The sequence below is a fragment of the Micromonospora sp. R311 genome, from assembly GCF_056780015.1.
In genome coordinates, this window is sequence record NZ_JBSWCE010000012.1 from 1 (window position 1) to 56,064 (window position 56,064).

Genomic DNA, 56,064 nt, shown 5'->3' on the forward strand with positions numbered 1-56,064 from the left:
CCAGAACCTAGGCAGGACAACGGCGTGCCCCATAAACGACGCGCCCGACCACCCACAGACACGTCACAAGATCCATAAAAATGCCTCAGAGGTATCACCCGCGCGAAGAACCAGGCCGACCCCGGGCGACACGCCGCCCGGCGCGCCGACGGGCGGGCTCGAGTATCCGCTGGCCTGCCGGCACGCCCGCCAGGCCGGAGCAGCCGATCCCACCCCACCGCCGTACGGTCGCGACTAACCTCGGATGGGAGTCAGTCGTGCCGGGCGCGACGCCTGCGGAGGTGATGCCGGATGGCCGCAGCCGCCGACGCAGCGGTGCTGGTCGGCGTCGGCTCGGAACGCAACTACCCGGTGGTCCGACTGGCCGCCCAGGAGGCCGCCGCGCACAACCGGGAACTGCACCTGCTGCACGCGTTCAACTGGGCCGCCGCGTTCGAGGCGCCGACGGTCGCCGAATCCCGCACCACCGTCGAGGAGTTGCTCGCCGAGGCCACCCGGATCGCCACCGGGGTCGCGCCGGAGTTGTCGGTGCACCGCGAGATCGTGGAGGGGCCGGCGGTGGCGGTGCTGACCCGCCGCTCGGAGACGGCGTTCCTGGTCGCGGTCGGCGACGGCGGCATGGCGGCCTGCGCCGACTGCGTGCCGGCCGACGCGCCGGGCGTGCAGTTGGCCGCGCGGGCCGGGTGCCCGGTGCTGGTGGCCCGCCGGGATCCGCCGCCGCAGGGGCCGGTGCTGGTCGGCGTGGACGGTACCGCCAGCTCGGAGGGCGTTCTGGAGTGGGCGTTCGACTGCGCCGCCCGGCGCGAGGCGCGGATGCTGGTCATCCGGGTGATCGAGCCGGACGAGACCACCGAGGACGCAACCGGCCAGCTCGAACAGGTCGTGGCCCGGTACGCGGACCGCCACCCCGCGGTGCCCACCGAGTGCCACGCGATCCGCGGCGACCCGGGCACCGTCCTGGTCGACCAGTCCCGGTCGGCCCAGCTGGCCGTGGTCGCGGCCCGGGGCGACGAGCCGTGGCGGGGCATGCTCGGCGCGGTGAGCCAGTCGCTGCTCTACCACTCACCGGCACCGGTGATCGTGATCCGGGGGCTGACCGGGATCCCGATGAACGGGGCGTAGCGCCCGCCCGACGCGGGACCAACGGCCCTGCGCCGTACCGGCTCCGGCGGCGAAGCTGAGATCGGCCCGGATGGATCCGCGCCGCAAGATGCAGGACTTCCCTACCCGCGAGAGGCTCAGGCAGTATGGACACCGCTGCGGACCTGCACGGCCCCCTGACCGGAGACGAGCTGCGCCGGCTGGACGCCTACTGGCGGGCGACGAACTATCTCACCGTCGGGCAGATCTACCTGCTGGACAATCCACTGCTGCGCGAACCGCTGACGCCCGAGCACGTCAAGCCGCGCCTGCTCGGCCACTGGGGCACCTCTCCCGGGTTGAACCTGCTCTACGCGCACCTGAACCGGGTGATCGTCGCCCGTGACCTGTCCGCCATGTTCATCACCGGGCCCGGCCACGGCGGCCCGGCGATCGTGGCGAACACCTGGCTGGAGGGCACCTGGAGCGAGAAGTACCACGGCACCGGCCGCGACGAGGCCGGCATGGCCCGGCTGTTCCGCCAGTTCTCCTTCCCCGGTGGCATCCCGAGCCACGTGGCGGCGGAGGTGCCGGGTTCGATCCACGAGGGCGGCGAGCTGGGCTACGCGCTGAGCCACGCCTACGGCGCCGCGTTCGACCATCCGGACCTGGTGGTGGCCTGCGTGATCGGCGACGGCGAGGCGGAGACCGGCCCGCTGGCCGGCAGCTGGCTGTCCAACGTCTTCCTCAACCCGGCGCGGGACGGCGCGGTGCTGCCCATCCTGCACCTGAACGGCTACAAGATCGCCAATCCGACGGTGCTGGACCGGATCCCGGAAGACGACCTGCTGGAGATGATGCGCGGCTCCGGCTACCAGCCGTACGTGGTGGCCGGTGACGATCCGGCGCGGGTGCACCAGGCGCTGGCCGCCACGCTGGACCGCGCGCTGGACGAGATCGCCGCGATCCAGCACGCCGCGCGCTCCGGCGGCGCGGTCGAGCGCCCCCGCTGGCCGATGATCGTCCTGCGGACGCCGAAGGGCTGGACGGGCCCGCGCGACGTCGACGGCAAGCAGGTGGAGGGCACCTACCGCTCGCACCAGGTGCCCCTGTCCGAGGTACGCAAGAACCCGGACCACCTGGCCGAGCTGGAGCGCTGGCTGCGCAGCTATCGGCCGGAGGAGCTCTTCGACGCCACCGGCGCCCCGGTCGCCGAGCTGGTCGAGCTGCCACCGAAGGGCGACCGGCGGATGAGCGCCAACCCGGTCACCAACGGCGGGATGGTGCTGCGCGACCTGAACCTGCCGGACTTCCGCGACTACGCCGTGGAGGTGGACCGACCGGGCGCGACGGTCGCCGGGGCCACCGGCGCGCTGGGCCCGTGGATCCGGGACGTGATCGCCGCCAATCCGGAGACGTTCCGCCTCTTCGGCCCGGACGAGGTCACCTCGAACCGGCTCGGCGCCGCCTTCGAGGTCACCGACCGCGCCTGGGTGGCCGGCCGGGTGCCGGGTGACGACCACCTCTCCCCGGACGGCCGGGTGATGGAGGTGCTCTCCGAGCACCTGTGCCAGGGCTGGCTGGAGGGCTACCTGCTGACCGGCCGGCACGGCATCTTCACCAGCTACGAGGCGTTCATCCACATCGTCGACTCGATGGTGAACCAGCACGCCAAGTGGCTGAAGGTGACCCGGGGCATCCCCTGGCGGCAGCCGGTGGCCTCGCTGAACTACCTGCTCTCCAGCCATGTCTGGCGGCAGGACCACAACGGCTTCTCGCACCAGGACCCGGGCTTCATCGACCACGTGATGAACAAGAAGGCCGAGGTGGTCCGGGTCTACCTGCCGCCGGACGGGAACACCCTGCTCTCCACGATGGACCACTGCCTGCGCAGCCGGCACTACATCAACGTGGTGGTGGCCGGCAAGCAGCCGGCGCCGAACTGGCTGTCGATGGAGGAGGCGATCCAGCACGCGCGCCGCGGCATCGGCATCTGGGACTGGGCCAGCTCCGACGACGGCAGCGAGCCGGACGTGGTGCTCGCCTGCGCCGGGGACGTGCCGACGCTGGAGACCCTCGCCGCGGCGGACCTGCTGCGCCGGCACCTGCCCGAGCTGAAGGTCCGGGTGGTCAACGTGGTCGACCTGATGCGCCTGCAGCCCGCTTCGGAGCACCCGCACGGCCTGGCCGACAAGGAGTTCGACACGATCTTCACCGAGAACCGGCCGGTCATCTTCGCCTACCACGGCTATCCCTGGCTGATCCACCGGCTCACCTACCGCCGCACCAACCACGACAACCTGCACGTGCGCGGCTACAAGGAGGAGGGCACCACCACCACCCCGTTCGACATGGTGATGCTCAACGACCTCGACCGGTTCCACCTGGTCATCGACGTGATCGACCGGGTGCCGGGGCTGGCCGCCCGGGCCGCGCACCTGCGCCAGGAGATGGTCGACGCCCGCCAGTCCTGCCGGGACTACACCCGCCGCTACGGCGAGGACGACCCCCGGGTGGCGGAGTGGCGCTGGATCCGGGAGACCCAGCCGGGTCTGCGGGGCGGGCAGTGAACGGGCGGCGCGCTCCGGCGGGCCCGACCCACGGGCGGCGGACGCGATGAACGGCGAGGAGATCCTGGTCGGCTACGACGGCTCCACGGAGGCCGCGGCGGCGCTGACGTGGGCGCTGGACGAGGCGCGCCGCAGCGGCCGCCCGGTCCGGCTGGCGTACGTCTACGAGTGGCTCACCGTGGCCGGCTGGATCGGGCCCGGCATCGCCCCCGGCGTCTGGCCGGACGAGACGGCCCGGCGGCAGGTCGAGGACCTGGTACGCAGGGCGACGACGGACGCCGCCGCGGCGAGCCCGGGCGTGACCGTGCATGGCGAGGTGTTCGACGGACCAGCCGCGCTGGTGCTGGAGGAACGGTCGGCGCAGGCCGGCCTGCTGGTGCTGGGCAGCCGCGGGCACGGCGGCTTCACCGGGCTGCTCGCCGGATCGACCGCGGTGGCGGTCACCGCGCACGCGCACTGCCCGGTGGTGGTGGTCCGCGGCGAAGCCGGCCGGCGCTCCGGGCACGTCGTGGTCGGCGTGGACGGCTCCGAGTACTCGCTGGTGGCGCTCGGGTTCGCGGTCGAGCAGGCCGCGCTACGGCAGGTGCCGCTACGCGTGGTGCGGGCCTGGCACCCGCCGGCCGGTCAGCGGCCGCCGGCCGGTCCGGAGGAGCGGGAGGCGGCGATGGCCGACCGGGCCGAGCTGGACGAGCCGCTGGCCCGCTGGCGCCGGGCGTTCCCCGACGTCGAGGTGGTCGTCGAGGTGACGGCCGCCGCCCCGGCCGCGCTGCTGGTCGACGCCAGCCGCGACGCGCAGCTGGTGGTGGTCGGCAGCCGCGGCCGCGGTGGGCTGCGCGGGATGCTGCTCGGCTCGGTGAGCCAGCAGCTCATCCAGCACGCCCACTGCCCGGTCGCGGTGGTCCGCGAGCGCTGACCCGGGGTGGCGGCGTCACCGCCGCCCGCCGCCTCGGCCGCGCCAGCACCGTCCGGCCGCCGCCCGAGCGGTTACGGGTTCGCGGCCGTGGCGAGCGGCCAAGGCCCACCGACGCGGGCCGAACGGCCCGGCGGTGGCGGGACCTGCGTCCCGTGCGGAGGCCCGGCGGATGTCGCAGGATGGAGCGGCAATCCCACCCGCGACGCCGCCCGGGGCAGGCACCATGGGCGGAGACGAGAGGTCGTGACGATGAGCCACGAGACGCCGGCGACGGACCGCCCGCTGACCACCGCACTCGCGGAGGCGGCCGCCATGGCCGGTCACGCCCCGTCGGTGCACAACACCCAGCCGTGGCGGTGGCGGGTGCTGCCCGACGCGCTGGAGCTGCGGATGGTCCCCGAGCGCCGGCTCACGGCGACCGACCCGGAGGGGCGGCTGCTGGCCGTCAGCTGCGGCACCGCGCTGCACCACGCCCGGCTGGCGCTGGCCGCCGAGGGCTGGACGGCGGTGGTGGAGCGGCTGCCCGACCCGGGCGACGAGGAGCTGTTGGCCCGGCTGACCGGATTCTCCCGCACCGGGGCCGACCCGGACGCGATGCACATGGTGCAGTGCATGCAGGTGCGGCACACCGACCGGCGGCCGGTCAGCGACGAGCCGGTGCCCACCACGGTGCTCGGGCAGGTCGCCTCGGCGGTCTCCGCCGAGGGCTGCCGGCTGCAGATCCTCGACCGGGACCAGGTGATGCGGCTGGCCGCGGCGGCCGGGCGCGCCGCCACGGTCGAAGCGGAGGACCCGCAGCTGCGCGAGGAGCTGGACTACTGGACCAGCCGGGCCGGCACCGGCACCGGGCTGCCCCCGGAGGTGCTGCCCGAGCAGCCGCCACAGACCACCGTGCCCGCCCGCGACTTCGGCCGCGCCGGCACCCTGCCGATCGGCCCGGGCCACGACCGGGCGGCGGTGTACGCGCTGCTCTACGGCGACGAGGACGAGCGGGACAGCTGGCTGCGCGCCGGCGAGGCGCTCTCCGCGGCATGGCTGACCGCCACCCGGCACGGCGTGTCGGTGGTGCCGCTGAGCGGGGTGGTGGAGCTGGACGGCACCCGGCAGACGCTGCGCCAGCTGCTGGCCGGGCTCGGTTACCCGTACCTCGTGCTGCGCCTGGGGATCGCGGACCCGGCGCACGCCGGACCGCCGCACACCCCGCGGCTCGCGGTGGAGCAGGTGGTGGACACCTCCGCGGTCCGCGGCGGGCAGGGTTGACGGCCTCCCGCTCCCGGCCGGGCGGCCGTTAGGCTCGGCCGGTGGCGGCGAACACTCCGAACCCCCGGCGGGAGCCCTCGGCGACCCCGTCGCTCGGTCTGGGCCCGCTGTCCCGGGTCCGCCTCGACGAGCTGCTCCAGGAGATGCTCGACCGGGTCGGCGAGGTGGTCACCAGCCGCGAGCGGCTGCGGGCGCTGCTGGACGCGGTGGTCGGCATCAGCACCGACCTGGATCTGCGCAGCACCCTGCAACGGATCGTCGAGGCGGCCTGCGAGCTGGCCGGCGCCCGCTACGGCGCGCTCGGCGTGATCGGCCACGACCGGATGCTGTACGACTTCATCACCCACGGCATCTCCCCCGAGCTGCACGCGAAGATCGGTGACCTGCCGCACGGGCGGGGCGTGCTCGGCCTGCTCATCGACGACCCGCGCCCGGTGCGGATGCCCGACATCACCCAGCACCCCAACTCGTACGGCTTCCCGCCGCACCACCCGCCGATGCACAGCTTCCTCGGCGTGCCGGTGCGTATCCGCGACCAGGTCTTCGGCAACCTCTACCTGGCCGAGAAGCAGGGCGCCGACGAGTTCACCGACGACGACGAGGAGATCGTGGTCGCGCTGGCCGCCGCGGCCGGCGTGGCGATCGAGAACGCCCGCCTCTACGCCCTGGCCCACCAGCGGGAACGATGGCTCGCCGCGACTGCCGAGATCACCTCGGTGCTGCTCGGCGAGGTGCGCCGCACGGACGCGCTGGCGCTGGTGGCCCGGCGGGCCCGCGAGGTCGCCGAGGCCGAGCTGGCGCTGGTGCTGCTCTACGACCCCGAGGCCGACGAGTTCACCGTCGAGGTCGTGGACGGGGCCGGTGACCAGGCGGGCGCGCTGGTCGGCACGGTGCTGCCGGCGGCCGGGACCAGCTTCGCGCCGGCCGTCGCCGAGGGCCGGCACGACGTGGTCGACGACCTGGCGCACGCCGCGCCCTGGCCGGCGCTGCTGCACACCGGGCCGGCGGTGGTCTCCCCGCTGGCCACCGCCGACACCCTGCACGGCGTGCTGCTGATCGCGCACCGGGCCGACCACGCGCTGCCCACCGCCGACGACCAGGCGCTGGCCCTGCTCGGCAGCTTCGCCGGGCAGGCGGCGCTGGCCATGGAGCGGGCCCGGGGCCAGGAGGAGCGCGAGCTGCTGGTGGTCCTGGAGGACCGCGAGCGGATCGCCCGGGACCTGCACGACGTGGTCATCCAGCGGCTCTTCGCCACCGGCCTGCAACTGCAGAGCGCCGCCCCGATGGCCACGAAACCGGAGATCGCCAAGCGGATCAACGCGGCGGTCGACGACCTGGACGCCACCATCAAGGACATCCGCCGCACCATCTTCGAGCTGCGCACGCCGATGAGCGCGGCGCTGCGCACGGAGATCCGCGAGGCGGTCGAGGTGGCCGCCGAGGCGCTCGGCCACCGGCCGAGCCTGGAGCTGGTCGGCCCGATCGACAGCGCGGTGCCGGACGCGGTCCGCCCGGACCTCACCGCCGTGCTGCGGGAGGCGCTGTCCAACGCGGTACGCCACGCCCACGCCGACCGGGTGGCGGTCGCCGTCCGGGTCGACGGCGGGCAGGTGGCGGTCACCGTCACCGACGACGGCGTGGGCTGCGACCCGGCCGCCGCCCGGGGCGGGCTGGTCAACCTGCGCGAGCGCGCCGAACGCCACGGCGGCGTGTTCGAGGTACGCCCGGCCAGCCCCCGCGGCACCGAACTGCACTGGCGCATCCCACTAGCCACCTGACCCGCCCCCGCCCCGCCCCCCGTCCCACCCCCAGTACGCGATCTTGCACGGTGGCCCGGCATCAGGGGCAGATCCCCGGTATCGGGGGTGGAACGTGCAGGATCGGCGAGGAAGCGGGAGGGTGGGTCAGGGGGTCTTGCGGAGGAGGCGGGTGGCCAGGACGGCGGCCTGGGTGCGGCGCTCCAGGCCCAGCTTGGCCAGCACGCTGGAGACGTAGTTCTTGACCGTCTTCTCCGCCAGGAACATCTTGCCGGCGATCTCCCGGTTGGTGAGCCCCTCGGCCACGTACTCCAGGATCCGCCGCTCCTGGTCGGTGAGGTCCTTCAGCTCCCGGGGCTGCTCGACGCCGCTGCGGATCCGCTCCAGCACCCGGGTGGTGATCGCCGGGTCGAGCAGTGACTGCCCGGCCGCCACCCGGCGCACCGCGTCGACCAGGTCGGTGCCGCGGATCTGCTTGAGCACGTAGCCGGCCGCGCCGGCCATGATGGCCGCGAACAGCGCCTCGTCGTCCTCGTACGAGGTGAGGATCAGGCCCTTGATCGAGGAGTCCACGGCCCGGATGTCGCGGCACACGTCGATGCCGTTGCCGTCGGGCAGCCGGGCGTCGAGGATCGCCACGTCCGGCCGGAGGGCCGGGATGCGCCGCGCCGCCTCCGGGGCGGAGCCGGACTCGCCGACCACTTCGATGTCGCCGCTGCTCTGCAACAGGTCGGCGAGGCCGCGACGGACGACCTCGTGGTCGTCGAGGAGGAACACCCGGATCATTCCTCGTTTCTACCCGCTGCGCCGCCCGCCGGCACGGGCCGAAGGTCCCGAACCGCGTGACCTACCGCCGGGCGGGCGCGGTCACCTCCCCGTTGACCTGCGGCGGCGGGCGGTCGGGCCCGGGCGGACGGGACGTCCGGCCCTGTCCGGCGGGGGTCCGGCCGGCGCACTGTCGAGGTGGACCCGGCGAGCGCCGAAGGAGCGTGACCATGGACACCGCCTACACCGTCGAGCAGGTGCGGGCCGCCGTCACCGACGCGGTACGCGCGCCGTCGCTGCACAACACCCAGCCGTGGCGGTTCCGCCTGCGGGACGGCGGCATCGAGGTGCTCGTCGACGCGTCCCGGCGGCTGCCGGCCACCGACCCGAGCGGCTGGGGAGTCCGGATCGCCTGCGGGGCGGCCCTGTTCAACCTGCGGCTCGCGCTGGCCGTGGCGGGCCGACCCGCGACGGTTCGGCTGCGCCCGTACCCGGCCGAGCCGGACGTGGTGGCCCGGCTGGTGCCCGGCCCCTCCCGGCCGCCGACCCCGACCGAGCAGAGCCTGTACGCGGCCATCCCCCGCCGGTTCAGCAACCGGGCGCCGTTCTGGCCGGACCCGGTGCCGGCGGACGCGCGCTGGCGGCTGGCCGAGGCGGCCCGGGCCGAGCAGTGCTGGCTGGAGCTGCTGATCGGGGTGAGCGCGGTGAACGCGTTCGCCGAGATCGCCCGCAGCGCCCACCGGGTGCTCGAACGCGACCCGGCCTACCGGAGCGAACGCACCGACTGGGTGCGCGGCGAACCCGCCCCGGACGGGGTACCGGCCGCCGCCGGCGGCCCGCGGAGCGAACCGCAGGACCTGCTGCCGTCCCGGGGCTTCGGCGGGCTGGACCGGGCCCCGGGGCGCGACTTCGAGCCGGAGCCGCTGGTGGCCGTCCTGGGCTCGACCGGGAACACGGCGGTGGATCAGGTGCTCGCCGGGCAGGCGCTGCAGCGGGTGCTGCTCACCGCGACCGACGCCGGCCTGTCGGTGTCGATGCTCTCGCAGCCGATCGAGGTGCCGGGGGCCCGGGAGCAGCTGAGGCTCTCGCTGGGCCGGTTCGGCACCCCGCAGATGGTGCTGCGGGTCGGCTACGGCCAGCCGGGGTCGCCGACGCCCCGCCGCGCCGTCGACGACGTGCTGGACCTGCCCGTCCGGTCGTGACCCGGCCGGCCCGCACGACGTGCGGGCCCGCCGGGTCGTGCCGGTGCGCACGACCCGACGTCCCCACCGCCCGCCGGGCCAGCTCAGGGAGGGCCCTCCTGCGCCCCGGTCGGCGGCCCGGCCCGGCCCGCCCGTCGGTCAGGCCGGCGTGAGGCCGGCCAGCAGCGCCGCCTCCCGGGCCGGGTCGAGCCCCACCTTCGCCCGCTGCGGCCGCCCGGCCCGCGGCGGCACCGTGCCCACCCGGCGCAGCCAGGCCCAGGTGTCGGCGACCGTCTCGGCGACCGGGCGGCAGGTCAGCCCCGCCGCGTACGCCCGGCTGACGTCGCGCTCCTGCAACCAGCGGTACTCGTGCCCGAGCGGGATCCAGACCGGCAGGTCGTTCCAGGGCACCACGCCCGCGGCCAGGATCGGTTCCGGGTCCACCCAGCGCAGCCGGGCGTCCGACCCGGTGGCCGCGACGCACGCGTCGAGCAGCTCGCCCATGGTGGCGTGCCCGGTGCGGCCGACCACGTTGAAGGTGCCGCCGAGCCGGTCGGCGCCCCGGTCCAGCAGCCAACCGGCCAGGTCCCGCACGTCGACGTACTGCAGCGGCAGGTCGGCCGGGCCGGGCGCGAGCACCTCGCCGCCGCGGGCGATCCGCTCCAGCCACCAGGGCAGCCGGCCGATGTCCTCCCCCGGCCCGAGGATCAGCCCGGCCCGGGCGATCAGCGCCGCCTCGCCGTACACCTGCCGCACGGCCCGCTCGGCGCCGGCCTTGAGGTGCGGATAGTCGCCGTCGGTGGCGTCCGGGTCGGCGTCCACCACCGGCGCGTCCTCTGCGGAGCCCGGCTGGACCGGCTCGGCGTAGACCGACCCGCTGGAGACGTAGGCGTAGTGCCCGACCCGGCCGTGCAGCGCCCGCGCCGCGTCCCCCGCCGCCCGGGGCGCGCCGTCCCAGGTGTCCACCACCAGGTCCCACTCGCCGCCGGCCAGCGCGACCAGCCCGTCCGGCGCCGTCCGGTCACCGCGCAGCCGGTGTACGCCCTGCGGCGTGCTCCCGTGCAGCCCCCGGTTGAACACCGTCACCGACCAGCCCCGGCGGGCCGCCTCGGCGACCGTCGCCCCGCCCACGAAACCCGTACCACCCAGCACCAGCAGTCTCATGCGCTCCACTGTGCCGCCTCCCGGCGGCGCCCCGGCCCGGTGTTCACGCTGAGCGGATCTGCTGACGGCAGAAGCCGCCCGGAGCGCCCGCTCCTCCTGCCGCCGGCCTCCTGCCGTCGGAGGAGGCGCGGCCGGTGGCAGGAGCGCGATCCGGCCGTACGGCAGGAGGTGCCGGCCGTCGGCCACGACGATCGTCGAGGACATGACGACCTCACTGCGCACCGCCTGGCGGGGCAGCCCCGCCCTGACCCTCCTCGCCGCCCTGATGGCCGGGCTGCTCCTGGTCAGCGCCGTCGGCCTGGTGGTCGACGGCCGTACCCTCGGCGGGCAGCCGATCTGGCTGAAGCCCGCGAAGTTCGCCGCCTCGTTCGTGCTCTACGGGCTCACCCTGGCCTGGCTGATGGCGCACCTGCGGCGCGGCCGGCGGACCGCCCGCTGGACGTCGTACGCCGTCGTCGCCACCGCCGTCCTGGAGGTCGGCATCATCGTGACCCAGGCCGCCCGCGGCCGGGCCAGCCACTTCAACGAGGCCACCCCGCTCGACGAGGCGATGTGGCGGGCGATGGGCAGCTTCATCACCGTGCTGTGGCTGGGCACCGCGGTCCTGACCGTCCTGCTCTGGCGGGACGGCATGCCGGACCGGGCCGGCACCTGGGCGGTGCGGCTCGGCATGGTGGTGCTGCTGGTCGGCCTGTTGCAGGGCCTCACCATGGTGGTGCCGACCGAGGCGCAACTGGCCCTCGACGAGCGGGGACTGGGCACCACCATGGGCGCGCACGCGGTCGGGGTGCCCGACGGCGGGCCGGGCATGCCGCTGACCGGTTGGAGCACCACCGGCGGCGACCTGCGGGTCGGGCACTTCGTCGGCATCCACGGCCTGCAGGCGGTGCTGCTGTTCGCGATGCTGCTGCCCGGGCTGGTCCGGGACGCGGCGCGCCGCGCCCGCCTGGTGTTCGTCTTCGCGTTCGCCTGGACCGGGCTGCTGGTGCTGGTGACCTGGCAGGCGCTGCGCGGCCAGCCGCTCACCGCCCCGGACGCCACCACCCTCGCCGCGGTCGCCGCGCTGGTGCTGACCACGGCGGTCGCCGCGACGGTCTCCTGGCTGATTCCCGTCCGGTCCGCCGCGCTGCTGCCCGTCCGGCCCGCTGCGTAGGATGCCGACATGCTCTGGGTGGAGCGGCTGTTCGAGGAGCGGTACACGGCGGTCCGGCTCACCCTGGTGAGCCTGACCGGGGTCGGCTACCTGGTCCTGACCCCGGACGGCGCCGCCCTGAGCCCGCTGGACCGGGGGCTCGCGGTCGGCGTCCTGCTCTTCGGCTACGTCGGGATCTGGTCCCCGTTCAGCGTCGTCTGTGGAGTGTCCGCGGCGTTCGCGGTGGGCTACCTCTTCGGCGCCGACAACGACGTCGTCCCCGCGGTCGCGCTGGCCTGGGCGATGTTCGAGCTGGGCGCCCGGCGCTCCGGCTGGCAGGTGTGGACCGGCCTGGCCGTCGGCGTCGCCGGCAGCATGCTCTCCGACTACGACGAACTCGTCGAGATCGCGCTCACCGTGGTCTACGCCGCGGCCGCCGGGGTGGCGGCGCCGCTGCTGCTCGGCATGCACGTGCGCGCCCTCGGCGAGCTGAACCGGCAGGCCGCCGACCGCGCCCGGCAGGAGGTGTCCCGGGTACGCGCCGAGGAGCGCACCGCCATCGCCCGGGAACTGCACGACCTGGTGGCCCACCACGTGGCCTCGATCGTGCTGCGGGTGGCGGTGGCCCGCAACGTGCTGCCGTTGGACGACCCGCGCGTACGGGAGGTGCTCGACGACGTGCACGCCACCGGCTCCGGGGCGCTGACCGACCTGCGCCGGCTGGTGGCCGTGCTGCGCGACCCCGGCGCGACCCGGGACGCCACCTTCGTCGACCCGGAGGGGCTGCCGGTCGCCCTGCGCACCGCGGTGGACCGCAGCCACCGGATCGGCCTGGACGTGCAGGCGGAGATCGACCCCGAGGTGGTCCGGTTGGACTCCCGCACCGCGCTGGCCGTGCTGCGGCTGACCCAGGAGGGACTGGCCAACGTGGCCAAGCACGCCGGCCCGGCGGCCCGGGCGCGCCTGTCGATCCAGGTGGACGACGACCGGGTCGAGTTCGACCTGCACGACTTCGGCGGCCCGCCCGGGACCCCGTCAGGCGGGCCGGCCGGGCACGGGCTGGTCGGCCTGCGCGAGCGGGTGGAGGTCCTCGGCGGCCGGCTGGACGCCGGCCCGGCGGGCGCCGGCTGGCGGCTGAGCGCGCGGGTGCCCACCGGAGCCGCGGCATGATCCGGGTGCTGCTCGTCGACGACCAGCAACTGGTCCGCGCCGGCCTGCGGATGCTCTGCGGCTCCGTGCCGGACATGGAGGTGGTCGGCGAGGCGGCCGACGGCGCGGCCGCGGTCCGGCTCGCCGAGCAGTTGCGCCCGGACGTGGTGCTGATGGACCTGCGGATGCCCGGCGTCGACGGCACCGCCGCCACCGCGCGGATCCTGGCGCACCGGCCCTCGACCCGGGTGGTGGTGCTGACCACCTTCGACGACGACGACCACCTCTATCCGGCGCTGGCCGCCGGCGCCTGCGGCTTCCTGGTCAAGGACAGCAGCCCGGCCGAGCTGCTGGACGGGGTGCGGCGGGCGGCCGGTGGGGACAGCCCGTTCAGCCAGACCGTGCTGCGCCGCCTGGTCGAGCAGGCGGTCCGCACCCAGCCGAACCGGTCCCCGGTGGCCGCGCCGGCGGGCGTCACCGACCGCGAGCGCGACGTGCTGGCGCTGGTCGGTCAGGGGCTCTCCAACCCGGAGATCGCCGCCCGGCTGCACCTCGGCGTCACCACCGTGAAGACCCACGTGGCGAACCTGATGACCAAGACCGGCAGCAGCAACCGGGTGCAGCTCGCCGTCTACGCCGCGACCGGCGGGCAACCCGGCTGACCGGCCCGCGGCTCGATGGTGGGCGATACTGGGTTTGAACCAGTGACCTCTTCCGTGTCAAGGAAGCGCGCTCCCACTGCGCCAATCGCCCCTGGTGACCATCCCGCCGGCAACGGCCGGGGTGGTCTGCGAGCGGACGACGGGATTCGAACCCGCGACCCTCACCTTGGCAAGGTGATGCGCTACCAGCTGCGCTACGTCCGCGTGCCGCCGGTGTTCCCCGGCGACGGGCTGAACTCTACCCGATGCCAAGATCCCCCGGACCGCCGACCCACCCGGCCCCGGGTCCCGGCATGGTTGCGCTGGTCAGCGCCGGGGTACTGAAGTCCCTCGACAGCACACCACATCCCCTGACAAGGAGGCTGTCGTGGGTATCGGCACCAGCATCTTCCTGATCGCGGTCGGCGCGATCCTCACCTTCGCGCTGGACGCGAGCGTCGGCGGCATCGACCTCGACGTGGTCGGCTGGATCCTGATGGCGGCCGGCGTACTGGGGCTCATCATGACCACGCTCATCTGGGGCCGGCGCCGCCAGGTGGTCAGCACCACCGAGCCCGTCGAGCCCGTGGAGTACCGGCGGGTCGAGGAGCGCCGGGACATCGCCCCGCCGCTCTGACCGGCGTCGACGCGGCCGACGGAGCTGGACGGTCGCGGCGGTGAGGTGCCGGCCACCACCGGTGGTGGCCGGCACGTCACCGTGCCCGGGTCAGCCCATCAGGGCGTTCAGCGTGCCGTAGTCGAGCCCGTCGGAGAGCGCCCCGTACGTCCCCGCGCCGAGCGCCTCGTCGGCGGCCCGCCGGGCCACCGCGTACGCCGCCTGGGCGACCGACGACCCGAGGCTGACCCGGGCGACCCCCAGCCGGGCCAGCTCCGGCACCGCCGGGGCCCCCGGCCCGGCCATCACGTTGACCGGCGCGGACACGCCGGCGACCAGGGCCCGGATGGTGTCCGGGTCGACCACGCCCGGCACGAACACCCCGTCCGCGCCGGCCGCCAGGTACGCCTTCGCCCGCACCACCGTCGCCTCCACCCCCTCGACGGCGCGCAGGAGGGTGTCGGTGCGGGCGTTGACGAACACCGGCACGCCGGCGGCGTCCGCGGCCGCCCGCACCGCGGCGATCCGCGCGCACTGGTCGTCCACGTCGCGCAGGACCGGCCCGCCGTCGTACCGGGCGTCCTCGATGTTCACCCCCACCGCGCCGGCGGCGATCACCGCCCGGGCGGTCTCGCCGACCTCCGCCGGGTTCGCCCCGTACCCGGACTCGATGTCCACGGAGACCGGCACCGGCACCGCGGCGACGACCCGGCGCACCAGGTCGACGGCCGCCTCGCGGCCGAGGGCGTCGCCGTCCGGGGCGCCCAGGCTCCAGGCGACGCCGGCGCTGGTGGTGGCCACCGCGCGGGCGCCGGCGGCGGCCACGATCCGGGCGCTGGCCACGTCCCAGGCGTTGACGAGGACCAGGGGCGACCCGGCGGTGTGCAGGGAACGGAACAGGTCTGCTCGGCTGTGTTGATCGCTCACCCGGCCAGTCTGGGCGGGCCCACCCGCCGGCAGTATCGTTTCAGTCCCAGCTGAATCCACCGGGGGGTGCCGTGGTCGCCATCGGCCTGTCGGCGGGCGGGGTCGCCCGGATCCGCTTCGCCGTCTCCTGCCTGTGGGAGGTGGCCGCCGGCGTCCGGGTGCTGCGCGAGCCGGGCCGCCACGCCGTCCACCTGCCCTGGGTGCGCCGGGTGCGGCCGCGCCTGGCCGAGGCCGGGCTGGCCGGCCCGGACGGCGGGCTGCTCTGGCAGCTGATCCCGGCCGCCCCCGGCTACTTTCCCGACTTCCTCACCCCGCCGCCGGCCGGGCTCAACCCCGACCTGGCCGCCGAGCTGGCGGCGCTGCGGGCCACCCCTGCCGCGACCGTACGGGCGCAGCTCGACCTCTGCCCCGGCGACCGGCCGCCCGCGGTGGCCGCCCTGTACGCCGACCCGGAGGCGGGCCTGCGCCGGCTGGCCGGGGAGATCGAGGCGTACTGGCGGACCGCGGTGGCCGCCGACTGGGCCCGGATCCGGATGCTGCTCGACGCCGAGGTGTTCGCCCGGGCCCGCCGGCTGGCCGAGGACGGCGCCGCCGCGCTCCTCAACGACCTGCACGAGTGGGTCCGCTGGGAGGACGGCACCCTCCGCATCGACCAGCGGCACTGCGCCGCGCCCGACGTGCCCGCCGGCGGCGCCCTCGTGCTGATCCCGTCGGTCTTCGTCTGGCCGTCGGTGCTCAGCGTCGCCGCCGGGGACGCCCCGCAGCTCGGCTACCCGGCCCGCGGCGTCGGCACGCTCTGGGAGAGCCCGGCCGCCACCCCCGCGGCGCTGGCCACGGTGCTCGGGGCGGGGCGGGCCCGGTTGCTGGCCGAGCTGGCGGCGCCGGCCTCCGGCAGCGATCTGGCCCGGCGCACCGGAATGTCCCCGGCCGGGGTGTCGCAGCACCTCACCGCGCTGCGCGCGGCCGGGCTGGTGACCACCCACCGGCAGGGCCGGACGCTGCTCAGCGTCCGCACCGAGGTCGCCGAGGCGCTGCTCGCCGCCGCCGGCTGACGCGCGCCGCCCGCCGGCCGGCGGCACCCGATCAGCCCCGCAGGTAGGCCAGGACCGCCCGGACCCGCCGGTGGTCGTCCTCGTCCGGCGGCAGGTCCAGCTTCGCCAGCAGGCTGCCGATGTGCTTCGCGACGGCCGCCTCGGTGACCACGAGCGCCCGGGCGATGGCCGCGTTGGACCGGCCCTCCGCCATCAGACCGAGCACCTCCCGCTCCCGGGGGGTCAGCCGGGCGAGCGGGTCGCGGCGCCGGACGAGCATCTGCCGGACGACCTCCGGGTCGACCACCGTGTGTCCGGCCGCCACCCGGTCGAGCGCGTCGACGAACTCGGCGACGTCGCCGATGCGGTCCTTCAACAGGTAGCCGATGCCGGCGGTGCCGGGCCCCGCCGACTCCAGCAGCTCCGCCGCGTAGGTCTGCGCGACGTACTGGCTGAGCACCAGGATCGGCAGGCCCGGGTCGGCACGCCGGAGCCGGATCGCGACCCGCAGCCCCTCGTCGGTGAAGGACGGCGGCATCCGGACGTCGGTCACCACGACGTCCGGGGCGTGTTCCCGTACCGCGTCGACGAGCGCCTCGGCGTCCCCCACCGCGGCCACCACCTGGTGGCCGAACCGGCTGATCAGGCCGGTGATCCCGGCCCGGATGAGGACGCCGTCCTCCGCCACGATCACCCGCCGGCCGTCGATGGCAACCCCTCCAGCGCCGATCCGTCCCGGGCCGGCCGGGCGCCGGCGAACTCGACCTGCAGCACGGTGGGCCCGCCGGCCGGGCTGGCCAGGGCCACCGTGCCGTCGACCGCCGCGACCCGGTCCACCAGGCCGGCCAGGCCGCTGCCGGCGGCCGGGTCCGCCCCGCCGACGCCGTCGTCGCGCACGCGCAGCACCAACCGGCCGTCGACCAGCGCAGCGGTCACCGACGCCCGGGTCGCCCCGCTGTGCTTGGCGACGTTCGCCAGCGCCTCCACGACCACGAAGTAGGCGGTCACCTCGATCGAGGTCGGCAGCCGCCCGGGCAGCCGGATGTCGACGTCGACCGGCACCGGGGAACGGCCGGCGACATCCTCGATCGCCGCGGCCAGGCCGCGGCCGGTGAGCACCTGCGGGTGCACCCCGCGGATCAGCTCGCGCAGCTCGGTGAGCGCCTGCTTGGCCAGGTCGTGCGCCTTCGCCAGCGGCTCGCCGACCGGCGAGTCGGGCGGCACCTCCAGCCGGGCGAGGCCGAGCTGCATGGTGAGCGCCACCAGCCGCTGCTGGGCGCCGTCGTGCAGGTCCCGCTCGATCCTGCGCCGCTCGACCTCGAACGCGTCCACCAGCCGGGCCCGCGACCGGGTGACCTCGACCAGCCGCTCGCCGAGGTCGTCGGTGGCGCGCGGGCCGAGGATGGCCCGGGCCATGGCGGCGCGCGCGCCGGCCCAGGCCGTCAGCGGGTACGGCGCGCAGGCCAGCAACGCCGCACCGGTCACCGCGACGGCGAACTGCTGCCAGTTCACCTGCTCCGGGTCGCGCAGCGGGGACACCAGGAACGTCACCGGGGCCCACACCGCGCAGAGCAGGACGACCGCGTCGATCCAGCCCAACAGCGTGCCGGAGACGACGGCGTACCCGACCTCCCGCCGGGTGACGTCCTCGCGCAGCCGGACCGACAGCCGCCGCCACCGGCTCCGGTCGTCGAGCGACCGGTGCGGGTCGGCCACCGGGTCGCGGTCGACCAGGCGCAGCCGCCGGCGCTCCAACCCGGCGAGCGCGATCCCGCCGACGATCACCGCCAGCCCCGCGGCCAGCCCGGTCAGGACCGCCGACGGGGTGGGGCCCCGGTCGCCGAGCAGGATGGCGGCACCGAGCGTGGGGCACCCGATCAGCGCGCCACCGACCAGGTAGGCGGCCGACCGCCAGGGCCAGGCGCTGCCCAGGAACCGCCCGGGGCGCATGGTGAGCGCCTCCAACGCGGTGCGGGCCTGCATGCCGGTCACGCTACCGGCGCCCGCCGGGCGGCACGGTAGTGCTGGGTATACCTCACGGACTCGACCGGGCGTGACTGTGCCCGGCGTCGACGGCCGGTTGGCTGAGCGCCATGACGAAAACGCCCACGACAGCACCGACGGGGATCGCGGCCCGGGCGACGGACGTGTGGAAGGTGTACGGCGCCGGCGCCGCCCAGGTCGTCGCCCTGCGCGGGGTCGACGTCGAACTCGAACGGGGCCGGTTCACCGCCATCATGGGCCCCTCCGGCTCCGGCAAGTCCACCCTCATGCACTGCCTGGCCGGCCTCGACCCGGTCACCCGCGGTGAGGTCCACATCGGCGACACCCGGGTCACCGGCCTCTCCGACGCCGGCCTCACCCGGCTCCGCCGCGACCAGGTCGGCTTCGTCTTCCAGCAGTTCAACCTCCTACCCACCCTCACCGCCGAGGAGAACATCCTCCTCCCGCTCGCCATCGCCGGCCGCAAGCCCGACGCAGCGTGGTACGACGCCGTGATCGACACCGTCGGCCTGCGCGACCGGCTCCGCCACCGCCCCGACCAGCTCTCCGGCGGCCAGCAGCAGCGCGTCGCCTGCGCCCGCGCCTTCGTCGGCAGACCGGAGGTGATCTTCGCCGACGAGCCCACCGGCAACCTCGACTCCCGCTCCGGGGCCGAGGTCCTCGGCTTCCTCCGCGACTCCGTCCGCGACTTCGGCCACACCATCGTCATGGTCACCCACGACCCGAGCGCCGCCAGCCAGGCCGACCGGGTCGTCTTCCTCGCCGACGGCCGGATCGTCGACGAACTGCGTCGACCCACCTCCGCCACCGTCCTCGACCGGCTCAGGAACCTCGACGCCCAGGCCACCACGGGAGCCACCCGATGATCCGGGCCACCCTCAAGGGCGTCCTCTCCCGCAAGCTGCGCCTGGTCCTGTCCGGCCTGGCCGTCGTCCTCGGCGTCATGTTCGTCTCCGGCGCCCTCGTCCTCACCGACACCCTCGCCCGATCCTTCGACGCCACCTACGCCGACGCGTACGCGGACACCGACGTGCGGATCCGGGCCACCCCGCCGCGTACCGAGTCTGAGGCGCCGGCCACCGTGACCGTGCCCGCCGGGCTGGTCGCCCGCGCCGCCGCGACGCCCGGTGCCGCCGGAGCCGCCGGCCTGGTGGGCGAGGACGGCGCCCGCATGATCGGCTCGGACGGCAAGGTGGTAACCACCTTCGGCCGGCCCCGGCTGGGCACGAACTGGGTCGGCGAGACCGGCCCGACCCGGCTGCGCGCCGGCCGCGGTCCGGCGAACGCCGACGAGATCGCGGTCAACGCGGCCCTGGCGGATCGCGGTGGGGTGGGGCTCGGCGCCCGGGTCGGGGTGCTGACCCTGCAACCCGGACGCACGTTCACCGTGGTCGGCATCCTCGAGTACGGCGACCGTGGCCGGAACAGCCTCGGCGGCGCGCACGAGATCGCCTTCCACGAGTCGGTGGCGGCCGAGCTGATGCTGGGCCGGGCCGGCGTGTTCTCCGCGGTCGACGTCCGGGCGGCGCCGGGGGTGGACCCGGCCGCGCTGCGCGACCGGCTGCGCGCCGTGCTCGGTGCGGACTACGAGGTGCGCACGGGCGCGGAGCTGCGCCGGGAGCAGGCCGCCGCGGCCGAGGAGGATCTCGCGTTCCTCAACGACATCATGCTCGGCTTCGCCGGGGTGGCGCTGTTCGTCGGCGTCTTCCTCATCCTCAACACCTTCTCGATCGTCATCGCCCAGCGGGCCCGGGAGCTGGTGCTGCTGCGGGCGCTCGGCGCCGGCCGCCGCCAGGTGATCGGGTCGGTGCTCGCGGAGGCGGCGCTGATCGGGCTGACCGCCTCGGCGCTCGGGCTGGTCCTCGGCGTCGGTGCCGGCACGCTGTCGGCCCGGGTGGTCAACCGGCTCGGCGGGGGCGCGCTGGACGTCGCCGGATTCGGCGTGCCGGCCACCGCCGGGTACGCCGCATTCACCGTCGGCCCGCTGGTGACGGTGGTGGCGGCCCTGGTGCCGGCCGTGCGGGCGGCGCGGATCCCGCCGGTGGCCGCGTTGCGCGAGGCGGCCACGCCGGACCGCCCGCTCACCAGGCTGACCGGCTCCGGCGCGGTCGTCGGCGTGGCCGGGCTGGCGCTGCTCGGCTACGGCCTGGCCGGCGGCCCGGACGAGGTGCCGGTGGCCGCGGTGCTCGGCGGCGTCCTGGCCAGCCTCGTCGGGGCGGCCCTGCTCACCCCCGCCGTCGCCCGCCCGGCGGTGGGCCTGATCGGCCGGCTCTTCTCCTGGTCGGTGCCGGGCCGGCTGGGCCGGCTCAACTCCGGCCGCAACCCGCGCCGGACCGCCATCACCGCCGCCGCGCTCATGGTCGGGATCGCGCTGGTCACCGGCCTGAACATCGTCCTGACGTCCACCACGGTCAGCCTGAGGTCCACCGCACCCGAGCAGATCCACGCGGACCTCGTGATCACCTGGATCGACAGCACCGAGCGCCCGCCGACGTTCGACCGGGCGGTGCTGGACCGGATCCGGGCCATGCCGGGTGTGACGACGGTGGTCGGGCAGTACCACGACGGGGCGGTCGTCGACGGCGACGTCGCCCGCGTCACGGCGGTCGACAACGCGCCGGCGCTGCCCTCGACGGTCGCTGTGACGCCCGTGGCCGGCTCGTTCTCCCTCGGCCCCGACCAGGCGCTGGTGGACGTCGACACCGCGGCGAAGCGGGGCCTGCGGGTCGGCTCCGCCGTGACGGTGGAGTTCGGCAGCGGGCGGAGCCGGACGATCACCGTGGCCGGCACCTATGCCGGCGGGTGGACCTCGGGCTGGCTTCTGTCCGACTCGGTGGTGCCCGACCTGCGCGTGCGGGAGCCGTCGGAGGCGTACGTGCGGCTGGCCCCGGAGGCACCCGCGGCCGACATCCGGCGCGAGATCGGCACGCTGCTGGCCGGCAACCCCGAGGTCACCGTGACGGACCCGGCCGGCGTGATGGAGTTGGCGACCAGCGGCTTCAACTCGATCCTGCTGATCGTGCAGGCGCTGCTGGGGCTGGCGATGGTGATCGCCGTGCTGGGCATCGTGAACACCCTCGCCCTGTCGGTGCTGGAACGGACCCGGGAGCTGGGCCTGCTCCGCGCGCTCGGGCTGAGCCGGCGGCAGGCGATCCGGATGGTGACCGTGGAGGCCGTGGTCATCTCGACGTTCGGCGCGCTGCTCGGCGTGGCGGTCGGTACCGGCATCGGCGCGGCCGTGGTCCGCGCCCTGGCCGACGAGGGGGTCGACCGACTCGCCCTGCCCTGGCCCTTCCTGGCGGGCTACCTGCTGGCCGGCGGCGTGATCGGGGTGGTCGCCGCGGTGCTGCCGGCGGTGCGGGCCGCCCGGCTCGACGTGCTCCGCGCGCTGGCCTACGAGTAGGAGCACCGGGAGAAACCGAACGGCTCGTTACCGGATGTCCGGTAACGAGCCGTTCGACCTGCTGACCTACCTGGTGGGCGATACTGGGTTTGAACCAGTGACCTCTTCCGTGTCAAGGAAGCGCGCTCCCACTGCGCCAATCGCCCGCGTCTGTGTCGAGGTGGGGACGGGATTTGAACCCGCGTACACGGCTTTGCAGGCCGTTGCCTCGCCTCTCGGCCACCCCACCGAGGTTGCCCCCGTCATGCGTGGCGGCAGCTCCGAGCGGACGACGGGATTCGAACCCGCGACCCTCACCTTGGCAAGGTGATGCGCTACCAGCTGCGCTACGTCCGCGTGCCCCCGGCATTCCCCGGTGACGGATGAGAACTTTAGCCGAGCCGGCGAGCGGTTGCCAACTCGGGTCGGGCTTCGGCGCGTCCGGGCGGCGGCCACGCACCGTAGGGCTTCCTAGGAGACTTCGCCCCGGGCGGGCGGCGGGTGGCTGTGAATCTTGGCGGCGGACTGACGCGCGGCGATGTCCCGAGCGGCGAACCCGCAGGTCGGAAACTGTCCGGCTTCCGACTCTCGCGCCTCACTCCGGGCCGGTTCGGTAACGGCTCGTGTTCGGTCGGATGGGTTACGGTAACGAACGTGACGAGACGTGCGGCCGAGATCCGCCTGGATGCCCTGCTGCGCACCGCCTGTGACGTGATCGTGGAACGCGGCCTGGCCAACACCCGCACGGCCGACGTGGCACAGGCCGCCGGGGTGAGTCAGGCACTGGTCTTCTACCACTTCGCCACCAAGGAGCGACTGCTCTCGCAGGCGTTCGCGTACGCCGTCGAGCAGGATCTGGCCCGGCTGGACGCGGTGGTCCGGTCCGGCGCCCCGCCGCTGACCAAGCTGCGGCGGATCCTCCGGCTCTACACCCCGGCCGGGCGGACCATCTCCTGGGCGATGTGGATCGACGGCTGGGCCGAGTCGCTGCGCACCCCCGAGCTGGAGAAGGTCTCCCGCCGGCTCGACCTGCGGTGGCGGGAGGATCTCGCCACGGTGATCTCCGACGGGGTCCGCGACGGCACCTTCGAGTGCGCCGACCCGGCCGGTGCGGCCTGGCGGATCAGCGCGCTGATGGACGGGCTGGCGGTCCAGCTCGCGGTGCACGACCGGGTGATCTCCCGCCGCCAGTTCGCCGAGTGGGTCCGCCTGGTGGCCGCCCGGGAACTCGGCCTCGACCCGACCGAGCTGGACTGACCCCGGGCGGGTCGGCCGGCCGACCCGGCGGGCCGGACCGGCGCCGGCCGCCCGATCCGGTCGACGGGGGCGGGACGCTCAGCGGGCGTTCCGTCCCTGGCCGGCCGCGGCCCGCCGGCGCTGGCGCTCCCGCAGCCGGGGCAGCGCCGGCCGGTGGATGTTGGCCCGCTCGATGTCGCCGCCGTAGTGCTCGACCACCCGGTGGTCCATCATCCGCCGCCACAGCGGTGGCACCAGCGCCGCGACCACCATGGTCGCGTAGCCGGCGGGCAGCTGCGGCGAGGAGTCGAAGCTGCGCAGCGTCTGGTAGCGGCGCAGCGGGTTGGCGTGGTGGTCGCTGTGCCGCTGGAGCTGGAAGAGGAAGACGTTGGTGACCACCCGGTCGCTGTTCCAGCTGTGCCGTGGGTCGACCTTCTCGTACCGGCCGGCCGCGGTCCGCCACCGGGCCAGCCCGTAGTGCTCCAGGTAGTTGACCGCCTCCAGCAGGGAGAACCCGACCACCGCCTGGAGCAGCAGGAACGGCAGCACCCCGGGGCCGAACACGACGACCAGCGCCGCGAACAGCGCCAGCGTCATCGCCCAGGCGTTGAGCACCTCGTTGCGCCAGGTCCACCGGGAGCGACCGCGGATGGCGAACCGGCCGGTCTCCAGCCGCCAGGCCGAGCGCAGGCTCCCGACGACGGTACGCGGCCAGAACGCCCAGAAGCTCTCCCCCAGCCGGGAGCTGGCCGGGTCCTCCGGGGTGGCCACCCGGACGTGGTGGCCGCGGTTGTGCTCGACGTGGAAGTGCCCGTACCCGGTCGGCGCGAGGGCCACCTTGGACAGCCAGCGCTCCAGCCGTTCCCGCTTGTGGCCCAGCTCGTGGGCGGTGTTGATGGCGATGCCGTTCACCACCCCGACGGTGAGCACCAGGCCGGCCGCGCCGAACAGGGACAGCCCGCCGCGGGCCCAGACCGCGCAGCAGAGCACCAGGGCGGCGTACTGGGCCGGCAGGTAGAGGTAGGTCAGCCAGCGATAGTAGCCGTCCGCCGCCAGCTGGGGCACCGCCGCCTCCGGCGGGTTGCGCCGGTCGTCGCCGATCAGCAGGTCGACGACCGGGATCAGCCCGAAGACGATCGCCGGGGTGAGCCACCAGGCCCAGCCGCCGTCGGTGCCGCGCCACGTCGCGTAGCCCAGGAAGGGCAGCGCCGGGACGAGCAGCGCCAGCGGCCAGTACGGCCGGCGCGGGTCGCGCCAACGGGTTCCAGGGACGGTCGCGGGGGCACCGGTCGCCATGGTCGACCTCCGATCCGGGGAGTGCCCCGACCCTGGCACCGGAGCCGCGCCTTTACAAGACCTGTCCTTTTGTAAAGAGGCTGACCGCGAAAACGGACAGTCGCCGACCTTGTCGCCACCGCGAGCGGCTGGTATCCACAAATGCGCATGCGTCACAGCGCTGCACCGGGTCGGCGAAGGGCCGGCCATCCCGCTCCCACGAGGAGGACCCGTGGCACAACCGGAGTGGACACCCTGGATGAGCCGGCGCCGACGCCGGCTCATCCCCGTTCTGGCGGCGACCGCGGTGGTCGCCGCCCTGCTTCCCGCCGGGCCCGGCGCCGCCGCGCCCGCCGGCGGCGGCGCCACCACGGAACGGCGCTCCGGCCCGTTCGCCGAGGGCCACCAGCACGCCGACGTCGACAACCGCGCCGGCACCGCCGCACCGGACGCCCGCCAGCGCGGGCTGGCCCGCAAGGCCGACCCGGACGTGCGGTGGAACCGGCTCGGCACCCCGCACGCGCTCGGCCCCGGCCGCACCCCGCTCGCCACCGGCCTGCCGGCCGACCCGGAGGCGGCCGCCCGCGCCTACCTGACCGGCAACCAGGACCTCTTCGGCCTCGACGCCGCCGAGGTGGCCGCGATGGACCGGGTGCTGGTCCGCCCGATCGGCACCGGCGCGGTGGTCACCCTGCGGCAGCGCTTCGGCGACCTGCCGGCCGGGCACGACGGTCTGGTCACCCTCGCCGTCGCCGACGGCACGGTGCTCTCGGTGAGCTCCTCGCTGGCCCGCGACGCCGCGGCCCCGGCGCCGGCCACCCTCACCCGGGAGCAGGCGTACGCGGCCGCGCTCGCCGACGCCGGCCTGGACGCGGCCGGGGTACGCAGCCACAGCGTGCAGCGGGTCGCCGTGCCCACCCCGCTGGACGGGGCCCGGGACGCGTACGAGGTGACCCTGATCGGGGCCGACACCGACCACCCGACGGCGTACACCAGCTACGTCGACGGGATCACCGGCCAGGTGCTGGTCCGCGAGGACCTGGTCGACTACGACTCCGACAACCCGAGCTGGGCCGTCTTCCCCGCCACCCCGCCCCGCGACCTCGGCCCGGGGGTGGACCCGCGGGTGCGCTGGTGCGGCGACCCGGCGCCGGACTGCCAGGCGGCCTTCCGCGACCCGGCCACCGGGCAGCCGTGGGACGTGGACGCGGCCACCGGCACGCCGACCGGCACCTCGCGCGGCAACTCGGCCAACACGGTGCGCTCCTGGGGCGCCGGCACTCCGGTCGTCCCGGCCACGCCGAGCCCGCAGCGCCGTTACGAGTACCCGTTCACCGACCAGTGGCACCAGGCCCGGTGCAACCCCGAGGTGTTCACCTCCGCCCAGCGCAACGACGACGACGCGGCGATCAGCAACCTCTTCGCCATGCACAACCGGATGCACGACTGGGCCTGGCACCTCGGCTTCACCGAGGCGACCTGGAACCTCCAGGCGGTCAACCTGACGCCGGAGGGCCTGGGCGGGGACGCCGAGCAGGGCCGCGCCCAGCAGGGCGCGCTGAGCGGCAACCGGAACAACGCCAACCAGGGCACGCCGCGCGACGGCCTGCCGCCGACCACCAACATGTACCTGTGGCAGCCGCAGGCCGGCGGGCCGTACCCGCCCTGCGTCGACGGCGACTACGACATGACGGTGATCGGGCACGAGTACACCCACGCCATCACCAACCGCATGATCGCCGGCCCGAACAGCGGCATCGGCGGGCACCAGGGCGGTTCGATGGGTGAGTCGTGGAGCGACCTGCTCGCCGCGGAGTACCTGTTCCAGCACGGGCTGCGCGCCCCGGGCGAGACGCCGTACATCACCGGCGGGTACGTCACCGGCAACCTGGTCAGCGGCATCCGCAACCACGACTTCAGCCGCAGCCCGCTGAACTACTCCGACGTCGGCTACAACACCGGCGGCCCGGCGGTGCACGCGGACGGCGAGATCTGGAGCGCGACCAACTTCCGGGTCCGCGCCGCGCTGCTGAAGCGGTACGGCGTCGGCACCCCGCAGCGGCAACTGGACTGCGCGCGCGGCAAGGTGCCGGTCGAGCAGTGCCCGGGCAACCGGCGCTGGTCGCAGCTGGTCTTCGACTCGTTCCTGCTGCAGGCCGCCAGCCAGGTGAGCATGCTCGACATGCGGGACAACATGCTCACCGCCGACCTGCTCCGCTTCGACGGCGCCAACCAGGACCTGATCTGGGCCGAGTTCGCCCGTTCCGGGATGGGCCGGGACGCCGCCACCGAGGGCGCCTCCGACACCGACCCGACGCCGAGCTTCGCCGCGCCGAACGCCGACAACGCGCTGCTCACCCTCCGGCCGAAGGGCGACAGCGCCGACGCGCCGATCCGGGTGTACGTCGGGGCGTACGAGGCGCGGGCGGTGCCGGTGGCCGACACCGACCCGGCCACCGCGCTGCCGGACACCGTCGAGCTGGTGCCCGGCAGCTACCAACTGCTCGCCGTCGCGCCCGGCTTCGGCCACCAGCGACTGAGCGTGGTCGCCAAGGCCGGCCAGGAGGGCCACGTCGACCTGCGGATGAGCCGCAACCTGGCGTCCACCGCGTCCGGCGCGACGGTCAGCGGGGACGGGGTCAACCTGGACCGGATCGCCGACGACACCGAGGCGACCAACTGGGCCTCCCTGGACGGGGTGGCCGGGCGGCAGGTCACCGTGGCGCTGCCCGGGGACGCGCCGCAGGTGGTGAAGCGGGTCAACGTCAGCGCCATGCTGCGCCCGGCGATCACCGGCGACGCCGACCCGGGCAGCCAGAACGCGCTCAGCGCGCTGCGCTCGTTCGCGGTCTCGGCGTGCAACGCGAAGACCACCGACTGCGCGGATCCGGCGCACTGGCAGCGGATCTACACCAGCGCGGCGGACGCGTTCCCGGGCGGGGCGTACCGGGCGTACGTGCGGGACATCAACCTGCGCGAGTTCCCGGTGCCCACCACGCTCGCCACCCACCTGCGACTGGAGGTGCTAACCAGCCAGTGCACCGGCGGCCCGGACTACGCCGGTGAGCAGGACGACGATCCGGCCACGACCACCGACTGCGCGACGGCCAGCCCGGCGCGTACCCAGGTGCGGATCGCCGAGTTCCAGGCGTTCTCGAAGTGACGGGTCCCGGGGCCGCCGGCACGTGCCGGCGGCCCCGGGCCTGTTTCCCGGTCACCACCCGCTGATCTTCCGGTCACCACCGCCGCGGACCGGCGGGCCGCTCCCACCGGTCCACCGGCCCCGGTTCGCCGTCCCCGCCGGCGGTCCGGGTCAGGTGCCGCAGCCGCAGCAGCAGCCCGACGCCGAGGAAGAGCAGCAGCCCGCCGAGCAGGAAGGCGGCCTGCACCAGCCCGAACCCGCCGGCCTGCGCGACCGGTCGACCCGCGGCCGGGGGCACCTCGGCCACCGGCTCCTCGGTCGGCTCGGCCGCCGCGCTCTCCTCGGCCGGCTCGCTGGGCCGCGCGGGCTGGCTGGTCTCCGGCGCCGGGGTGGCCGTGGCCTCCGGTCCCACCACCGACCGGGTCGCCGTCTGCCGGGCCAGCAGGCGCAGGTTCGCGTCGTACGCCTCGGCCGCCAGGGTGACCCGCCCCCGGGCGACGTCCTCGGCGAAGGCGAGCCGGTAGCGGGCGGTGACCGTCCGGTTCGGGCAGAGCGTGCCCGGGTCCAGCTGCCGGTCGGTCAGCCGGGCCACGTCCCCCTCGGTGCGGATCTCCAGCGGGAACGAACCGGTCTCCTCGACCCGGTCCACCTTCACCTGGTCCAGCCGGATCCCCCGCACGGTGAGCACCATCGACCAGCGCACCTTGACGCAGCGCCCGGGGTCGGTGCGGGAGACCACCGCCGAGACCGTCTCCACCCGGTCGCCGGCGGTGAACTCGTCCGGCAGGCCGCTCAACTCGGTGGCGAAGGCCGCCCGCGCGGGCGCGGCCGGGCCGAGCGCCATCCCGCCCAGGCAGGCCAGCACCACCCCGGCCCGTAGCGCGTACCGTCGCATCGTCACCGTTCCGCCCTCCCGGTCGCCTCCAACCGGCAACGCTAGGAGCCCGCCGGGCCCGGGACCAGACGGGTGTGTTCGCACCGATCGCCAAGCACGGGGGCGGTTATCACCGAGCGTGGTGAACCGGTCACCCCTCCCCCGCGACACGCCCCGAGCGGGCCACGGGAGAATCACCCGGTGTCCGAGCTCTCCGCCACCTTCGTCCGACTGCACGCCCGCCTCGCGCCGGTCACCTTCGTCCCCGAGGTGCGGCTGCACCAGGCGGACGAGCCGATCGGGCTCTGGGAACTGACCGAGGGCGAGTTCCGCAGCGCGCAGCCGCCGCCGTTCTGGGCCTTCGCCTGGGCCGGCGGGCAGGGGTTGGCCCGGTACGTCACCGACCATCCGGAGGTGGTCGCCGGCCGCCGGGTGCTCGACCTGGCCGCCGGCTCCGGCCTGGTGGCGATCGCCGCGGCCCGGGCCGGCGCCGCCGCCGTCCGCGCCGTCGAGATCGACGAGCTGGCCGTCGCGGCGGTCGCGCTCAACGCCGAGGCCAACGGGGTACGCGTGGACGCCGAACTCGGCGACGTCCTGGACGGTGACGCCGGGGACGCCGAGGTGGTGCTCGCCGGGGACGTCTTCTACAGCGAGGCGATGGCCAACCGGATGCTGCGCTTCCTGCTGCGGGCCGCCCGCGCCGGGGCGCGGGTGCTGGTCGGCGACCCGGGCCGGGCGTTCCTGCCCCGCGACCGCTTCGACGAGCTGGCCCGGTACGACGTGCCGGTGCCGGAGGCGCTGGAGAGCGTCCGGGTGAAGCGCACCACGGTGTGGCAGTTGCGGCCGGGCCGGCCGGGGGCCGGCGACTAGCGTGTCGGCGTGCTGTTCCGCAGCTGGGCGCAGGCCGTCGACGCACCCTGGCCCGACGTGGCCCGGGTGGCCGACCACACCGGCGTCGAACACCTGGTGGTGACCCGGCACGCGCTGGTCCGCCGGGTCCTCACCGACCCGGTGACGTACCGGCCGGACAACGCCCTGGACGCGGTGACCCCGATGCCGGTGGCCGCGCTGCGGGTGCTCGCCGGACACCGGTTCCGGCTGCCGCCGACGCTGGCCAACAACTCCACCGCCAGCCATCCGGGGATCCGGGCGATCGTCGCCGACGCGCTGCACCCGACCAAGGTCGCCGCCCAGCGGCCCTGGTTGACCGGGCTGGTCCGGGAGCGGGTCGGCGCGCTCGCCGCCGAGCTGGACGCCGGCGAACCGGTGGACCTCTACGCCCGGCTCGCCGCCGACCTGCCGCTGCTGGTACTCGCCCGGCTGGTGGAGCTGCCCGACGCGCCGGTCGGCGCGGTGAAGGAGTTCGCCCGGGCCGCGCTGGAGCTGTTCTGGGCGCCGCTGGACGCCGACCGGCAACTGGCCCTCGCCACCGAGGTGGGCCGGTTCCACCGGGTGCTGCGGGAGTTCGCCGCCACCGGTGGCGGACTCGCCGCCGACCTGCGGGCCGCCGGGCACCCACCCGACAAGGTGGTGGGCGCGCTCTTCTTCCTGCTGGTCGCCGGCCAGGAGACCACCTCGCAGTTCCTCACCCTGCTGCTGCACCGGCTGGCCGGCGAGCCGGCCGTGCTGGCCGGCCTGCGCTCCGGCGCCGTGCCGGTCGCCGACGTGGTCGAGGAGGGACTTCGGCTGGAGCCGCCGATCGTCACCTGGCGCCGGGTGGCCGCGACGGACACCACGCTGGGCGGGACGGCGGTGCCGGCGGGCACCAGCATCGTGCTCTGGCTGGCCCGCGCCGGCCGGGACCCGGCCACCGTGGACGCGCCCGGCGGGTTCCGGCCCGGCCAGCGCGGGTCCCGCCGGCACCTGGCCTTCGGGGCGGGCGCGCACCGCTGCGTCGGCGACCAGCTGGCCCGGATGGAGGCGGCGGTGGTGGTCACGGAAGCGGCCCCGCTGCTGGCGGGCGCGACGGTGGTCCGACCGCCGTGGTGCCCGGACAACCTCACCTTCCGGATGCCCGACGCCTTCGTCATCCGCCGCGGCTGAGCCCGCCCGGCCCGGACCGGCCGCCGCCCGGAACCTGACCAAAGTGGGGGGCGGCCGGTGCCGTTCGGGCGCGGCGGCGGGCCACACCGCCCACCTAGCGTCGGCGCATGATCACATTACGTGGGTTGACCAAGCGGTTCGGGGCCACCACCGCGGTTGACGACCTGACCGTCGACATCGCGCCCGGACGGGTCACCGGGTTCCTCGGCCCCAACGGGGCCGGCAAGTCCACCACCATGCGGATGGTCCTCGGTTTGGACCGGCCGACCGCCGGGCGGGCCCTGGTGAACGGCCGGGCCTACCGGGAGCTGCGGCGACCGCTGCGCGAGGTCGGCGCGCTGCTGGACGCCCGGGCCGTCCACCCGGCCCGGTCCGGCCGGGCCCACCTGCTGGCGATGGCCCGCAGCAACGGCCTGCCCACCCGCCGGGTGGACGAGGTGCTCGGCACCGTCGGGCTGGACGCCCGCGCCGCCGCCAAGCCGGGCCGTACCCTCTCGCTCGGCATGGCACAGCGGCTCGGCATCGCCGGCGCCCTGCTCGGCGACCCGCCGGTGCTGATGTTCGACGAGCCGGTCAACGGCCTCGACCCGGACGGGGTGCGCTGGGTCCGGCAGCTGATGCGCTCCCTGGCCGACGAGGGCCGGACCGTCTTCGTCTCCAGCCACCTGATGAGTGAGATGCAGCTCACCGCGGACCGGCTGGTGGTGATCGGCCGGGGTCGGCTGCTCGCCGACGCGCCGATCGACGAGGTGATCGCGGGCAGCGCGGTGGCGGTCCGGGTACGCAGCCCCCAGCCGGCCGGCCTGGCCGCGCTCGCCGAGCGGCTCACCGCCACCGGGGCCACCGTCGACCCGGCCGGCCCGGACGAGCTGACCGTCACCGGCGCCACCGCGGACCGGATCGGCGACCTGGCGTACGAGCTGGGGGTCCGGCTGCACGAGCTGAGCCCGCACGGGGCCTCGCTGGAGCATGCCTTCATGGAACTGACCGCCGGCAGCGTGGAGTACGCCGGCACCCCGACCGGAGGTACCGACCGATGAGCACGATCGCCGCCGAATGGACCAAGTTGTGGTCGGTCCGTTCCACCTGGTGGACGATGCTGGCCGGGGTGCTGGTCACCGCCGCGACCGCCGGCCAGCTCGCCATCTACGCCGCCAACGCGAACACCAACGACGACCCGGCCGACGACGCCGGCGTGGTGACCGTCGGCAGCATCGTGGTCGGCTCGGTCGAGCTCACCCAGTACGCCGTGCTGGCGCTCGGCCTCCTCATGGTCACCGGCGAGTTCACCAGCGGCACCATCCGGACCACCCTGCAGTGCACGCCGTCGCGCGGCCGGGTGCTGCTGACGAAGGCCACGGTGACCGGGGCGGTGACCTTCGCGCTCGGCCTGCTGCTGGGCGCGGTCGGGGTGGCGGTGGCCGGGCCGGTGCTGGGCCGCTGGGGCACCGCACCGGCGGCGGAGACCCTCGCCGACGTCGCGGCGGTGGCGACCTACCTGGCGCTGGTCGGCGTGCTGGCGCTCGGCCTGGCCGCGGCGCTGCGCAGCGCGGTGCTCACGCTGACCGTGCTGGTCGCCACCCTGATGATCGTGCCGCTGTCGTTGCAGGAGCCGGACATCGCGGCGCTCAACCGGATCGCCGACGCCTTCCCGGGGGTCGCCGGGGCGCACTTCCTGGCCGGCGACGCCGACCCCTACCCGGCGGCCGTCGGGCTGCTGCTGCTCGCCGGCTGGGCGGCCGCCGCGCTCGCCCTGGGCCGGGTCGCGCTGCGCCGCCGGGACGCCTGACGTGCGCGGGCGGGGCGGGTCAGCCGGCCGGCTCGACCAGCCCCGCCTCGTACGCGAGGATCGCCGCCTGCACCCGGTTGCGCACCTCCAGCCGGGTGAAGATGCTGGTCAGGTAGCTCTTCACGGTCCCCTCCACCAGGTGCAGCCGGCGGGCGATCTCGGCGTTGGACAGCCCCGCCCCGACCAGCGCCAGCACCTCCCGCTCCCGGTCGGTGAGCCCGGCCAGCCGGTCCCGGGCGACCGGCCGCCGGGCCAACCGCCCGCCACCCAGCTCGATCACCCGGCGGGCCACCCGCGGCGACAGGTACGCCCCACCGTCGGCGACCGCCCGCACCCCGGCGATCAGCTCGCGCGGGTCCCCGGCCTTGAGCAGGAAGCCGCTCGCCCCGTGCCCGAGCGCCCGGGCGACGTGGTCGTCCTCGCCGAAGGTGGTGAGCATGACCGTGGCCGTCTGCGGGACCAGCCGGCGGATCTCGGCGGCGGCGCTGAGCCCGTCCAGCTTCGGCATCCGGATGTCCAGCAGCGCCACCCGGGGCCGGTGCGCCCGGACCAGCTCCACCGCCGCCCGGCCGTCACCGGCCTCGGCGACCACCTCGATGCCCGGGTCGGCGGCGAGGATGGCCCGGACGCCCGCCCGGATCATCGCCTCGTCGTCGGCGAGGACGACCCGGACCGGCTCGGTCGCGGTGGTGTCGGTGCTCATTGGTCGATCCGCGCCTTGCTGACGAGCCGGCCGTCGGCGAAGCAGAGCCGCCAGGTCGGCTGGGCCAACGGGAAGTTCCCGTCGGTGTAGTACTCGCACCCGGCCGGGTCGGCCCCGGCGGGCCGGTCGAGCTGCCGGCGGGGCAGCCCGGTCAGCTCCGCCCGGACCGTGCCGACCCGCATCGCGTCGAAGGTGGCCCGGTCCAGGACCGTCCCGGCGGTCGCCACCGGGTAGTAGACGAGGGAGAGCACCAGGGCGAGGCCGGCCGGCGCCCCGAGCGCCGCCAACAGGCTGCGCCGGACCCGCCGGCGGGCGTCGCGCAGCCGCCGCTCCGCCTCGGCCGGCCGCTCAGTCCGGCCGGGCCGGTCGCCGCCGGGCGGAAGCGCGGCTGCGCGACCTGCCGGCCCGGGTGCCGGGCCCGCCGGCGTCGGCTCGTCCGCCGGCCCGGTCGCGTCGGCCGGCGGCAGACCGGTGACCGGCAGCCGGACGCGCACGGCGAAGCCGCCGTCGGCCAGCGGTCCGGCGTCGAGGGATCCGCCGGCCAGGCGTACCCGCTCGGCCAGCGCGAGCAGCCCGCTGCCGTGCGACGGTGGGCCGGGCAGCGGACCGGCCGGCGGTGGCGCGTTGACGACGGCCACCTCGATCCGGTCGCCGGCCCGGGCGAGGCGCACCTCGACCGCGGCGCCCGGGGCGTACCGGGCCGCGTTGGTCAGCGCCTCGCGGACCACCCGGTGTGCGGCGTGCCCGACCCGCGCCGGCAGCTCGGCCGCGTCCGGCGTCGCCGCCAGCCGTACCGCCATACCCGCCTCCCGGGCGCCGTCGACCAGGTCCGCGACGCTCTCCCCGGCCGGCCGGGTGGTGCTCCCGCCGCCGTCGTCCCGGAGCAGCCCGATGATCTCGTGCAGGCGTTCGGTGGCGGTGGCGACGCTGGCCCGCAGCTCCCCGGCGGCGGCCCGGTGCCGCGGGTCGAGGTCCGCCGCGACCTCCAGGGCGGCCGCGCGCAGGGCGATCAGGCTGAGGTCGTGGCCCAGCGAGTCGTGCATCTCCTGGGCGATACGGGCCCGTTCCCGCAGCCGGATCCGCTCGGCGGCGCCGCGCTCCTCCCGGGCCAGCGCGTCGGCGTGCCGGCGGCCGGCCTCGGTCAGCTCGTGCTGCTGCCGCCGGTACCGGCCGACCAGCCAGGGGAACACCCCGGCGAAGAGCAGCACCGAGGCGAGCAGGAACCAGGTCGCCGCCCCGGTGCCGAGCAGCCCCAGGTTCAGCGCGGTGCCGCCCGCCGCGATCAGGGCGAAGACCACGGCGGCGGGGCCGGCGGTGGCGCCGCGCCGCCCGACCAGGTAGCTGAAGATCGGGATGGCGAAGACGAAGTTGCCGTCGAGCAGCGAGCCGAGCACCACCAGCACCAGCGCGACCAGCGGCGCCCGCCGGCCGGCCGCGACCGCCGTGCCGAGCAGCAGCAGCGACCCGACCACCGTCGCCACGCCGTAGCGGTGGTACGGCGGGGTGATCCCGGCGTAGCCGACCGGCGTCGCGACCACGGCCCAGAGCAGCACGTCCGCGACGATCCGCCGCCGCCGCGCGTCCGCCGGCGCCCCGGCGACCGGCCACCGGCCCTGCCCCCACATCCGCACGGCGGCCAGGCTACCCACCCCCGACCTGGGCGGACACCGACGAAAGTCAGGTGTTCAGCTGATCTCCTCGGCCCAGGCCCGCCAGTCGTCGAGCACCCCGTACAGCGCCGGGGTGAGCCAGCCGGACGCGGACCGCCCGAACACTCCCGGGTCCATCGCGCCGGCGCCGGCCGGCACCGCGCCGAGCAGGTTCGGCACCAGGTCGGTGAGGTTGGCCCAGTGCACCAGTTCCGGCTCGGCGGGCCAGGCGCCGATGACCACCCCGGCCGGCACCGCCCGGCGGTCCAGCGCCTCCAGGGTGAGCGCGGTGTGGTTGAGCGTGCCCAGGCCGGCCCGGGCCACCACCACCGCCGGGGCGCCCAACGAGACGGCCAGGTCGGCCACCGTCCACGGCTCGCCCGACGGGCGCAGCCCCATCGGCACCAGCAGCCCGCCGGCGCCCTCGACCAGCACCAGGTCGTGCTTGTCGGCCTCCTCGCGGACGGCGTCGACGGCGGTGTAGAGCTCCAGCGGCTCGAGCTCGGCCACCCGGGCCGCGGCCAGCGGGGCGAGCGGGTCGGGGAAGCTGGCCAGGGTCCGGCCGGTCAGCGGGGCGGCCAGCCGGGTCACCTGGTCGACGTCGCCGGGCTCGCCGGTGGCCGTACCGGTCTGGCCGGGCTTGACCACCGCGACCCGCAGCCCGGCCGCCTGCGCGGCGGCGGCGATCGCCGCGGTGACCACGGTCTTGCCGACCTCGGTGTCGGTGCCGGTGACCAGCACCGGCCCCCGCCACGGCTGGGTCATGGCGCACACTCCACGACGACCTCCAGGGCCCGCTCGAAGTCCGCCCGGGGCACCCCGACGCCGATGGTGAGCCGCAGCCGGGAGCGGCTGTCCGGGGTGGACGGCGGGCGGAAGCAACCGACCGCGACGCCGCGGTCACGGCAGTCGGCCGCCCAGGCGGTGGCGGCCTCCGGGCCGGGGGCGGTCACCGAGACGACCGCCGCGTCCGGTGCGGAGACGTGCAGTCCGGCGGCGCGCAGCCGGCGCACCGCGAGCGCGGCCCGCTCGGCGATCTCGGCGCGCAGCGCGTCGCCCGACCGGGCCCGCGTGACGGCGGCGTGCACGCCGGCGGCGACCGCCGGGGGCAGCGCGGTGTCGAAGATGAAGGTGCGCCCGGTCTCCACCAGGTGCCGGACGAACTCGGCCGGGCCGGCGACCACCCCGCCGGCGCCACCGAGGGCCTTGGACAGGGTGGCGGTCACCACCACGTCCGGTTCCCCGCGGAGCCCCGCGGCGGCCACGCCGCCGGCCCCGGCCGGGCCGATCACGCCGAGCGCGTGCGCGTCGTCGACCAGCAGCAGCGCACCGTGCCGGCGGGCGACCGCGTGCAGCCGGGCCAGCGGGGCGAGGTCGCCGTCGACGGAGAAGACCGACTCGGTGACCACCACCGCCGGCCGGCCGGGCGCGGCGGCCAGCGCCGCGGCCACCGCGGCGACGTCGTTGTGCGGGGTCACCACGGTCTCCGCGCCGGAGATCCGGCAGCCGTCGATCAGGGACGCGTGGTTGTGGGCGTCGGAGACCAGCAGCGTACGGGGTTGCACGAGCGCCCGCACCGCCCCGAGGTTGGCCAGGTAGCCGGAGGAGAAGACCAGGGCCCGGTCGGTGCCGAGCCAGTCGGCGAGGGCGTCCTCCAGCGCGTGGTGGGCGTCGGTGGACCCGCGCACCAGCCGTGACCCGGTGGCCCCCAGCCCGTACGCCGCCAGCGCCCGCCCGGCCGCGGTGGTGACCTCGGGGTGCGTCGCCAGGCCGAGGTAGTCGTTGCCGGCCAGGTCGACCACGGCGTCGCCGGCCGCGCGGGGCCGCAGCCGGCGGGTCAGCCCCGCCTTCGCCCGCAACTCGGCACGGCGGTGCAGCGCTGCCAGCCAGTCCGCCACCGTCACCCCCACACCGCCGGTCGCGGCCGCCGTCGGAGCACGGCCGCCGGGCGAAATTACCATCCGTGACCCGCGGCCCGGCGCGTCCACCCCGGGCGCATCGGCCCGGTCACGCCCCGGCCGCGCGGCGGTTTCTCCCGCTCGGGCGGCCTTGTAGGGTACGAGCCATGCCAGAGATCCTCGACCAGGCCCGTACGCAGGTACTGGAGAACGGCGTCGGCCTCGACGAGGCCGGTGTCCTCGCCGTGCTGAACCTGCCCGACGAGCACCTGCCCGCCGCCCTCCAGCTCGCTCACGACGTGCGGATGCGCTGGTGCGGGCCGGAGGTGGAGGTCGAGGGGATCGTCTCGCTGAAGACCGGCGGCTGCCCGGAGGACTGCCACTTCTGCTCCCAGTCCGGCCTGTTCACCTCGCCGGTGCGCTCGGTCTGGCTGGACATCCCGTCACTGGTCGAGGCGGCGAAGCAGACCGCGGCGACCGGGGCCACCGAGTTCTGCATCGTGGCCGCCGTCCGCGGCCCGGACGCCCGGCTGATGAAGCAGATGCGCGAGGGCGTCGCCGCGATCAAGGCGGAGGTGGACATCCAGGTCGCCGCCTCGCTCGGCATGCTCACCCGGGAGCAGGTCGACGAGCTGGTCGACATGGGCGTGCACCGCTACAACCACAACCTGGAGACCTGCCGCTCCTACTTCCCGAACGTGGTCACCACGCACTCCTGGGAGGAGCGCTGGGAGACGCTGCGGATGGTCCGCGAGTCCGGCATGGAGGTCTGCTGCGGCGGCATCCTCGGCCTGGGCGAGACGGTGGAGCAGCGCGCCGAGTTCGCCGCGCAGCTCGCCGAGCTGGACCCGCACGAGGTGCCGCTGAACTTCCTCAACCCGCGGCCGGGCACCCCGCTGGGCGACCGGCCGGTGGTCGAGGGCAAGGACGCGCTGCGGGCCATCGCCGCGTTCCGGCTGGCCATGCCGCGCACCATCCTCCGGTACGCGGGCGGCCGGGAGATCACCCTGGGCGACCTGGGCACCCGCGACGGTCTGCTCGGCGGCATCAACGCGGTGATCGTCGGCAACTACCTGACCACCCTGGGCCGGCCGGCCACCGCGGACCTGGCGCTGCTCGACGACCTGAAGATGCCGGTCAAGGCGCTCTCCGCGACGCTGTGAGGGGTTGACGGTGACGGACGCTGCGGGGCTGGCGGTGACCGGTGGCACGGCACCGGCCTGGTGTGACCGCTGCGGCGGGTCAGCGGCGGCCGGACCGCACGACGGCTGCGCGGCGGCGCGCGCCCTGGAGCCGCCCCGGTTCTGCGCGCACTGCCGCCGCCGGATGAAGGTGCAGGTGCTGCCGGTCGGCTGGTCGGCGGTCTGCGTCGAGCACGGCGAGATCCGCGGCTGAGGCCCCCGGTGCCGCCCGGTCCCGTCGTCGCCCGCCGGCCGTTCCCGCTGCGCCGGGCCCGGTGGCGCCGGTGACCGGGGAGCTGCGCGGGCGGGCGGTGACGCTGCGGCCGGCCACCGCGGCGGACGTGCCGGTGCTCGCGGCGATCCGGGCCACCCCGCAGGTGCGCCGCTGGTGGCGCGGCGGCGACGACCTGGCCGCGGCCGTCCGCGCCGACCTCGCCGACGACGACCTGGCGGTGTACGCGGTGGAGCAGGGCGGCCGGGTGGTCGGCGCGATCCAGTGGTACGCCGAGGACGATCCGGACTACCGGCACGCCAGCATCGACATCTTCCTCGACCCGGCGGTGCGGGGCGGCGGGCTCGGCGGGGACGCGATCCGCACCCTGGTCCGGCACCTGATCGACGCGCACGGCCACCACCGGTTCACCATCGACCCGGCGGCGGCGAACACGGCGGCCGTCCGCGCGTACGCCAAGGTCGGGTTCCGCCCGGTCGGGGTGCTGCGCCGCTACGAGCGCGGCGAGGACGGGCGCTGGCACGACGGCCTGCTGATGGACCTGCTCGCCGACGAACTGGTCGACTGACCCCGGCCCGGCACGGCCCGCCGGCGACGGTGAGCACCCCAGCGGCCCGGTGACGTCGAGCAGGCGCACCCCGTGGTAGACGGGCGCCGGTCCGGAGCTGTCACGGCTCGACGCTAGCCAGCCGCTGGGGTTTCCGTGCCGTCCCAGACGAGATCGTGCCCACTCTGCCGGCGGGCGCCGGCGGCCGGCCGGTGCGCGGCGAGCCGGCCGTCCGGCATCAGGTGCTCCACCGGCACGTCGTGGCCGAGCAGCGCGACGTCGGCGATCAGCCGCCGATGGCACCGCCACCAGACGCTCTCGCTGCACATCACCGCCGTGCTCCGGGCCGCCGCGTCGGCCAGCACCGCGTCGAGCGCCGCCCGGAAGTCGGGGGTACGGGTGTACGCCGCGTACGCCCGGAACGCCGCCACGGTCCACCAGGTGTCCGGCTCCGGCGTGCCGGCCGGGGTGTGCCGCCGGCCGCCGAGGCGCGGCTCCCAGCGGTAGTCGATCCCGGTCGGCGGCAGCCAGCGTGCCAGCTCCTCCCGACGGACGTCGGGGTTGGTGCGGCTGGCGGGAAACCGCCGCACGTCCACGACCAGCTCGATCTCCGCCCCGGCCAGCAGCTCCGCCAGCCGCGCCCGGTCGGCGGCCCCGTGCCCGACAGTCACCAGCGCCCGTTCCACCACCGCATCGTGCCCCGAATCGTGGGCAGTTACCGTTCGCGCGCGCGGTAACTGCCCACGATCTCGACGCGGCGGCCGTCAGACCAGGGTGCAGGTGCCGCCGTTGAGGTTGAACGCGGTGGGTCTCGGGTTGCTGCCGGTGTGGGTGCCGTTGAAGCCGAAGCTGGTCGACGCCCCCGGTGCCAGCACCCCGTTGTAGGAGACGTTCGTGGCGGTCACCGCCGTGTCGGTCTGCCGGTACGTCGCCGACCAGCCCTGCCCGACCTGCTGCCCGGTGCTCGGGAAGCTGAAGGCCAGGGTCCAGCCGTTCAGCGTGGTGGTGCCGGTGTTCGTGATGGTGATGGTCGCCGTGAAGCCGGTGCTCCAGTCGCTGGTGGCGTACCCGACCCGGCAGCCGGCCGTCGGCGTCGGGGTGGCCGGGGTGGTCACCTCGAGCACCGGCGAGGCGGCCGAGCGGTTGCCCGCGCCGTCGCGCGCCCGCACCGAGAACCGGTACGTCCGCTCCGGCAGCAGGCCGGTCACGGCGAGCGTGTTGGTGGCGGCGTTCAGCAGGACCAGCGCGTCGCTGCCGACCTGCGCCTGGGTGACCTCGTAGCCGGCCAGGCCGCTGCCCCCGGCGTCGGTGGCGGCGGGCCAGGTCAGGGTGAGGCCGGTCGGCGCCACCGCCGAGGCGACCGGGGTGCCGGGTGCGGTCGGCGCGGTGGTGTCCGGGGTGGCGGGGCCGGGCTCCTCACCCCAGACGCGGGTGCCGCCGGAGTAGAGCGGCACCCTCCGGTTCGGACCGGTGTCGGCCTGGTACGACGGGTCGTTGCTCGGATCCCAGGTGCCGCCCTCCGGCACGCCGACCTTGAACTGCACCTCCATCCGGTGCTGGGACTGGCCGGCCGGCGCGATGGTGTGCGCGGCGCAGTCCACCTCGACGTACCAGACGTCGCCGGAGTGCTGCCGGGCGGCGGTCGGTGCCGGGCAGCCCTGGGTGTAGCCGGGGGTGACCTGCACCGGGCCGGGGCCGTCCGGGCGGAAGTAGTACCGGAACCGGCCGTCGGTGAGGGCGCGGGCCGGGAAGCCGGACCGGTTGTAGATGATCGCCTTCAGCCCGGTGGCCCGCGGCTCGGCCTGCATCACCGTGGTCTCCACGGTCAGCTCGTCCAGGTCCGGCGTCTCCGGGGTGGGGAAGTTCGCCAGCGGGGTGCCGCCGTACTCCTGCGCGAGCCGGGCCAGCGCGGAGGTGAAGCCGGCGTTGTAGTCGGTGGCCACCTCGTTCATCACGTAGTCGGAGCGGTTGTCGGTGTAGGCGTCGTTGGCCGCGGAGGGGCCGCCGACCAGCGCGCCGTACAGGGTGTGCCGGGTCCCGGTGGGCACGGTCTGGCTGTCCCACCAGGAGCCGTGCGCGGTGCGGTGGTGCGGGTTGCGCGGGGGGTTGGCCCCGAAGCCGATCACGTAGCTGGAGCTGCGCGGGTTGTCGCCGAGCGCGTAGCCGATCTGCCGGACGGCGAAGTCGTGGTAGCGCGCCTTGCGGGTCGCGTCGGTGATCCTGTCGCTGTAGACCAGGGCGGCGAAGGCGGTGTTGGCGGCGTAGCGCAGCGCGCCCCAGGAGTCCAGCACGGCCATGCCGCCCGGTGAGTAGGCCACCCGCTGCCCGTTCACCCCGACGGTCCACCAGTCCAGCCAGCGGTTGGCGTCGTCGACGTACTTCTGCTTGCCGGTCAGGTTGGCCAGCAGCACGTACGCGCCGAACTGCTTGTTGTCCCAGGCGATGGTCCACCTGTAGGACCGGGTGGTGGTCTGGTTCTCGGTGCCGAGCCGGTCGTACTCGGTCTCCGCCTTGGCCAGGTAGGCGGCCTCGCCGGTGGCCCGGTAGAGCCAGATCGCGCCCCAGACCAGCTCGTCCTGCCAGCCGCTCCAGGAGCGGTAGAAGTTGGTCACGTCGGTGATGCACTCGTGGTAGCTCTTGCGCACCGTGTCGGCGAAGGCGTAGAGCTGCCGGGCGTGGCCGAGCAGCGTGTCGGCGTAGGCCGGGTCGGTGGGGCGGAACACCATCGAGGAGGCGGCCATCGCGGCCGCCGTCTCGCCGGCCAGGTCCGCGCCACCACAGCTGGCATCGATCTTGTACGCCGGCCGCGCCATCGGCAGCACCTCGGCCGGTCCCCACCACTTGTGGTCGTCGTCGCCCTTGCCGACCTGTCCGTAGAGGACGTTCGGCGCCGGGTGCGCCTTGACGAACCAGTCGTTGACCCAGCGCAGGTTGTTGAGCAGGTGCGGGAGCTGGCCCGTGGCGGTGTAGCCCGCCCGGTACTCCACCGCGCCCCAGGCGAGCATGGTGGCGCTGAACGCCATCGGGAAGCCGAACTTCACGTGGTCGCCGGCGTCGTACCAGCCACCGGTGAGGTCGAGTCCCACGTCGGCGCCGTCGCCCAGCGCCGAGTCGCCGCGCCAGGAGACCCGGTTCCAGTCGGGAAGCCGGCCGGACTGCTGCGCCTCGTAGAAGAGGAGCGACTTCTGCAACGCCTCCGCGTAGTTGAACGTGGGCGCGGCGGACGCGGGCGCGGCCGGCGCGGCGACCGCGAGGGCGAGCCCGGTGGCGAGCGCGACGCCGGCGGCCAGCAGGCGGCGGGGCCAGGGTTGGTCGGCCCGTCCGGGCCGTCTCGGGTGGGGCATGGCGAGCTCCTGTCGGTGGCGCTGCCGTGCGGGACGTCGTCGGGTCCGACGTGGGCTGCCGGCGGCGGGTGGTGGGGGTGGGCCACGGGCCCGGGAGCGCTCCCATGGACAGTCAGCAATGTAATCTCGATGTCACCGGTTTGGGAAGACCGACCGTGGCGCCACCCGACCACCGCCGGAAAAACGCTTCGCAGCGTCGCGACGGCCGTTTCCGTTACAGCGACACGCCTGCGGAGAGTGACGAACTTCCCGGGACGCCCGGCTTCGGACGGCAGGTCCGCGCAGGTCAAGCCGATCGCCTGATGTCGACGTCCGTCACGCCCTGTGTCATCATGTGCTGTCCCCTCGATCCACTCCGGAGGAATCCTCATGCCACAGCGTCGGCGCGTGGCGCGCGCGGCCCTTTTCACTGCCGCCGCCACGGCCTGTCTCGCCATCGCCACCCCGGCCTGGGCGAGCGTCGCACCCCTGTCCCAGGCGGCCCCAGGCGGTCACAACCCTGCCGGCGACAACGGCACGGTGAAGATTGACGGCCAGGAGTTCGAGGACAAGGTCGATAACCAGCCGCACGTGACGTGCGACTTCGAGCTGGAGTTCTTCAACTTCGACACGAACCAGGCGGCCGACATCACGCTTACCGCGCAGCCGCCGTCCGGCACGGACAAGGTGGTCTGGTCGGTCAAGAACCGAATCATCAGCACCGATCCCGCCTCCGGCGCGGAGAACGACCACGACGAGGTCATCAAGCTCTCCGCCAACGACCTCGACCTCGCCGGCCTCACCGCACACCCGAAGCACGGCTACCACCTCAAGCTCGACGTCGACCTGGTGGACGGCAAGTCCTCCGACGCCAAGCACAAGGTCTTCTGGTTGGAGCCGTGCGCGACGAGCCCCACTCCGAGCACGACGACTCCGACCGACGGGGGGACCACCCCCGGCGGGAGCACGCCCGCGACGCCGGGTGGCGGTGACGGCGGCGACGGAGGTGACGGCGGCGGCCTGCCCGTCACCGGTGTGGCGGCGACCAGCATCGCGCTGGGCGGCCTCGCCCTGATCGGTGGCGGCACCCTGCTGGTGCTGCGCCGCCGGCGGGACAACATCACCTTCACCAGCTGATCTGACGCAGCGCCCGAGCGGCCGCCGGACACCTGTCCGGCGGCCGTTCGCGTGTCCGGCCCCGTACCGCCGACCGCCACGCGACCCACCCGGCGGCACGCCCGTCGCGGCCGCCGGTGGCGTCGGGCGCGGGTCCGGATCTGATCCGTTCCGAGCCGGGATCCGTACTCACGGGTAACCCGGTCGACGGCGCCCGGAGATACGTCACATCATCGATAACGCTAGATTCTCTTGCCGCGTACGCCCAGCTCAGCACGCTCGGACGCGACCGTTGGCCGCGGTCTGGGCCGACTTTTCGCGGGCCTCGCGTTCCGGCATACGAACGTACTGTTGCCGGGCCGCGGCACGGCGCGCGACAGTACGCGACACCAGCGGTGCCATCGACGCCGCCGCTCCCCGGACGACCTGAGGAGATCGCGATGGCTCTACGACTCGCCGACGGCACCGCCTGGTCGGACATTCTCGCCCGCGCGGTGGCCGCCGCCCCGGAGGCGTTCGGCCCACCGGCCGACGGCACCACCACCCCGCACAACCTCGTCGAGGGCGACTGGCGCGCCTTCGGGGTGCCGACCCCGGTCCGCACGCCGGTGGACAACACCGTCCTGGTCAACCTGTCCCGGTTGGACGCCGGGGCCGCCCGGGCCGCCGTCGCGTACGCCGCCGCCGCGCACCGGGACTGGGCCGCGACGCCGCTGGCCGACCGGAAGGCCCGGGTCACCGACGCGCTGGACGCGCTCACCGCGCACCGCGACCTGCTCGCCCTGCTGCTGGTCTGGGAGATCGGCAAGCCGTGGCGGCTGGCCTGCGCCGACGTGGACCGGGCGCTGGACGGCGTGCGCTGGTACGTCGGCGAGATCGACCGGATGCTCGCCGACGGCCGGGAGCCGCTGCCCGGCCCGGTCAGCAACATCGCCTCCTGGAACTACCCGATGAGCGTGCTGGTGCACGCGGAACTCGTGCAGCTGCTGGCCGGCAACGCGGTCATCGCCAAGACGCCGTCGCAGGGCGGGGCGGTCTGCCTGACGGTCGCGCACGCGCTGATGCGCCGGGCCGGGCTGCCCGCCACGCTCCTCTCCGGCAGCGGCGAGGAACTCTCCGAGGTGCTGGTCCGGGCGCCGGAGATCGGCGCGGTGGCGTTCGTCGGCGGGCGGTCCAACGGCGGCAAGGTGGCCGCCGCGCTGCTCGACTCCGACAAGCGGCACTTCATCGAGCAGGAGGGGCTCAACGCCTGGGGAGTCTGGAACTTCTCCCAGTGGGACCTGCTCGCCGGGCACCTGAAGAAGGGCTTCGAGTACGGCAAGCAGCGCTGCACCGCGTACCCCCGGTTCGTCGTGCAGCGCGACCTGGTCGACGAGTTCCTCGACATGTACCTGCCGGTGGTGCGCTCGGTCCGGTTCGGACACCCGCTCGCCGTCGACCAGGACTGGTCCGCCGGCGACCCGCTGCCGGAGCTGGACTTCGGGCCGCTGATCAGCGCCGCCAAGGCCGACGAGCTGCGCCGCAAGGTCGACGAGGCGGTACGCGGCGGCGCGGTGCCGCTGCACCGGGGCAAGCTGGACGGCGCGCCGTTCCTCGACGGGCAGGACACCTCCGCGTACGTGGCGCCGGCGGTGCTGCTCGCCCCGCCCGGCCGGTCCCGGCTGATGCACGCCGAGCCGTTCGGGCCGGTCGACACCATCGTGGTGGTGGACACCACCGACGAGCTGCTGGCCGCGATGAACGCCTCCAACGGCGCGCTGGTCGCCTCGCTGGCCTGCGACGACGAGGACGAGGCGGCGAAGCTCGCCGTGGACCTCCAGGCGTTCAAGGTGGGCATCAACAAGCCCCGCTCCCGGGGCGACCGGGACGAGCCGTTCGGCGGCCGGGGCGCCTCCTGGAAGGGCGCCTTCGTCGGCGGCGACCTCCTCGTGCAGGCCGTCACCCAGAACGGCGACGACCGCCTCTACGGCAACTTCCCCGACTACAGCAGCTACCCCGCCACCTGACCCACCCCTCCCCCACTCGCGCGATCGTGCACTTGCGGCCCGTGACACGCGGCATGTGCCCGGTCCGCCGGCGGAAAGTGCACGATCGCGCGGGTCAGCGGGGGATGACGGGGGTGGGGGCGGTCAGGGGGACGGTGAGGGTGAGCAGGGCGGCGTCGCGCTCGCTGCGGGTGGGGCGGGCCAGGCGCCGCAGGGTCTGCAGCATCGGGGTGTTCTCGGCCTGGACGTGCAGCACCAGGGCCGCGTAACCGGCCCGCTCGGCGTGCCCGACGAGCCGCCGCAGCAGCGCCGAGCCGAGTCCGCGCCGCTGCCAGTCGTCCCGGACCAGCAGCGCCACCTCCGCCTCGTCCCCCTCGGCGAGCAGGTTCGCCATCGCCACCACCGGCTCCCCCGCGCCACCGCAGCCGGGCGCGGCGGCGAGCAGGGTCAGCCCGCGCGCCGGTTCCAGCAGCCGGCGCAGCCGGGTCGGCGCCGGCGTCGCCGCCCCACCCAGGTAGCGCCGGTGCCGGCTGCGCGCCGAGCACGCCTCGTGCAGCTCGACCACGCCCGCCAGGTCGTCCGCGCCGGCCGGTCGTACGCCCACCTCGGCGCCGTCCGGCAGGACCAGGGTGACCTGCTCGGCGGCCCGACGCCCGACGGTCGCCGCCAGCTCGACCAGGGCCTGCGCCCGGGCGTACTCGGCCGGGGTGAAGTCGGGGGCGGCCCGACGCAGCACGAAGGACCCGCCGCCGGGGTCGGCCACCAGCATGGTGCGCTCGGTGCTGCCGCCGCGGGCGCCGGCCGGCGCGGCCCGCCAGCTGACCGTGTCCGCGCCGAGCAGCGTGCGCAGCGCCTCCCCGGTCGCGTCCGGGTCGCGCACCAGCCGGTTGGCCAGCCCGAGCACCCGGGTCGGCTGGTCGGCCAGCCCGCGCGCCTCGCTGCGCGCGACCCAGCAGTCCCGCCCCCGTCCCCGCTCCACGGCGGCGACGAGGTCGGCCTCGTCGAGCGTGTCCGGCGCGTCGACCAGGAAGTCGTCGACCGCGCCCCGCTCTGTGGTGTGCACCTGCACGGCGAGGATGTTCACCCCGCGCAGCGCGAGGCTGGCCGTGAGCACCGACAGGTAGCCCGGCCGGTCGTCCACGGTGGCTCGGATCCGCCACAACGTCATGGTTGCCTCCCTTCCCCGGGTACGACCCTCGCCGGTGGCTGTTGCCGGCCGGTTGCCCCGGGGTGACGGCCCGGGATCCGCGGACGCGACCTGCGCCACAGCCGGGTGCCCGGCGGCCGGGAAGCCATCCCCGTTTGCCCGGCGGCCGGAAGGCCGCCCCGCGGTGCCCGGCGGCCGGACCGCCACCGCCCACCGGCGGTGGGCCGCCGTGGATCAGGGGCCGGTGACCACCGGCGGCGCGCCGACCAGGTCCAGCCGGTCGCCGAGGATCACCGCACCGGCCCGGACCAGCTGCGCCAGCCGGTCCACCTCGGTGGTGTGGAACGCCGGCGCGACCAGCGGATCGGTGCGTTCCCGGGCGACCACCAGCACCAGGCCGGCCCGGCCGAACGGGGCGACAGCGAAGTGGCCGCCGTCGGGCGTGTCGACCGCCCGGGCGCGCAGCGGGGTCACCTCCGGCAGCCGCGGCGGTACCGGCGCCCGCCAGCTGGCGTGCCCGACCGTCGGTTCCCCGCCGCCGGCCCGGGTGGCCCAGTCCAGCGGCACCACCGCGGCGACCGCCCAGTCGGCGGCCAGCAGCCCGGGCACCGCGTCGACCAGGGTGGCGACCCCGTCGACCGGGTTCGCCGCCACCTGGGCCAGCAACTCGGCGTCCTGCCCGGTGGTGGTGGGCGCGCCGATCGCCCGCCACACCCCGTCCACCCGCACCCCCGGAATCGCGGCCAGGCCGGCCAGCAGCCGCTCCACCCGGGCCGCGCCCGGCCAGACCACGGTGAAGTCGTCCACCGCCCGCCCGCCGAGCCGTTCCAGCACCACCACCTGGACGATGTCCGCACCGGAGACGCCCATGGTGCGCGCCACCTGGCCGAGCGTGCCCGGACGGTCCGGCAGGGTGACCCGAACTCGCAGCAACATCTGTGTACCCTCCGCTCGGCGGGCCGGCGGCGCGGCCGGCAGGCTGGGCACCAGCCTGGCCGTTGCCCATTTCGTCCCTGTTGCCGCGGCATGTCCCGCGGGCAAAATCCGACCTTGACAACCCGGTCGGGCTGCCATCAACTAGTCGGATGACCGATCCGGCCGTCGACGCGCTCCGGCCGGGGACCGCCCGGGCCACCCCGCCGGAGCGGGGCTCCACCCCCACCGCGTCCCCCGTCGGGCTCGACCTCGACCGGCTCGCCGGCTACCTCGCCGAGCACCGCCCCGAGCTGGCCGCCGGCCCGCTGCGGGCCCGGCTGATCGCCGGCGGCAAGTCCAACCTGACCTATCTGCTGCACGCCGGCGAGCACCAGGTCGTGCTGCGCCGGCCCCCGCTCGGGCACGTGCTGGCGACCGCGCACGACATGGCCCGGGAGTTCCGGGTGATCTCCGCGCTCGCCCCCACCGACGTTCCGGTGCCCGCGGCCCTGCTGCACTGCCCGGATCCGGAGGTGATCGGCGCGCCGTTCTATGTGATGGAACGGGTGCCCGGCGAGGTGTTCCGCACCCGCGCCCAGACCGACCCGCTCACCGCCGAGCAGCGGCGGGAGCTGGCCATGGCGATGATGGACACGCTGGCCGCGCTGCACGCCGTCGAGCCGGCGTCGGTCGGGCTGGCCGACTTCGGCCGGCCGGAGGGCTACCTCGCCCGGCAGGTGCGCCGCTGGGCCGGCCAGCTGGAACGCTCCCGCAGCCGGCCGCTGCCCGGCATCGAGGAGCTGCGCGACCGGCTCGCCGCCACCGCCCCCGAGGGCGCCAACGCCGGCCGGATCGTGCACGGCGACTACCGGCTGGACAACCTCCTCGCCACCGTCGACCCGGTCGCCGTCCGGGCGGTGCTCGACTGGGAGATGGCCACCCTCGGCGACCCGCTGGCCGACCTGGGGCTCCTGCTGACCTACTGGGACGTGCTCGGCGACAGTGAGGCGGCCGCCGGCAACCCGGTCGCCGACGGGCTCGGCCCGCGCGCCGGCTTCCCCACCGGCGCCGAGCTGATCGAGCGTTACGCCGGCCGCGGCGACGTCGACGTCGGCCCGCTGCACTGGCACGTCGCGCTCGGCTGCTTCAAGCTCGCGGTGATCTGCGAGGGCATCCACTACCGGCACACGCTGGGGCAGACCCTCGGCGAGGGCTTCGACCGGATCGGCGAGATGGTGGCACCGCTGGTCGCGCACGGGCTGACCGCCGCCAGGGAGCGCTGATGGACTTCGCGTACGACGCCCGCACCGAACAGCTGCGCGGGGAGCTGACCGCGTTCCTGGAGCAGCACGTCTACCCGGCCGAGCCGGTGCACGCCGAGCAGGTCGCCGCCGGCGGCGACCCGTGGGCCCGGCCGCCGGTGATGGCCGGGCTGAAGGCCGAGGCGCGCAGGCGCGGCCTGTGGAACCTCTTCCTGCCCGACCCGCGCTACGGCGCCGGGCTGACCAACCTCCAGTACGCGCCGCTGGCCGAGCTGACCGGGCGCAGCCCGCACCTCGCCCCGGAGGCGGTCAACTGCGCCGCCCCGGACACCGGCAACATGGAACTGCTCGCCGAGTTCGGCTCCGAGGCGCAGCGGAAGCGCTGGCTGGAGCCGCTGCTCGAGGGCGAGATCCGGTCGGCGTTCTGCATGACCGAGCCGGAGGTCGCCTCCTCCGACGCCACCAACATCGCGACCCGGATCACCCGGGACGGCGACCACTACGTGATCAACGGCCGCAAGTGGTGGTCGTCCGGGGCGATGGACCCGCGCTGCGAGGTCTTCATCGTGATGGGCAAGACCGACCCGGGCGCCGACCGCCACCGGCAGCAGAGCATGGTGCTGGTCCCGCGGGACACCCCCGGGGTCACGGTCCGCCGGGGCATGACCGTCTTCGGCTACAGCGACGCCCCGCACGGCGGGCACGCCGAGGTCGACTTCGTCAACGTACGGGTGCCGGCGGAGAACCTGATCGGCGCGGAGGGCGCCGGGTTCGCCATCGCCCAGGCCCGGCTCGGCCCCGGGCGGATCCACCACTGCATGCGGCTGGTCGGGATGGCCGAGCGGGCGCTGGAACTGCTCTGCCGGCGGGCGAGCGAACGGGTCGCGTTCGGCCGGCCGCTGGCCGAGCAGGGCGTGGTGCGGGAGTGGATCGCCGAGTCCCGGGTGCGCATCGAGCAGGCCCGGCTGCTGGTGCTCAAGACCGCCTGGCTGATGGACACCGTCGGCAACAAGGGCGCGCACACCGAGATCCAGGCCATCAAGATCGCTACCCCGGCGATGGCCGAGTGGGTGATCGACAAGGCGATCCAGGCGCACGGCGGCGCCGGGGTCAGTCAGGACACCCCGCTGGCCGCCCTCTGGGCCCAGGCCCGCACCCTGCGCCTCGCCGACGGCCCCGACGAGGTCCACCGCGCCTCCCTCGCCCGCCGCGAACTCCGCCGCCAAACCCCGTCCCCCGCCTGACCCACCCTCACCCCGCGCCGATCGTGCACTCTCAGCCCCGGTTACGGGAGCGACGTCCGTAACGCCGGGGCAGCACCCGCACGATCGCGGGAGTGCGGCGGGGTCAGGCGGAGGCGCGTTCGATGAGTTGGGTGTCGAGGAGGAGGTGGGGGGAGGGGAGTTCGTCGCCGCGGATGCGGGCGACCAGCAGGCGGGCCATCTGCCGGCCCATCTCCTCCACCGGCTGGAACACGGTGGTCAGCGGCGGGTCGGACTGCCGGGCGACCGGCGCGTCGTCGTAGCCCACCACCGCCACGTCCTCGGGCACCCGCCGACCCGCCTCGCGCAGCGTCCGCAGCGCGCCGAACGCCATCAGGTCGGAGGCGACGAAGACCGCGTCGAGGTCGGGGCAGACCTCCAGCAGCCGCCGCATGGCGGCCGCCCCGCTCTCCTCGCTGAAGTCCCCGTACGCCACCAGGTCCGGGTTGACCCCGCCCCCGGCGGCCTTGACCGCCTCCTTGTAGCCGGTCAACCGGGCCAGGCCGGCGCCCATGTCCTGCGGGCCGGCGATGGTGGCGATCCGCCGCCGCCCCCGGCCGGCGAGGTACTCCACGGCGCGGCGGGCGCCGCCGACGTTGTCCACGTCGACGTACCAGGCCGGCTGGGCGCCCGGTTGCAGCATCCGGGCCGGGCGGCCGCCGAGCACGGTGGGCAGGCCGCGCTCCTCGAGCAGGGTGGGCAGCGGGTCGGCGTCGTGCAGCGACAGCAGCAGCACCCCGTCGACGTGCTGGTTGGTCAGGTGGTGCTCGACCCGCTCCCGCTCCACCGGGGACTGCGCCATGGCCAGCCAGAGCTGCATCGGCGTCTCCAGCAGGCCGGAGCTGATGCCACGCACGATGGCGGCGAAGAACGGCTCGGTGAACACCCGGTCGCCGGATTCGGAGACGACCAGCGCGACGGAGTCGGTGCGCTGGGTGACCAGGGCGCGGGCGGCCCGGTTCGGCACGTACCCCAGCTCGGCGATGGCCTGCTGCACCGCGGCCCGGGCCTCCGGACTGACCTGGGGCGAGCCGTTGACCACGCGGGACACCGTCCCGCGGCCGACGCCGGCGCGGGCCGCGACCGCGTCGAGGGTCGGGCGCCCGAGCGACCGGGTGCGCTGCGTTGTCATCGTCTGCTCCTCCGACGTCGGGCGGACCCGGCACACCTGCGGGAGGTGGCGCCGGGACCGCCCGGTACTGGCTGGTCCCCGCCTATTGTGCGGCCAGACCGTTGCGTCGGATCACCTCGGCGTACCACCTGGCACTGGACTTGGGGGTGCGGGCCTGGCTGTCGTAGTCGACGTAGATCATGCCGAACCGCTTGGTGTAACCCCAGGCCCATTCGAAATTATCCATCAGCGACCAGGCGAAGTAGCCGCGCAGGGGCACCCCGGCGTCGATCGCCTCGTGGGCGGCGCGCAGGTGGGCGTCGAAGTAGGCGAGCCGGTCGACGTCGTCGACCCGCCCGTCGACCATCGTGTCGACGAACGCCGAGCCGTTCTCGGTGACGTAGAGCGGCAGGTCGGTGTACTCCTCGTGCACCCGGCGCAGCGTCTCCACCAGGCCCGGCGCGTCGATCTCCCAGTCCATGTCGGTCACCGGCACGCCGCGGGTGACGAACCGGACGTCCTCGCTGCCCGGCCAGCACGACGGCGACCGCCAGTACCGCTCCGGCGCGACCCCGTCGACCGGGGCGGCCACCACGTGCCGGCTGTAGTAGTTGACGCCGACCAGGTCCAGCGGCGTGGAGATCACCGCCAGGTCGCCGTCGCGGACGTGCCCGAAGTCGGTGACCGTGGCCAGGTCGGCCTGCACGTCGGCCGGGTACGACCCGCGCAGGATCGGGTCGAGGAAGAACCGGTTGGCCAGCCCGTCGATCCGCCGTGCCGCGTCGGCGTCGGCGGGCGAGTCGCCGGCCGGCGTGACCGGGTAGAGGTTGACGGTCACCCCGACCTCGGCGGTCGGCCGGGCCGCGCGCAGCGCCTGCACGGCGAGGCCGTGGCCGAGCATCAGGTGGTGCCCGGCCCGGACGGCGTCCGCCCCGTCGGAGCGGCCGGGCGCGTGCACGCCGGAGCCGTAGCCGAGGAACGCCGAGCACCACGGCTCGTTGAGCGTGGTCCAGTAGCGCACCCGGTCGCCGAGGGCGTCCGCGACCAGCCGGGTGTAGTCGGCGAACCGGCCCGCGGTGTCCCGGGCCGGCCAGCCGCCGGCGTCCTCCAGCGGCTGCGGCAGGTCCCAGTGGTAGAGGGTGAGCCACGGCTCGATGCCGTGCGCCAGCAACCGGTCGACCAGCCGCCGGTAGAAGTCCAGCCCCTCGGCGTTGGCCGGGCCGGAACCGCCGGGCTGCACCCGGGACCAGGAGACCGAGAACCGGTACGACCTCAGCCCCAGCTCGGCCATCAGCGCGACGTCGGCGTCGAGCCGGTGGTAGTGGTCGCAGGCCACGTCACCGGTGTGCCCGGCGACCACCCGCCCCGGGGTGTGGCTGAAGGTGTCCCAGATCGACGGGGCCCGACCGCCCTCGGCCGCCGCGCCCTCGATCTGGTACGCCGCGGTGGCGGCGCCCCAGAGGAAGCCGGGCGGAAAGGTCAGCGGCGGGCGCTCGTCGAGTACGCCGAGGGCGGGTGGGGTGGCGGGGTTGCTCACGACTTGACGGCACCTTCCATGATCCCGCCGATGATCTGGCGGCCGAACAGGACGAACACGATCACCAGCGGCACCGTGCCGATGGCGGTGGCGGCGAAGACCTGCGAGTAGTCGGTGTAGTAGGCGTACGACAGGAACGCCAGCGACACCTGCAGGGTCGGGTTCTCCGGAGTGAGCACCGCGTACGGCCACAGGTAGGAGTTCCAGGTCTCCATGAAGGTCAGCAGGCCGAGCACGGCGGCGGCCGGGCGCAACGCGGGCAGCACGATGTTCCAGTAGATCCGGAAGGTGCTCGCCCCGTCCACCCGGCCGGCCTCGATCAGCTCGTCGGAGACCGCCTGGGCGGCGTACTGCCGCATCATGAACACGCCGAACGCGCTGACCAGGAACGGCACGGTCACCGCGTACAGGGTGTCGTACCAGCCGAGGTCCTGGATCATGCCCCAGAGCGGGATGAGGCCGAGCTGGGTCGGGATCATCATGGTCACGATGATCGACAGCAGCAGCACGTTGCGGCCGCGGAAGCGCAGCTTCGCGAAGGCGAACCCGGCCAGCGAGCCGGTGATCACCACCGAGACCGTCACCACGGCCGAGACGATGACCGAGTTGAGCAGGCCGGTGAGGAAGTTCGCCGCGTCGTTCTCCAGCACCCGGCCGAAGTTGTCGCCGAACGAGCCGGCCGGGGTGACCGGCGGCGGCACGTCGTTGATCGAGTCGAGGCTGCGGGTGGCGATGACCACCATGTAGTAGAAGGGGTAGACCGAGAAGAGCAGCGCGAGCACGAGTGCGCAGTAGGTCAGCGGGCTGGTGCGCCACAGGCGCCGGGAAGCCGAGGTCACGGGTCTCTCCTCACTTGACCGTACGGCGGACGAGCAGGAAGTTGACCAGCGACACGAGCGCGATGATCAGGAACATCGCCCAGGCCACCGCGGCGCCGTAGCCGGCGCTGTTCAGGTTCTCGATGCCCAGCTCGTACATGTACATCGCCAGGGTCTGGAACTCGCGCTGGTCGCCGCCGATGATGTTGCCGTTGGCGAAGACGAGCGGCTCGGTGAAGAGCTGCAGGCCGCCGATCGTGGAGAGGATGACCACGAACAGGAAGGTCGGCGTGAGCATCGGCAGGGTGATCCGCCAGAACTGCTTCCACTGGCTGGCGCCGTCGAGCGCGGCGGCCTCGTACAGGTCGCGCGGGATGGCCTGCATGCCGGCCAGCAGGATCAGCGTGTTGTAGCCGGTCCACCGCCAGTTGACCATCGAGGCGATGGCGGTCCAGGAGCTCCAGCGCTCGGCGTCCCAGTCCACCGGGTCGATCCCGACGAAGCCGAGCAGCCAGTTGATCACGCCGAAGTCGCGCTGGAAGAGCATGCCGAAGACGATCGCCACGGCGGCGACGGAGACCACGTTCGGCATGAAGATCGCCATCCGGAACAGCGTCCGGGCGCGCAGGAAGGTGCGGTTCAGCAGGTTGGCCAGGAACAGGGCGAGCAGCAGCTGCGGCACGGTGGAGAGCAGGAAGATGCCGAAGGTGTTGACCACCGCGTTCCAGAAGTACTCGTCCCGCACGAGCGCGGTGTAGTTGTCGAACCCGATGAAGCTGTGGTCGCCGATCAGGTTCCAGTCGTGCAGGGACATCCAGGCGGTCCGCAGCATCGGGTAGAGCCCGAAGATGCCGAAGACCACGAAGAACGGCGCGATGTACAGGTACGGGGAGTAGGTCAGGTCCAGCCGGGTCAGCGAGAGCGACCGGGACCGGCGCGGTGCGGAGTGGCGGGGTGGCGGCGGGGGCGCGGCGGACGGCCGCGCCGTCGTGACCGGCAGGCTCATGCCGCTGCCTCCCTACGGTCGGCACCGGCACGAGGCACATCGGCGCTGTGCTGGCTGATTCGCTCGCTGTGCTCGCTCATACGGGGTCCTTTCCCGGCGCCGGCGGCGCCGGCGCGCAGGCGGTGGTACGTGGAACGGGACGCTGCCGGCGGCGTCCGGGTGGGCTACCCGGACGCCACCGGCGCGGATGGGTCAGAAGGCGCCCTGGGTCTTGGCGTCCTTGGCGAACTGCTCCCAGGCCTTGTCCTTGGAGGCCTGCCCGTTCTCGTACGAGCGCAGCGCCGGCTCGAAGGCGTTCTCCTTCACCGCCTGGTGCTTCGGGCCGAGGTGCAGCGGCTGGATCTTGGCCACGCTGTCACCGAAGATCTTGCCGGTCGGCGCGTTGTTGAAGTACTCGTTGGTGTAGGCGAGGAACTCCGGGTTCTTCAGCGCCTCCAGGTTGGTCGGCAGCGGGCCCTTGAGCTTGAACGCCGCCACCTGACTCTGCGCGTTGGTCAGGTACTCGGCGAGCTTCGCCGCCTCCTTCTGGTACTTGCTCTGCTCCGGCACGGCCAGCCAGGAGCCGCCCCAGTTGCCGGCGCCACCGGGCACCGGGGCCACGTCCCACTTGCCCTTGTTCTCCGGGCCGGAGTTGTCCGCGACGATGCCGAGCATCCAGGACGGGCAGAAGGTGGCCGCGAAGGTGCCCTGCTTGAAACCGGCCGACCACTCCGGCGACCAGGTGGCCGTCTCGGCGGTGATGTTGGCGTCGGCCATCGCGATCGCGGTGTCCCAGGAGGCCTTCACGGCCGCGCTGCTCTCCGCGACGACGTTGTCCTGCTTGTCGTAGAACAGGTCACCGCCCTGCTGGAACATCACCGCGCTGGCGGCGGTGGTGACCGAGTCGAGCATCCCCTTGCCGGTGGCGGCGCGGTACTTCTTGCCGGTCTCGATGAAGCCGTTCCAGTCCGGCCAGAGCGCGGCGACCTGGTCCCGCTCGACCGGCAGCTTGGCGGCCTGGAACAGGTCCCGGCGGTAGCAGACGGCGAGGCTGCCGACGTCGGTGGGCAGACCCATCAGCCGGCCGTCCGGCGCCTTGCCCAGCTCGTACTTCCAGGGCAGGTAGTCCTTGCTGTGGTCGGCGACCAGCGGCGCGAGGTCGACCCAGTTCGCCGGGTTGGCCTTGAACTCGTTGAGGATGCCCTCCTCGAGGGCGATCACGTCCGCCGCGCCCTTGCCGGTGGCCAGCGCCCGGACGATCTTGGGCCGGTACTCGTTGAGCTGGGCCGTCTTGCGCAGCTCGACCTTGATGCCGGTGTCCTTCTCGTACTGCTTGACGAGCTCGTCGTAACCGAACTCGCCGAACGTGTCGACGACCAGCTTGGCGGGCTTCTCGCCGGCCGCCGGCGAATCGTCGTCGTCGCCGCATGCCGCGAGACCGCCCAGGGCGGTGATCGCGGCCAGGGCGGTCGCCGCCAGGCGGGTACGCCGCGTGGTGAGGCTCATCCTGACCCCTCTTCTCGGTGGTGAGGCTGGGTGGGTGTGGTGGGGGGTGCGGTGCGCCCGCCAGCACCGGACGGGCCGGCGGCCGACGTCCGGCGGTGGGCGCGGGAGTTCCGCGCCCGGCGCGCCGGGAGCGCTCCCATGAGATTGCCGGCGCCCCTCAGGGGTGTCAATAGGCCTCTGGGAGCGTTCCCAGATCGTTACCGCCGACGGCGTCCACACCGAACGGACACCCGCACGGGGGCGGCGACCGCGGCGGCGCGGTGCGCCTGGACGGCGCCGACGACCTGCCGCTGGTGCGTCAGCAGAAGCGGCGGAGCAGCGTGTCGGCCCGGCCGGGGTCGAAGGCGGCCGGGTCGAAGCCGTCGGCCACCCACTCGCGCATCGACCGGTGCTCGGGATGGCGCGGGTCGGCCAGCGCGGCCAGCAGGGTGTGGTAGCCGACCGGCCCGCCGATGTCCTCCGGCGGGCAGGCCCGCGCGCCGTCCAGGCAGGACGGATAGCGCACGTCCGGGTCGGCGGTGACCGCGTCCTCCACCACCAGGTCGTGCTCCCACCAGTCCCCGAAGTCGTACGTGTAGTGGAACCGGCTGCCCTTGCCCACCACCGCGTCGAGGCGGACGTCCAGCTCGTCGGTGAGCGCCAGCTCGCCGTCCGGGTCGGGCTCGCCGTACTGGATGCCGTCGATCTCGAAGGAGTGCAGGTGGCAGTCGCGCCAGCCCATGCCGTGCTGCACCACCCGGTGCAGCCGGTCGAGGGTGTAGCCACCGGGGACGAGCACCCGGCGCCAGACCGTCGGCCGGACCCCGGCCAGGGAAATCTTCAGCTGGAAGATCTGACGCGGCATGCTGTCCCATCCTCCCTCGGCTTAGGCTTGCCAGCATGATCTGCCGAGCGTGCCGGGCGAGGCGGCACGACGACTGTCCGGGCCGGAACTGGTGCGACTGCCAGCACCGTAC

47 protein-coding genes and 5 tRNA genes are annotated in these 56,064 nt (G+C 74.8%); 26 read left to right on the forward strand and 26 right to left on the reverse strand.

Features of this window, described 5'->3' with window-relative positions:
- Nucleotides 1–291: 291 nt before the first annotated feature.
- The 5 genes from AC1WTP_RS12310 to AC1WTP_RS12330 all read left to right on the forward strand — a co-directional run bounded on the left by AC1WTP_RS12310 (nucleotide 292) and on the right by AC1WTP_RS12330 (nucleotide 7,601).
- Entirely contained in the window at nucleotides 292–1,122 is an 831-nt protein-coding gene (locus tag AC1WTP_RS12310; RefSeq protein WP_481649365.1) for a universal stress protein, read from the forward strand.
- A 125-nt stretch (nucleotides 1,123–1,247) separates the two neighbouring features.
- Nucleotides 1,248–3,650 carry a phosphoketolase family protein gene (locus AC1WTP_RS12315; RefSeq protein WP_481649366.1) on the forward strand — a complete coding sequence of 801 codons (2,403 nt, stop codon included), beginning with the start codon at nucleotides 1,248–1,250 and terminating at the stop codon, nucleotides 3,648–3,650.
- A gap of 46 nt (nucleotides 3,651–3,696) precedes the next feature.
- Nucleotides 3,697–4,563, forward strand: coding sequence for a universal stress protein (locus tag AC1WTP_RS12320; protein WP_481649367.1), 867 nt, complete (start codon nucleotides 3,697–3,699; stop codon nucleotides 4,561–4,563).
- Between the two features lie 249 nt (nucleotides 4,564–4,812).
- A complete protein-coding gene (locus AC1WTP_RS12325; protein WP_481649368.1) occupies nucleotides 4,813–5,823 on the forward strand; it encodes an Acg family FMN-binding oxidoreductase in 1,011 nt (336 codons plus the stop codon).
- A gap of 98 nt (nucleotides 5,824–5,921) precedes the next feature.
- Nucleotides 5,922–7,601, forward strand: coding sequence for a sensor histidine kinase (locus tag AC1WTP_RS12330; protein WP_481649496.1), 1,680 nt, complete (start codon nucleotides 5,922–5,924; stop codon nucleotides 7,599–7,601).
- Between the two features lie 126 nt (nucleotides 7,602–7,727).
- On the opposite strand, the gene AC1WTP_RS12335 is transcribed toward AC1WTP_RS12330, so the two are convergent.
- Complete coding sequence (locus tag AC1WTP_RS12335; RefSeq protein ID WP_447135359.1) at nucleotides 7,728–8,366, reverse strand: response regulator; 639 nt, start codon at nucleotides 8,364–8,366, stop codon at nucleotides 7,728–7,730.
- 209 nt (nucleotides 8,367–8,575) lie between these two features.
- Here AC1WTP_RS12335 and AC1WTP_RS12340 point away from each other — a divergent pair, with 209 nt between their 5' ends.
- Nucleotides 8,576–9,547, forward strand: coding sequence for an Acg family FMN-binding oxidoreductase (locus AC1WTP_RS12340; RefSeq protein ID WP_481649369.1), 972 nt, complete (start codon nucleotides 8,576–8,578; stop codon nucleotides 9,545–9,547).
- Between the two features lie 138 nt (nucleotides 9,548–9,685).
- Here the strand turns inward: AC1WTP_RS12340 and AC1WTP_RS12345 are convergent, their stop codons facing one another.
- Nucleotides 9,686–10,690: an NAD-dependent epimerase/dehydratase family protein gene (locus AC1WTP_RS12345; RefSeq protein ID WP_481649370.1), complete on the reverse strand. Its 1,005-nt coding sequence runs from the start codon at nucleotides 10,688–10,690 to the stop codon at nucleotides 9,686–9,688.
- 202 nt (nucleotides 10,691–10,892) lie between these two features.
- Between AC1WTP_RS12345 and AC1WTP_RS12350 the strand changes: the two genes are divergently transcribed.
- Genes AC1WTP_RS12350 through AC1WTP_RS12360 form a run of 3 tightly spaced genes read left to right on the forward strand, consistent with a single transcriptional unit; the run spans nucleotide 10,893 to nucleotide 13,633 of the window.
- Nucleotides 10,893–11,843: a hypothetical protein gene (locus AC1WTP_RS12350; protein ID WP_481649371.1), complete on the forward strand. Its 951-nt coding sequence runs from the start codon at nucleotides 10,893–10,895 to the stop codon at nucleotides 11,841–11,843.
- A 9-nt stretch (nucleotides 11,844–11,852) separates the two neighbouring features.
- Nucleotides 11,853–12,992, forward strand: coding sequence for a sensor histidine kinase (locus tag AC1WTP_RS12355; protein ID WP_481649372.1), 1,140 nt, complete (start codon nucleotides 11,853–11,855; stop codon nucleotides 12,990–12,992).
- Entirely contained in the window at nucleotides 12,989–13,633 is a 645-nt protein-coding gene (locus tag AC1WTP_RS12360; protein ID WP_481649373.1) for a response regulator, read from the forward strand. The genes AC1WTP_RS12355 and AC1WTP_RS12360 overlap by 4 nt, the downstream gene beginning before the upstream one ends.
- A gap of 16 nt (nucleotides 13,634–13,649) precedes the next feature.
- On the opposite strand, the gene AC1WTP_RS12365 is transcribed toward AC1WTP_RS12360, so the two are convergent.
- Together AC1WTP_RS12365 and AC1WTP_RS12370 are read right to left on the reverse strand one after the other, a co-directional pair.
- Nucleotides 13,650–13,724, reverse strand: a tRNA-Val gene (locus AC1WTP_RS12365).
- A gap of 40 nt (nucleotides 13,725–13,764) precedes the next feature.
- Nucleotides 13,765–13,837, reverse strand: a tRNA-Gly gene (locus AC1WTP_RS12370).
- A 163-nt stretch (nucleotides 13,838–14,000) separates the two neighbouring features.
- Between AC1WTP_RS12370 and AC1WTP_RS12375 the strand changes: the two genes are divergently transcribed.
- Nucleotides 14,001–14,249, forward strand: a complete 249-nt coding sequence (locus tag AC1WTP_RS12375; protein WP_447135365.1) for a DUF6458 family protein — start codon at nucleotides 14,001–14,003, stop codon at nucleotides 14,247–14,249.
- Between the two features lie 90 nt (nucleotides 14,250–14,339).
- Here the strand turns inward: AC1WTP_RS12375 and AC1WTP_RS12380 are convergent, their stop codons facing one another.
- Nucleotides 14,340–15,155 carry an isocitrate lyase/PEP mutase family protein gene (locus AC1WTP_RS12380; protein ID WP_481649374.1) on the reverse strand — a complete coding sequence of 272 codons (816 nt, stop codon included), beginning with the start codon at nucleotides 15,153–15,155 and terminating at the stop codon, nucleotides 14,340–14,342.
- Between the two features lie 71 nt (nucleotides 15,156–15,226).
- On the opposite strand from AC1WTP_RS12380, the gene AC1WTP_RS12385 reads away from it, so the two are divergent.
- On the forward strand, nucleotides 15,227–16,207 hold the full coding sequence (locus tag AC1WTP_RS12385) for an ArsR/SmtB family transcription factor (RefSeq protein WP_481649375.1): 981 nt from the start codon (nucleotides 15,227–15,229) through the stop codon (nucleotides 16,205–16,207).
- Between the two features lie 31 nt (nucleotides 16,208–16,238).
- Here the strand turns inward: AC1WTP_RS12385 and AC1WTP_RS12390 are convergent, their stop codons facing one another.
- Both AC1WTP_RS12390 and AC1WTP_RS12395 read right to left on the reverse strand, forming a co-directional pair.
- Complete coding sequence (locus tag AC1WTP_RS12390; RefSeq protein ID WP_481649376.1) at nucleotides 16,239–16,880, reverse strand: response regulator; 642 nt, start codon at nucleotides 16,878–16,880, stop codon at nucleotides 16,239–16,241.
- On the reverse strand, nucleotides 16,877–18,169 hold the full coding sequence (locus AC1WTP_RS12395) for a sensor histidine kinase (protein WP_481649377.1): 1,293 nt from the start codon (nucleotides 18,167–18,169) through the stop codon (nucleotides 16,877–16,879). The genes AC1WTP_RS12390 and AC1WTP_RS12395 overlap by 4 nt, the downstream gene beginning before the upstream one ends.
- Nucleotides 18,170–18,279: 110 nt before the next feature.
- Between AC1WTP_RS12395 and AC1WTP_RS12400 the strand changes: the two genes are divergently transcribed.
- Together AC1WTP_RS12400 and AC1WTP_RS12405 are read left to right on the forward strand one after the other, a co-directional pair.
- The gene (locus AC1WTP_RS12400) at nucleotides 18,280–19,056 is read left to right on the forward strand and encodes an ABC transporter ATP-binding protein (protein ID WP_481649378.1); all 777 of its coding nucleotides are present in this window, start codon (nucleotides 18,280–18,282) and stop codon (nucleotides 19,054–19,056) included.
- Nucleotides 19,053–21,593, forward strand: a complete 2,541-nt coding sequence (locus tag AC1WTP_RS12405) for an ABC transporter permease (RefSeq protein ID WP_481649379.1) — start codon at nucleotides 19,053–19,055, stop codon at nucleotides 21,591–21,593. The genes AC1WTP_RS12400 and AC1WTP_RS12405 overlap by 4 nt, the downstream gene beginning before the upstream one ends.
- A 71-nt stretch (nucleotides 21,594–21,664) precedes the next feature.
- Here the strand turns inward: AC1WTP_RS12405 and AC1WTP_RS12410 are convergent.
- The 3 genes from AC1WTP_RS12410 to AC1WTP_RS12420 form a co-directional block, all read right to left on the reverse strand.
- Nucleotides 21,665–21,739, reverse strand: a tRNA-Val gene (locus AC1WTP_RS12410).
- A 12-nt stretch (nucleotides 21,740–21,751) separates the two neighbouring features.
- Nucleotides 21,752–21,822 (reverse strand) — tRNA-Cys (locus AC1WTP_RS12415).
- 34 nt (nucleotides 21,823–21,856) lie between these two features.
- A tRNA-Gly gene (locus AC1WTP_RS12420) sits at nucleotides 21,857–21,929 on the reverse strand.
- A gap of 297 nt (nucleotides 21,930–22,226) precedes the next feature.
- Here AC1WTP_RS12420 and AC1WTP_RS12425 point away from each other — a divergent pair.
- Nucleotides 22,227–22,829, forward strand: coding sequence for a TetR/AcrR family transcriptional regulator (locus AC1WTP_RS12425; RefSeq protein WP_481649380.1), 603 nt, complete (start codon nucleotides 22,227–22,229; stop codon nucleotides 22,827–22,829).
- Nucleotides 22,830–22,907: 78 nt separating this feature from the next.
- On the opposite strand, the gene AC1WTP_RS12430 is transcribed toward AC1WTP_RS12425, so the two are convergent.
- On the reverse strand, nucleotides 22,908–24,104 hold the full coding sequence (locus tag AC1WTP_RS12430) for an alkane 1-monooxygenase (protein ID WP_481649381.1): 1,197 nt from the start codon (nucleotides 24,102–24,104) through the stop codon (nucleotides 22,908–22,910).
- A 211-nt stretch (nucleotides 24,105–24,315) separates the two neighbouring features.
- On the opposite strand from AC1WTP_RS12430, the gene AC1WTP_RS12435 reads away from it, so the two are divergent.
- Nucleotides 24,316–27,246: a M36 family metallopeptidase gene (locus tag AC1WTP_RS12435; RefSeq protein WP_481649382.1), complete on the forward strand. Its 2,931-nt coding sequence runs from the start codon at nucleotides 24,316–24,318 to the stop codon at nucleotides 27,244–27,246.
- A 73-nt stretch (nucleotides 27,247–27,319) separates the two neighbouring features.
- Here the strand turns inward: AC1WTP_RS12435 and AC1WTP_RS12440 are convergent, their stop codons facing one another.
- Nucleotides 27,320–28,120, reverse strand: coding sequence for a hypothetical protein (locus AC1WTP_RS12440; protein ID WP_481649497.1), 801 nt, complete (start codon nucleotides 28,118–28,120; stop codon nucleotides 27,320–27,322).
- Nucleotides 28,121–28,300: 180 nt separating this feature from the next.
- On the opposite strand from AC1WTP_RS12440, the gene AC1WTP_RS12445 reads away from it, so the two are divergent.
- From AC1WTP_RS12445 to AC1WTP_RS12460, 4 genes are all read left to right on the forward strand, one after another.
- Nucleotides 28,301–28,969: a class I SAM-dependent methyltransferase gene (locus AC1WTP_RS12445; protein ID WP_481649383.1), complete on the forward strand. Its 669-nt coding sequence runs from the start codon at nucleotides 28,301–28,303 to the stop codon at nucleotides 28,967–28,969.
- 9 nt (nucleotides 28,970–28,978) lie between these two features.
- Entirely contained in the window at nucleotides 28,979–30,142 is a 1,164-nt protein-coding gene (locus AC1WTP_RS12450; protein WP_481649384.1) for a cytochrome P450, read from the forward strand.
- Between the two features lie 107 nt (nucleotides 30,143–30,249).
- Complete coding sequence (locus AC1WTP_RS12455) at nucleotides 30,250–31,182, forward strand: ATP-binding cassette domain-containing protein (RefSeq protein ID WP_481649385.1); 933 nt, start codon at nucleotides 30,250–30,252, stop codon at nucleotides 31,180–31,182.
- On the forward strand, nucleotides 31,179–31,931 hold the full coding sequence (locus AC1WTP_RS12460) for an ABC transporter permease (RefSeq protein WP_481649386.1): 753 nt from the start codon (nucleotides 31,179–31,181) through the stop codon (nucleotides 31,929–31,931). Before AC1WTP_RS12455 ends, AC1WTP_RS12460 begins: the two co-directional genes overlap by 4 nt.
- Before the next feature lie 19 nt (nucleotides 31,932–31,950).
- Here AC1WTP_RS12460 and AC1WTP_RS12465 read toward each other — a convergent pair whose 3' ends face one another.
- Genes AC1WTP_RS12465 through AC1WTP_RS12480 form a run of 4 tightly spaced genes read right to left on the reverse strand, consistent with a single transcriptional unit; the run spans nucleotide 31,951 to nucleotide 36,181 of the window.
- Nucleotides 31,951–32,634, reverse strand: a complete 684-nt coding sequence (locus tag AC1WTP_RS12465) for a response regulator (RefSeq protein ID WP_481649387.1) — start codon at nucleotides 32,632–32,634, stop codon at nucleotides 31,951–31,953.
- Complete coding sequence (locus tag AC1WTP_RS12470) at nucleotides 32,631–34,259, reverse strand: sensor histidine kinase (protein WP_481649498.1); 1,629 nt, start codon at nucleotides 34,257–34,259, stop codon at nucleotides 32,631–32,633. Before AC1WTP_RS12470 ends, AC1WTP_RS12465 begins: the two co-directional genes overlap by 4 nt.
- A gap of 60 nt (nucleotides 34,260–34,319) precedes the next feature.
- A complete protein-coding gene (gene bioD / locus AC1WTP_RS12475) occupies nucleotides 34,320–35,048 on the reverse strand; it encodes a dethiobiotin synthase (protein WP_481649388.1) in 729 nt (242 codons plus the stop codon).
- A complete protein-coding gene (locus AC1WTP_RS12480; protein ID WP_481649499.1) occupies nucleotides 35,045–36,181 on the reverse strand; it encodes an 8-amino-7-oxononanoate synthase in 1,137 nt (378 codons plus the stop codon). The genes bioD and AC1WTP_RS12480 overlap by 4 nt, the downstream gene beginning before the upstream one ends.
- Before the next feature lie 167 nt (nucleotides 36,182–36,348).
- Here AC1WTP_RS12480 and bioB point away from each other — a divergent pair, with 167 nt between their 5' ends.
- The 3 genes from bioB (at nucleotide 36,349) to AC1WTP_RS12495 (ending at nucleotide 38,162) form a co-directional block, all read left to right on the forward strand.
- Nucleotides 36,349–37,344, forward strand: coding sequence for a biotin synthase BioB (bioB, locus tag AC1WTP_RS12485; RefSeq protein ID WP_481649389.1), 996 nt, complete (start codon nucleotides 36,349–36,351; stop codon nucleotides 37,342–37,344).
- Between the two features lie 10 nt (nucleotides 37,345–37,354).
- On the forward strand, nucleotides 37,355–37,576 hold the full coding sequence (gene bsaP / locus AC1WTP_RS12490; protein WP_481649390.1) for a biotin synthase auxiliary protein BsaP: 222 nt from the start codon (nucleotides 37,355–37,357) through the stop codon (nucleotides 37,574–37,576).
- 70 nt (nucleotides 37,577–37,646) lie between these two features.
- A complete protein-coding gene (locus AC1WTP_RS12495) occupies nucleotides 37,647–38,162 on the forward strand; it encodes a GNAT family N-acetyltransferase (protein ID WP_481649391.1) in 516 nt (171 codons plus the stop codon).
- A 113-nt stretch (nucleotides 38,163–38,275) separates the two neighbouring features.
- On the opposite strand, the gene AC1WTP_RS12500 is transcribed toward AC1WTP_RS12495, so the two are convergent.
- Together AC1WTP_RS12500 and AC1WTP_RS12505 are read right to left on the reverse strand one after the other, a co-directional pair.
- Entirely contained in the window at nucleotides 38,276–38,827 is a 552-nt protein-coding gene (locus AC1WTP_RS12500) for a DUF488 domain-containing protein (RefSeq protein ID WP_481649392.1), read from the reverse strand.
- A gap of 78 nt (nucleotides 38,828–38,905) precedes the next feature.
- Complete coding sequence (locus AC1WTP_RS12505) at nucleotides 38,906–41,485, reverse strand: glycoside hydrolase family 9 protein (RefSeq protein WP_481649393.1); 2,580 nt, start codon at nucleotides 41,483–41,485, stop codon at nucleotides 38,906–38,908.
- A 519-nt stretch (nucleotides 41,486–42,004) separates the two neighbouring features.
- Between AC1WTP_RS12505 and AC1WTP_RS12510 the strand changes: the two genes are divergently transcribed.
- Both AC1WTP_RS12510 and AC1WTP_RS12515 read left to right on the forward strand, forming a co-directional pair.
- Nucleotides 42,005–42,601 carry an LPXTG cell wall anchor domain-containing protein gene (locus AC1WTP_RS12510; protein ID WP_481649394.1) on the forward strand — a complete coding sequence of 199 codons (597 nt, stop codon included), beginning with the start codon at nucleotides 42,005–42,007 and terminating at the stop codon, nucleotides 42,599–42,601.
- Between the two features lie 419 nt (nucleotides 42,602–43,020).
- A complete protein-coding gene (locus AC1WTP_RS12515; protein ID WP_481649395.1) occupies nucleotides 43,021–44,586 on the forward strand; it encodes an aldehyde dehydrogenase family protein in 1,566 nt (521 codons plus the stop codon).
- Between the two features lie 94 nt (nucleotides 44,587–44,680).
- Here the strand turns inward: AC1WTP_RS12515 and AC1WTP_RS12520 are convergent, their stop codons facing one another.
- The gene (locus AC1WTP_RS12520; protein ID WP_481649396.1) at nucleotides 44,681–45,733 is read right to left on the reverse strand and encodes a GNAT family N-acetyltransferase; all 1,053 of its coding nucleotides are present in this window, start codon (nucleotides 45,731–45,733) and stop codon (nucleotides 44,681–44,683) included.
- 213 nt (nucleotides 45,734–45,946) lie between these two features.
- Nucleotides 45,947–46,648 carry an ACT domain-containing protein gene (locus AC1WTP_RS12525; RefSeq protein ID WP_481649397.1) on the reverse strand — a complete coding sequence of 234 codons (702 nt, stop codon included), beginning with the start codon at nucleotides 46,646–46,648 and terminating at the stop codon, nucleotides 45,947–45,949.
- Nucleotides 46,649–46,797: 149 nt separating this feature from the next.
- On the opposite strand from AC1WTP_RS12525, the gene AC1WTP_RS12530 reads away from it, so the two are divergent.
- A complete protein-coding gene (locus AC1WTP_RS12530) occupies nucleotides 46,798–47,910 on the forward strand; it encodes a phosphotransferase family protein (protein WP_481649398.1) in 1,113 nt (370 codons plus the stop codon).
- A complete protein-coding gene (locus AC1WTP_RS12535) occupies nucleotides 47,910–49,133 on the forward strand; it encodes an acyl-CoA dehydrogenase family protein (RefSeq protein WP_481649399.1) in 1,224 nt (407 codons plus the stop codon). Before AC1WTP_RS12530 ends, AC1WTP_RS12535 begins: the two co-directional genes overlap by 1 nt.
- A gap of 103 nt (nucleotides 49,134–49,236) precedes the next feature.
- Here AC1WTP_RS12535 and AC1WTP_RS12540 read toward each other — a convergent pair whose 3' ends face one another.
- The 6 genes from AC1WTP_RS12540 to AC1WTP_RS12565 all read right to left on the reverse strand — a co-directional run bounded on the left by AC1WTP_RS12540 (nucleotide 49,237) and on the right by AC1WTP_RS12565 (nucleotide 55,952).
- The gene (locus AC1WTP_RS12540) at nucleotides 49,237–50,283 is read right to left on the reverse strand and encodes a LacI family DNA-binding transcriptional regulator (protein ID WP_481649400.1); all 1,047 of its coding nucleotides are present in this window, start codon (nucleotides 50,281–50,283) and stop codon (nucleotides 49,237–49,239) included.
- Between the two features lie 82 nt (nucleotides 50,284–50,365).
- Nucleotides 50,366–51,799, reverse strand: a complete 1,434-nt coding sequence (locus AC1WTP_RS12545; RefSeq protein ID WP_481649401.1) for a GH1 family beta-glucosidase — start codon at nucleotides 51,797–51,799, stop codon at nucleotides 50,366–50,368.
- On the reverse strand, nucleotides 51,796–52,638 hold the full coding sequence (locus tag AC1WTP_RS12550) for a carbohydrate ABC transporter permease (RefSeq protein ID WP_481649402.1): 843 nt from the start codon (nucleotides 52,636–52,638) through the stop codon (nucleotides 51,796–51,798). Before AC1WTP_RS12550 ends, AC1WTP_RS12545 begins: the two co-directional genes overlap by 4 nt.
- Before the next feature lie 10 nt (nucleotides 52,639–52,648).
- Nucleotides 52,649–53,623, reverse strand: coding sequence for a carbohydrate ABC transporter permease (locus AC1WTP_RS12555; RefSeq protein WP_481649403.1), 975 nt, complete (start codon nucleotides 53,621–53,623; stop codon nucleotides 52,649–52,651).
- 192 nt (nucleotides 53,624–53,815) lie between these two features.
- Nucleotides 53,816–55,108, reverse strand: a complete 1,293-nt coding sequence (locus tag AC1WTP_RS12560; protein WP_481649404.1) for an ABC transporter substrate-binding protein — start codon at nucleotides 55,106–55,108, stop codon at nucleotides 53,816–53,818.
- Between the two features lie 298 nt (nucleotides 55,109–55,406).
- Complete coding sequence (locus tag AC1WTP_RS12565; protein ID WP_481649405.1) at nucleotides 55,407–55,952, reverse strand: plasmid pRiA4b ORF-3 family protein; 546 nt, start codon at nucleotides 55,950–55,952, stop codon at nucleotides 55,407–55,409.
- Nucleotides 55,953–56,064: the final 112 nt, after the last annotated feature.

What these genes read in the sequence shown, in the direction of transcription:
- AC1WTP_RS12310 (WP_481649365.1), top strand. Translation starts at nt 292, where the DNA reads ATGGCCGCAGCCGCCGACGCAGCGGTGCTGGTCGGCGTCGGCTCGGAA.
- AC1WTP_RS12315 (WP_481649366.1), top strand. Translation starts at nt 1,248, where the DNA reads ATGGACACCGCTGCGGACCTGCACGGCCCCCTGACCGGAGACGAGCTG.
- AC1WTP_RS12320 (WP_481649367.1), top strand. Translation starts at nt 3,697, where the DNA reads ATGAACGGCGAGGAGATCCTGGTCGGCTACGACGGCTCCACGGAGGCC.
- AC1WTP_RS12325 (WP_481649368.1), top strand. Translation starts at nt 4,813, where the DNA reads ATGAGCCACGAGACGCCGGCGACGGACCGCCCGCTGACCACCGCACTC.
- AC1WTP_RS12335 (WP_447135359.1), bottom strand. Translation starts at nt 8,366, where the DNA reads ATGATCCGGGTGTTCCTCCTCGACGACCACGAGGTCGTCCGTCGCGGC.
- AC1WTP_RS12340 (WP_481649369.1), top strand. Translation starts at nt 8,576, where the DNA reads ATGGACACCGCCTACACCGTCGAGCAGGTGCGGGCCGCCGTCACCGAC.
- AC1WTP_RS12345 (WP_481649370.1), bottom strand. Translation starts at nt 10,690, where the DNA reads ATGAGACTGCTGGTGCTGGGTGGTACGGGTTTCGTGGGCGGGGCGACG.
- AC1WTP_RS12350 (WP_481649371.1), top strand. Translation starts at nt 10,893, where the DNA reads ATGACGACCTCACTGCGCACCGCCTGGCGGGGCAGCCCCGCCCTGACC.
- AC1WTP_RS12355 (WP_481649372.1), top strand. Translation starts at nt 11,853, where the DNA reads ATGCTCTGGGTGGAGCGGCTGTTCGAGGAGCGGTACACGGCGGTCCGG.
- AC1WTP_RS12360 (WP_481649373.1), top strand. Translation starts at nt 12,989, where the DNA reads ATGATCCGGGTGCTGCTCGTCGACGACCAGCAACTGGTCCGCGCCGGC.
- AC1WTP_RS12395 (WP_481649377.1), bottom strand. Translation starts at nt 18,169, where the DNA reads ATGCAGGCCCGCACCGCGTTGGAGGCGCTCACCATGCGCCCCGGGCGG.
- AC1WTP_RS12400 (WP_481649378.1), top strand. Translation starts at nt 18,280, where the DNA reads ATGACGAAAACGCCCACGACAGCACCGACGGGGATCGCGGCCCGGGCG.
- AC1WTP_RS12405 (WP_481649379.1), top strand. Translation starts at nt 19,053, where the DNA reads ATGATCCGGGCCACCCTCAAGGGCGTCCTCTCCCGCAAGCTGCGCCTG.
- AC1WTP_RS12430 (WP_481649381.1), bottom strand. Translation starts at nt 24,104, where the DNA reads ATGGCGACCGGTGCCCCCGCGACCGTCCCTGGAACCCGTTGGCGCGAC.
- AC1WTP_RS12440 (WP_481649497.1), bottom strand. Translation starts at nt 28,120, where the DNA reads ATGCGACGGTACGCGCTACGGGCCGGGGTGGTGCTGGCCTGCCTGGGC.
- AC1WTP_RS12455 (WP_481649385.1), top strand. Translation starts at nt 30,250, where the DNA reads ATGATCACATTACGTGGGTTGACCAAGCGGTTCGGGGCCACCACCGCG.
- AC1WTP_RS12460 (WP_481649386.1), top strand. Translation starts at nt 31,179, where the DNA reads ATGAGCACGATCGCCGCCGAATGGACCAAGTTGTGGTCGGTCCGTTCC.
- AC1WTP_RS12465 (WP_481649387.1), bottom strand. Translation starts at nt 32,634, where the DNA reads ATGAGCACCGACACCACCGCGACCGAGCCGGTCCGGGTCGTCCTCGCC.
- AC1WTP_RS12470 (WP_481649498.1), bottom strand. Translation starts at nt 34,259, where the DNA reads ATGTGGGGGCAGGGCCGGTGGCCGGTCGCCGGGGCGCCGGCGGACGCG.
- bioD (WP_481649388.1), bottom strand. Translation starts at nt 35,048, where the DNA reads ATGACCCAGCCGTGGCGGGGGCCGGTGCTGGTCACCGGCACCGACACC.
- bioB (WP_481649389.1), top strand. Translation starts at nt 36,349, where the DNA reads ATGCCAGAGATCCTCGACCAGGCCCGTACGCAGGTACTGGAGAACGGC.
- AC1WTP_RS12505 (WP_481649393.1), bottom strand. Translation starts at nt 41,485, where the DNA reads ATGCCCCACCCGAGACGGCCCGGACGGGCCGACCAACCCTGGCCCCGC.
- AC1WTP_RS12515 (WP_481649395.1), top strand. Translation starts at nt 43,021, where the DNA reads ATGGCTCTACGACTCGCCGACGGCACCGCCTGGTCGGACATTCTCGCC.
- AC1WTP_RS12520 (WP_481649396.1), bottom strand. Translation starts at nt 45,733, where the DNA reads ATGACGTTGTGGCGGATCCGAGCCACCGTGGACGACCGGCCGGGCTAC.
- AC1WTP_RS12525 (WP_481649397.1), bottom strand. Translation starts at nt 46,648, where the DNA reads ATGTTGCTGCGAGTTCGGGTCACCCTGCCGGACCGTCCGGGCACGCTC.
- AC1WTP_RS12530 (WP_481649398.1), top strand. Translation starts at nt 46,798, where the DNA reads ATGACCGATCCGGCCGTCGACGCGCTCCGGCCGGGGACCGCCCGGGCC.
- AC1WTP_RS12535 (WP_481649399.1), top strand. Translation starts at nt 47,910, where the DNA reads ATGGACTTCGCGTACGACGCCCGCACCGAACAGCTGCGCGGGGAGCTG.
- AC1WTP_RS12540 (WP_481649400.1), bottom strand. Translation starts at nt 50,283, where the DNA reads ATGACAACGCAGCGCACCCGGTCGCTCGGGCGCCCGACCCTCGACGCG.
- AC1WTP_RS12555 (WP_481649403.1), bottom strand. Translation starts at nt 53,623, where the DNA reads ATGAGCCTGCCGGTCACGACGGCGCGGCCGTCCGCCGCGCCCCCGCCG.
- AC1WTP_RS12560 (WP_481649404.1), bottom strand. Translation starts at nt 55,108, where the DNA reads ATGAGCCTCACCACGCGGCGTACCCGCCTGGCGGCGACCGCCCTGGCC.
- AC1WTP_RS12565 (WP_481649405.1), bottom strand. Translation starts at nt 55,952, where the DNA reads ATGCCGCGTCAGATCTTCCAGCTGAAGATTTCCCTGGCCGGGGTCCGG.